Origin of the sequence: Leeuwenhoekiella sp. H156 (assembly GCF_052218455.1) — a bacterium.
In the GTDB taxonomy this organism is placed as follows: Bacteria; Bacteroidota; Bacteroidia; order Flavobacteriales; family Flavobacteriaceae; genus Leeuwenhoekiella; species Leeuwenhoekiella parthenopeia.
Genome location: NZ_CP197499.1, coordinates 4,363,946 through 4,420,519, shown reverse-complemented (window position 1 = coordinate 4,420,519; position 56,574 = coordinate 4,363,946). Strand labels below are relative to the sequence as shown.

Sequence of the window (56,574 nt, the reverse complement as noted above, 5' to 3'; positions counted from 1 at the left end):
TCTTTGTTATTGCACCTGCTACGGCTAATACCCTGTCTAAGATGGCGTCAGGGGCTTCAGACAACCTTTTGCTTGCCACGTATTTATCTGCGAAATGTCCTGTATATTTTGCTCCTGCGATGGATTTGGATATGTACAGGCATCCCAGTACTTCACAGTCTTTTGAAAAGCTTATTTCGTACGGAAACGTTATGATCCCCGCTACAAGCGGAGAGCTCGCCAGCGGTCTTGAGGGCAAAGGAAGAATGGCAGAGCCCGAAGACATTGTCGCATTTATTGAGGAAGATATTGCAGGAAAGCTTCAATTGCGTGGGAAAAAGGTCCTGATTACCGCGGGGCCTACATACGAAGCCATAGATCCGGTGCGTTTTATAGGCAATCACAGCAGCGGGAAAATGGGTTTTGCAATAGCTGAAGCAGCGGCATCTCTGGGTGCTTCGGTGGTATTGGTTTGCGGTCCCACGCATTTAAAATTGACACATAAAAGCGTTGAACGTATTGATGTTACTTCTGCGGAGGAGATGTTTCAGGTCGTTAAGTCTCAATATCCGGATACAGATATTGCCATTGCAGCAGCTGCTGTAGCAGATTATCGCCCTTCAGCCGTTGCTGATCAAAAAATCAAGAAACAGTCTGCGTCGCTTCAAATCAATCTCGAGCCTACTCCCGATATTTTAAAATATATGGGAGAGCACAAGCAAAATCAGTTTCTGGTGGGTTTTGCCCTTGAGACTGAAAATGAGGTGGAAAATGCAAAAGGAAAGCTGTCGCGCAAGAATCTGGATCTCATAGTACTCAATTCGCTAAACGACACCGGAGCAGGTTTTAAAACCGAAACAAATAAAGTAACTTTCATCACCCGGGAAGGTGAGATCCTTCCGCAGGAACTGAAGGCTAAGGAAGCGGTTGCTCAGGACCTGTTTCAATTAATACAACAAAAACGGTATGCGTAAACTGCTCTTTATTCTTTCGATCCTTACCTGGAGCCTGCAAGCTCAGGAACTCAATTGCACGGTAAGTATCAACGCAGAGCAAACGGGTCAAAGCAATCTGCAGGTATTTAGAACCCTGCAATCAGAGATTACAGAGTTTATGAATAAAACCAGCTGGACAGATCTCAATATGAAACAGCAGGAAAAAATAGATTGCAGCCTGGCTATCATCGTATCTAACATCAATTCAGACTTTTTTACAGCAACAATTCAGGTACAGTCGTCCCGCCCGGTTTATAACAGTACCTACAACACACCGATTTTAAACTTTAACGACCGGCAGTTCAATTTTCAGTATACCGAGTTTCAACCACTCAATTACAATGCAAATACGTTTGATTCTAATCTTATTTCGGTTTTGGCTTTTTATGCCTACACCATTATAGGTCTTGATGCGGCATCATACGAATTGGGCGCCGGAGAACCTTATTTTGAAGAGGCCAAGCAGATTATTAATACGGCACAACAACAGGTAAGTGACGGCTGGTCTGCACAAAGTGGAACCCAGTCGCGCTATCGTCTTAATCAGGATTTACTCTCTCCCAATTTCAGGGAGTTTTTTGATGCCATGTATGCCTATCACCGTAACGGCCTTGACTATATGGCCCAAAGCGAACGGGAGGCCAAACAATCTATTGCGGTAAGCCTTACGCTTTTTAACCAGCTCTATAACAGCCGTCCCAATAATTTTCTGACACGGGTATTTTTTGACTCAAAGGCAGAAGAAATTGCTGCTATTTTTTCGGGAGGGCCGCAGGTAAATATAAGTAATCTGGTTTCTGTACTTAATAAAGTGGCGCCTACAAAATCTACCTACTGGCAGCAGATTAAATTATAAAACAATAAAACTATCCGCTTATTTTTGGAATGTTCAAGAGTATCTTTAGCTTGCGTAGATCTTGTTTAATTTAGTATTGATTATCATGAATAAAGTCCGTCTTCTGGGAATAGTATCGTTGGTTTCAGGCATATTAATTTTAAATTTTTCTTCAGGTGACCTGATGGGTTTTTTGGGAGGAGTACTAGCGGGATCGGGTCTGGCATTTGCCATAACTGGAGTTTTTTCATATAAAAAAGCCAAATAAATACATTGTTAAGTCAACTACACATAAAAAATTACGCCTTAATTGAAGAAGTACAGCTTCAGTTTACAGAGGGCTTTACGGTAATTACCGGTGAAACGGGAGCCGGTAAGTCTATATTGCTGGGCGCTTTAGGTTTAATTTTAGGAAAGCGTGCCGATTTAAGCAGTATTGGTAATCCGGAAGATAAGTGCGTAATCGAGGCGCATTTCAATATTCAATCGTATGATCTCAAAAAGCTTTTTGAACAGGAAGATCTGGATTACGAGTCTACTACTATTGTTCGCCGTGAGATTTTACCCAGTGGGAAGAGCCGGGCGTTTGTAAATGATACTCCGGTAACCCTGCAGCAATTAAGTGCTCTGGGCGAAAGACTGGTAGATATTCACAGCCAGCACCAGACGCTTGAGGTGACGGGTCTGGACTTTCAGTTTCAGGTGATTGATGCCTTTGCTGAAAATGCAGAAATCCTTTCGGCTTACAAACTTTTATATAAGTCTTATCGAAAAAAAGAGCAGGACCTCAAAAAACTGCGTAAACTCAAAGAGGAAGCCCAAAAAGAAGAAGAATATAAGTCCTATTTGCTTGAAGAATTGCTTGCAGCAAATTTAAAGGCGGGCGAGCAGGAAAGTCTTGAATCTTCTTTTGAAACTTTAAATAATGTCGAAGTCATAACCGAATCTCTGGCAGAAGCTTACCAAACCCTCGGTCAGGAAGAGCTGGGAGTTAATGATCTGTTGCTGGCGGTTAAGGTAAAACTATCAAAACTTGCCGGTTTCGGGAATCAGTTTAGTGAGCTCAGCAGCAGGCTGGAGGCTGCACATATAGAGCTGGAAGATATTGCAGAGACTATAAATGATCTGGCCTCAGATACCGAAAGTGATCCTGAAGAACTTGCTAAAGTGGAAAACCGCTTAAAGCTGATTTTTGATTTACAAAAGAAACATCAGGTCGATACGGTCGAGGAGTTAATCAACATTCGGGAGCAACTTGATGAAGAGGTACAATCTTTAAATAATCTTGATGCCGATATTTTAAGGCTTGAACGCGAAATTGCTCAGGCCAGGCTAGATCTTGAAGAACTGGCTAAAAAACTTACGTCACAGCGTAAGGCAATTTTGCCGGCCCTTACCGAGCGCCTGCGTTTAATTCTGATTGATTTAGGTATGCCTAATGCGCGTTTTGAGGTAAGTCTCACCGATAGCACGGCATTCCTGGAGAATGGTAAAGATGAGTTGCATTTTCTGTTTACGGCAAATAAGGGTATGCGGGCTCAGGAATTGAAGAAGGCGGCTTCAGGCGGAGAACTTTCGCGAATTATGCTGGCGATCAAATCTGTTTTAAGCGATTATGCCAATCTGCCAACCTTAATTTTTGATGAAATTGATACCGGAGTCAGTGGTGAGGTTGCTTTAAAAATGGGTCGTATTATGAAGGCTATGGGTTCGCGTATGCAATTGCTAAGTATCACGCATTTGCCTCAGATAGCAGGGCAGGGTGCTTCGCATTTTAAGGTTTATAAAGAAGATAAAGATCAAAAAACAACAACGGCCATACGGGCTTTGACCAAAGAAGAGCGTATTGCAGAGTTGGCAGAAATGCTGGGGGGCAAGGCTACTTCTGAGTCGGCTTTTGAGCACGCAAGACAACTTCTTGATTAATAAAATGTATATTTGACGACTTAAATTAAACAACTATTATGTCTTATAATTTACTTAAGGGAAAACGAGGTATTATTTTTGGGGCATTAGATGAAAATTCTATTGCCTGGAAAACCGCAGAACGTGTTCACGAAGAAGGGGGTACCTTTGTTCTTACCAATGCTCCCATCGCTATGCGAATGGGATCAATAAATAAACTGGCCGAAAAAACAGGTTCCAAAATTATTCCTGCAGACGCAACATCTGTAGAGGATTTGGAGAAACTGGTAGCCGGAGCAGTAGAAGAATTGGGCGGAAAGCTTGATTTTGTACTTCACAGTATCGGGATGTCTATCAACGTGCGCAAAGGCAAGCACTATACCGATCAGAATTACGACTGGACTCAAAAAGGAACAGATGTAAGCGCGATGTCTTTTCACAAGACTATGCAGGTTTTATACAAGCAAGATGCGATGAATGAGTGGGGTAGTATTGTTGCCCTTACCTATATGGCAGCGCAGCGTGTATTCCCGGATTATAACGATATGGCAGATAACAAAGCTTATTTGGAGAGCATTGCACGAAGCTTCGGGTATTTCTTTGGCCGTGATAAAAAAGTGCGTGTAAACACCATTTCACAATCACCAACTCCTACCACTGCCGGTCAGGGGGTTAAAGGTTTTGACGGTTTTATGGCCTATGCCGAAAAAATGAGTCCGTTAGGCAACGCAACCGCACAGGATTGTGCAGACTATACCATTTCGCTGTTTTCAGATCTTACTAAAAAAGTTACGCTTCAAAACCTTTTCCACGATGGTGGATTTAGCAATATGGGCGTAAGCGATGCGGTGATGGAAGCTTTCGTAGAGAAGCAGGATAAATAAAACACATTGAATACTAGTATAATGCCCGAAACCCTTGTGTTTTCGGGCATTTTTCATGAATTAATTTAGGCTAAGCGCTGTGTCGCGGGGCGCTTTAGCATATTTAAAGAGAACATATTACCGTACTTTAGCAGACTAGAAATACCTATGAGCTTATTTTTTTCGATAATCATACCGGTCTATAACCGTCCCGACGAGGTGCGCGAATTGTTGCAAAGTCTCGTTTTGCAGGACTACAGGCAGCCTTTTGAAGTGGTTTTGGTTGAGGACGGTTCGACTGATACCTCTGAACAAGTAGTTGAAGGCTTTCCTGATTTGGACATTTCCTATTTCTACAAAGCAAATTCCGGTCCCGGTGACTCGCGTAATTTTGGCATGCGCAACGCAAAAGGCAACTACTTTATCATTTTTGACAGTGATTGCGTTGTCCCACCTCAATACCTCAGTGAGGTAAATAAAAGACTTTCTGAAGACTATTGCGATTTTTACGGAGGGCCCGATGCTGCACGGGATGATTTTAAACCCTTACAACAGGCTATCAACTACAGCATGACTTCACTTCTCACCACAGGAGGAATAAGGGGAAAAAAATCTGCAGCCGGTAAATTTGAACCCCGAAGTTTTAATATGGGAATTTCCAAAGCTGCTTTTGAAGCTTCGGGAGGTTTTGGAGACATTCATCCCGGGGAAGATCCTGATTTATCTATACGACTCTGGAAATTGGGTTACCGGTCAGGGCTTCTGGTCAATGCTTTCGTGTACCATAAAAGGCGTATCTCGTGGTCCAAATTTTATAATCAGGTACGTAAGTTTGGTCTGGTGAGACCCATACTTACAAGCTGGCATCCGGAAACAGCGCGCATCACGTTTTGGTTTCCTTCCGTGTTTTTATTTGGAGTTATCGCAAGTCTTGTAGTTGCCGTTATGGGATTTTTGGCACCCATATATCTTATGCTGAGCTATCTTATGCTCATCATTATTCACGCTACGCTGGTGACACGAAGTGTATATCTGGGATTACTTGCTGTAGTGGCAGTTTTAGTGCAATTTACCGGTTATGGTTTAGGTTTTTTAGAGTCTTTTCTTAAGGTCAGGTTTCTCAAAAAGGAACCCCGGCAAAGCTTTCCCCACTTATTTTTTGACTAAGTTTACAACGCTATACTACTCTTATGTCAAACCGAAATGCCAAAAACAGAAAAGCGAACCTTCGGGTTTTTATTACCATTTTGCTGGTAACTGCGACTATTTCGGTAATGATTAAACTCAACAGAAACTTTACGTTTTCGGTTACCATTCCGCTTCGGTTCGAAAATCTATCAGAAGATCTTATTTTAAAGTCTACTTCTGCAAAGAATGTAAAAGTGACCGGCAAGGCCAGCGGTTATGATTATTTTAAATACCGTTTTTTTTCGCAGGATTTCCCCATTGATCTTTCGGCATTATCCCGTAAAAAGGACCGTTACTTTTATGTTTTCAATAATGAAAACGATGCGTTAAAAGGCAGTTTGAGCGGTAGCACGATCACTGCGTTTAAGCCGGATACGGTTTTCTTTGATTTAGACCGAAATTTTGAAAAACGCGTACCCATAGAAATTAGGGAAGAGATCACTTTTGCAGCAGGTTACGGGAGTATGGAAGGATTAGTTTTAGACCCTGATAGTGTTTTGGTGCGCGGTCCTAAGACCGAACTGGATACCATCGCCCGGGTGGTTACACAGATTAAACTGGATGAGATCAGGGCAAATCAGGAAGGGAATTTACCGGTGAGTCTTTTTAAAAAAATTCCATTGGTCGAGTTGATTCCCAATCAGGTAGCCTACAGGTTAGAAGTCGATAAATTTACAGAAGGTTCGGTAACTGTACCGCTTCAACTTATAAATGTGCCTGCCGGGATCTCGGCAAAAGTATTTCCTAAGCGCATCAACGTTATTTTTAATGTAAACCTTTCCAATTACGAACAGGTAAAATCTTCAGATTTTAGAATTGTGGTCGATTTTAAGGAAACAGACAGCGTGTCTACCTCATTAACTCCTCAGATTGCTCAGGCGCCGGATTTTGTGCGTGATATCCGTCTGAGTGAAAGTACAGTTCAATACCTGCTTATCAAATGAAAATAGTAGGTGTAACGGGAGGTATAGGCAGTGGTAAAACGACGATCGCGCGTTATTTTCAAGAGCGGTTTGGGATCCCGGTATATTATGCTGATGCAGAAGCAAAAGCATTGATGCATACTCCACAACTAAAGAAAAAAATAATCCAACTCCTGGGAGAGCAGGCCTATAAAGGCGATACACTCGACAGGGGATTTGTCGCCTCACGTGTTTTTAAAGACACCGATTTGCTTAATGCTTTAAACGCGATAGTACACCCGGCTGTAGGCAGGCACTTTAGATCTTGGGTTCAGGAGCAAGAGGCTCCTTATGTTTTAAAAGAAGCTGCCATTCTTTTTGAAAATGGAAATGCTGCAGATTGTGATGCTGTTATTTTGGTCACAGCTCCCGAAGATTTACGTATTGCCCGGGTGGTAGAACGGGATGGTACTTCTGCCGAAGCGGTAAAAGAAAGAATGAGTAAGCAGTGGAGTGATGATCGAAAGATTCCGCTTGCAGATTTTGTGATTGAGAACATAGCGCTTCAGGATAGCAGGAAGCAGGCCGAAATTATTCATTACAAACTACTGGGAGGCCGCATAAATACATAGGTTGTTCTTGTTAACATTTGGTTAAACCACCAAAGCCTTAAATGTTAAAATTATACATTTGGGCCTATGAATAAAAATCTATTTGTCTTGTTGGTTGTGCTTATGAGCCTGTCGCTCATAGGTATCATTTTCGTTCAGGGCTACTGGATTTCAAACAGCATCGAAGCCAAGCGCGGTCAGTTTGCTTTTAACGCCAAACAGGTTTTGAAAGAAGTTTCCCGCGAAATTCAAATCAAAGAAGTAAATACCTGGTATAATCCTATTTTACGCATACGTGATAGCCTGGGTGTTCCCGATGATATTAGTTTGTATGATTTGGTTTATAAAACAGAAGACAGTCTTACAAACGAATCTCAGATTTTTAGAAACAGCATTGTAGAGCAAAATTACAAGCTCAGTGCACCGGTGCTGGATTATGAAGTAGACAGCATACGCTTTAAGCGCTATTTGCAGCGACAATACACGCAGATTATTGATAAAAACGACATCGATAAAACCGATGTTAATCGTACGACTATTCTAAACAGAATGTCAGATTTAAGTGATATTGAGCGTTTTAATATCGAGCAGGCAGTGATGTACATCACACGGAAGATACCCATACACAAAAGGGTTTCTGAAGAAGAGATTACGCGTTTGTTGACGATGGAACTCGCAGAACGGGATATGGATACGCGTTTTGCATTTGCCATCTACAGCAATAATCTGGTTACCAATGTACGCTCAGATGATTTTGATATCGAATCTCCCGAGCAGAATTTTAGTGTACCCCTCTTTTCAGACAGTGAAGGCAACAGTGATTACCAGTTGGTAGCTAATTTTCCCGGGGAGAAAAAGTATGTGGTGTCATCGGTAGTAGGAATGGGAGGATTGAGTATACTTTTTACCTTAATTATTGTTATTGCCTACAGCAGTGCCTTACAGCAGTTGGTAAAGCAGCGCCAGATCTCACAGATCAAGACTGATTTTATCAACAATATGACGCACGAGTTTAAGACACCTATCGCCACGATAAATCTTGCGCTCGATGCGATACGCAATCCTAAAATATCGGGCAACCCAGAAATGCTTAACCGGTATATGGGTATGATTCGTGAGGAGAATAAGCGTATGCACGCACAGGTTGAGAATGTATTGCGTATTTCGAAACTGGAGAAAAATGAACTTGATATCAAAAAAGAGCGTGTTAAACTACACGATCTTATTGAAGATGCGGTAACACACATCGAATTATTGGTTGAAGACCGCGAGGGCTATGTAAAACAGCATTTAGGAGCTGTTAAATCATCGGTACTTGCAAATGAGTCACACTTCACCAATGTATTGGTTAACATTCTGGATAATGCAGTAAAATACTCGTCAGAGCCTCCTAAGATCGATATCTATACCGAAAATCTGAAGAATTTTATTCTGATTAAGATAAAAGATCAGGGAGACGGGATGAGCAAGCAGGTTCAGAAGAAAATATTTGACAAATTTTATCGCGAACACACCGGCGATATTCACAACGTAAAAGGTCATGGTCTTGGTCTTTCGTATGCAAAACGTATTGTAGAGGACCACGCAGGTCAAATCTGGGTACAGAGCGAGAAAGGAAAGGGCAGCACCTTTATAATTAAATTACCACTAATATCTTAAACACATGGAAACAGAAAACAAAAAAATCTTACTCGTAGAAGATGATCCAAATTTTGGAACAGTCCTTAAAGACTATCTTTCTATGAACGATTACGACGTCACGCACGCAAAAAACGGAATGGAAGGCTTTGAGAAATTTAAGAAAGACGATTTTGATCTTTGCATTCTTGACGTAATGATGCCTTATAAAGATGGCTTTACTTTAGCTAAAGAAATACGGGAGAAGAACGAAGATGTGCCTATTATTTTCTTAACCGCAAAAGCGATGAAAGAAGATGTACTTAAAGGCTATAAGGTAGGTGCAGATGATTATTTGAACAAGCCTTTTGATAGTGAGGTTTTGTTGATGAAAATCAAAGCAATTATGATGCGCAAAGCGACAGATTCTGTTGCAGACAGCAAACAGTTTGAGTTTCAGATAGGTAATTTCTTCCTGAATTCAAAATTGCGTTTCCTTACCTATAAAGATGAGGAACCTAATAAACTTTCTCCAAAGGAAAACGAACTGCTGCGCCTTTTGGCCCTGCACGAAAATGATTTGATGCCCAGAGAGCTTGCTCTTACTAAGATCTGGCGTGATGACAACTACTTTACTTCCAGAAGTATGGATGTGTATATCGCCAAATTACGTAAGTATCTGAAGCGTGATGATTCTGTAGAAATACTTAACATTCACGGTGAAGGTTTCCGCCTTGTGGTTAAAAATGAAGAAGAAAAGAAATAGTGGTAAAAGAAAAAGTGTCTCTGCTACAGAGACACTTTTTTTTCTATTGCCCTGGTAATTTCTTCAACAGGAGTTGTGTACTCAAACCAAAGTATAGAGTCATCCCTGCGATACCAGGTTAGTTGCCGTTTGGCAAACCGGCGTGTATTTTTTTTGATTTCCGCAATTGAGGTTTCTAAATCACAATCACCGTCAAAGTAGGTAAATAACTCCCGGTAACCTACAGTCTGTAAGGCATTGAGATGCTTTTTAGGATATAGGGCTCTGGCTTCTTCAACCAGGCCATTTGCAATCATAAGATCTACACGTTTATTAATGCGGTCGTAGATGATTTTTCGCTCTGCCGTGAGTCCGATTTTAAGCGTTTGAAAGGGGCGTTTAACCCGCTTTTTTGCGGTAAATGAGGAATAGGGTTTTCCTGTACCTATACTTATTTCAAGAGCTCTTATAAGTCTTTGTGGATTGTTGACATCCATATTGTCAAACTGATATGGGTCCAGCATTTTTAACTCATTCTGCAAGCTTTCTATTCCTTCTGTTCGAAGCCTTGATTTTAAAAGTGTTCTGACCTTTTCGTCAACATCAGGAAATGAATCCAGGCCATTTACAACAGCATCAACATACAATCCGGAGCCACCAACCATAACCGCATAAGTGTTGTTCCTGAAAAGTTCATCCAGTTTAGCAAGGGCTTCCTTTTCAAATAATCCTACATTGTATTCTTCAGAAATTGATATGTGCTGAATAAAATGATGCGTGGCGGCATTCAATTCTTCAGGAGATGGTACTGCCGTACCTATATTCATTTCTTTAAAAAATTGTCTGGAATCTGCCGAAAGTATTTCGGTATTAAATTTTCTGGCAAGCTTTATTCCTAAAGCGGTTTTACCAATTCCCGTGGGGCCTACTACGGCGAGTAAGATTTTAGTCATAATGCAGAATGTTTCCGCAGTTGTGACAATATTTGGCCTGATCCTGATGCTTACGGGCGCCGCAGTTGTGGCAAACCTGTGTGTTTAAGTGCAGTTTTTTTGAATCGGGTTCAGGATTTTCTCCTTTAGCCATTTCTGCACTCACAATACCTGTAGGTACCGCAATGATTCCATAACCCATAATCATGATTACGGTTGCTATAAATTGGCCCAAAGCCGTCACTGGGGCGATATCCCCAAACCCTACCGTCGTTAGCGTTACAATACACCAATATACACTTACCGGTATACTTTTAAAACCATGTTCCGGACCTTCTACGATGTACATCAGTGTACCCGCGATTACTGAAAGAATCATTACGGCAAAGAGGAATACCAAAATTTTTGGTCTGCTGTCTTTAAGGGCTTTGGCCAGTTTGTTTCCTTCACCAATATAACGGGTGACTTTTAAAATTCTAAAAACCCGTAGCAAGCGCAATGCCCGAATGGTCAGCAAGGCATTAGTACCCACAATAAAGAAAGATAAATAAAGCGGAATGGTAGAAATAAAATCGATGAGGCCGTAAAAGCTAAAAATGTATGCCGAAGGTTTTCTTATCGAAATAACCCGCAAAATATATTCGATGCTGAAGAAAATGGTAATGATCCATTCTCCAATGTAAAAGTATTTTCCATATTCAATCTGGAGATTGGAAACACTTTCAAGCATTACCAAAACAACACTCAGGAAAATGAGAATGAGCAATACGACATCAAAAGCTTTTCCTGCAGGTGTGTCGGCTTCATAAATAATTTCATGAAGTTTGGAGCGCCAGGTATGTTTTGCAGATTCAATCAACTTAAAATGGGATTAGTCCGGGTTATTCAATTCCTGAAGCTCAATAATCTTAATGACCTTACGGTTGCGCAGATAGCTTTGAATGATATGTCTGGCGTCCTGAGAATCTTTCATAGCGGTTATGATGCGTTCCAGAATATCAAGATTGGTAATCTGATGATTGAGGTTGTAATAGCCCAGTCCTCTAAAGCTACCGTTTTCGATTAAAATAGCACTCCGTTCATCCCGTGAGGGCCCGCGGTCAATTATGATCTGGTTTTTACCTACTAACGTGTGTGCATTTATAAAGTGCTGAACTTTTGCATTATAAACTTCCGGAGAATCTGTACAGCTAGAATTCTCATCTACATCTTTTAAACCTATTTTGTCTGGAGACAGCTCATATTGCTCAGCCATACGCCCCAGATACGCCAGACCCGAAGGTATAGTCGAGAAGGTCGTGATACAGGCTTTGGTGCGGTCAGCTTTTTCAACCCGTAAATTGAGATAACCCTGTTCATCGTAAAAGCTGGCCAGCTGGGCTTTAAACTTAGCACGCCTTGCACCTCTGTTGTGGTGAGGCTTTATCTTTTTAACCTCTTCATGTTCTTTGAGTAAAGCAACGAGTTCGCTTCCCGTCTCATCGTAACTCAGGGCTTCCACCTCGTTCTGAATGCGTTTTGATTTCTGATTATCGCTCGTAAAATGTTGATTGACCTGCTTTTTCATATTTCGGCTTTTACCGATATAAATTACGCGGCCATTGGCATTATGCATATAATAGACTCCGGTCTGGCTGGGTATTTCTTCAATTAAGTCCCGCAATTTGGTGTCAAGCTGTTTTTTGGGATTGAGTTTTACAGACTCCTGAATGATTTTTTTCTGGGTGTCTTTGGCCAGCAGGATTTTAAAAAGTTTTACAGTCGCCAGAGCGTCTCCATTTGCACGATGCCGGTCTGTGACCGGAATTCCAAGGTTACGGGCCAGTTTTCCGAGGCTGTAGCTTTGTTGGTCGGGCAAGAGCTCCTGAGCAAGTTCTACCGTGCAAAGACTTTTACGCTGATAATCATAACCCAAACGATCAAACTCGAGCTGAAGGATGCGATAATCAAACTGTGCGTTATGCGCCACGATGATACAGTCTGTAGTGATCTCAATAACCCTTTTGGCAACTTCATAAAACTTGGGGGCATTGCGCAGCATCTGGTTATTGATCCCGGTAAGGCCCACTACAAAAGCCTGAATGGGGCGTTCGGGATTTACCAGGCTAATAAACTGATCTACGATCTCGTGCCCGTCAAATTTATAGATAGCAATCTCGGTAATGCCTTCTTCATTGTATTTGCCTCCTGTGGTTTCGAGATCGAGTATTGCGTACATAAACAGCTTTAAATCCTACTTTTTACAGCTTAATCGTAATTGCGGGCTCCAAAAATGGAGCTACCTATTCGTATCATAGTGCTTCCGTGCTCTAATGCCAGGCGATAATCACCGCTCATTCCCATAGAAAGCACACTGAAGCCCCGGGATTCTTTAAAGGTATTGTAAATTTTTTCAAGTTGTGAAAACTCACGCTTTATTTGAGCCTCATCATCTACAAAAGAAGCCATACCCATTAGACCTACAACGCGTACATTAGGGTATTTATTCAGTTGATCTCCGGATAAAAGTTTTTTTGCCTCTTCAGGATCCATCCCAAATTTACTGTCTTCTTCGGCAATTTTTACCTGAAGCAGGACGTCGATAACGCGGTCGTTTTTTTCGGCCTCCTTATTTACCTCCTTAAAAAGTTTAAGCCGGTCTGCACTATGAATAAGACTTACATAAGGTGCCATATACTTGACTTTATTCGTTTGTACATGACCTATTATGTGCCAGTGAATGTCCTTGGGGAGCACTTCCCATTTATCGGTCATTTCCTGGATCTTATTTTCGCCAAAAATACGCTGCCCGGTATCATAAGCTTCCTGCAAATCTGCTACAGGTTTAGTTTTTGAAACGGCAACCAGATCAACATAATCGGGAATTGCTTTTTTAAATGCACTGAGATTTTCAGTAATTGAGGCCATAGGTATGAATAACTATTTTAGAGAAAGCTGTACAAAGTTAAGCAATATGCCAAGTCTAAACAGGACGTTATCGGCTAAATTGGGATGAAACCTGTTCCGCTTTGCGGCTTTCGCTGTAATCGTAGAAACCTTCTCCCGATTTTACGCCTAACTTTCCGGCACGTACCATATTAACCAAAAGCGGGCAGGGGGCATATTTTGGGTTTTTAAAGCCTTCATACATGACCTCTAGTATGGCATGACATACATCAAGCCCAATAAAATCGGCCAGTTGCAGCGGTCCCATAGGATGAGCCATACCCAGTTTCATAACAGTATCAATCTCCTTAACTCCGGCAACACCATTATAAAGCGTTTCAATAGCCTCATTGAGCATAGGCATTAAAATACGGTTAGCCACAAAGCCCGGGTAATCATTAACCGGAACGGGTGTTTTGCCCAATTGCTCCGATAATTTGATTATATGATTGAGGGTGGTTTTTGAGGTAGAATAGCCGCTTATGATCTCGACCAGTTTCATTACAGGAACCGGATTCATAAAATGCATCCCAATAACCTGATCGGCGCGTTTGGTAACGGCAGCAATCTGAGTTATGGAGATCGATGAAGTATTGGTTGCCAAGATGGTTGATGGTTTACAGAACGCGTCGAGCTTTTTGAAAATATCCAGTTTAATAGTAAGATTTTCACTGGCCGCTTCAACAACCAAATCAGCTTCCGAAACACCCTCCTTTAAATCAGTTACCGGTTTGATATTGAGAAGGGTTTCATTTTTTTGTGCATCGGTAAGGATTTCTTTAGCAACCTGTCTATCCAGATTTTTGGTGATGGTTTCAATTCCTTTTTTTAGCGCGGCATCCGCAATGTCTATAAGATTTACTTTAAATCCATTTTGGGCGAAAGTATGAGCAATTCCATTACCCATGGTTCCGGCACCTATTACAGCAATATTTTTCATAAAAATGGTTATAGAGAATATCTCAGATTATTGAAATATTCTGGTTTTAGGTATATGTAGTTTAGTAAAAATCGACTTAAATCGAATTCAATTTGGGTAAATTTACGAATTTTTCAAGGCTCCAGGCTTCCGGTTTTTCTGCAAACAAGACTTTTGTATGAGACCAGGTCTTTTTAAAAAAATCAGAATTGCGATAATTCTCCAGAGCCTCTGCATTTTGCCAATGGCTGTGTGTAAAAAACATATTGGGATTAGAAGTGTCTCTTAACAATGCAAGATGTTCACAGCCTTCAGTAGATTGAATGATTTGTTGAGCAGCTGCGAAAAGTTTAATAAAGGCTTCAACATTTTCAGATTTGAAAGTCAACTTTACAATGCGAATAATCATACTATTCAAAATTTACACTTACCGTGTCTCGGTAGTCCAGACCAAATAGGGTAGAGGCACTGCCCACTGTGCTGGGATTGCTTTTGTAAATCGCAAGTTCAAGGTATCCGGAAGAATTGAACAAGGCGATTTTTTTTCCATCCTCTTCGCGCTTGGTTTTCTCAAGATCAAAGTTAATCGCATCGCTGTAATGCTGATGGATCTGTTTAAAATGAGCGCGTTTAGCCTGAATGATAAAGGAGCGTCCTTTACCCACATCTTCAAACAGGCGGCGCGTGATGTTTGTAATTACATTTCCGTAGTTATCAACATAGATCACGTTACCGATGATTTGTTTTTGTTCGCTGCTAATAACAGGCATAATACCGGTTATAGCCTTAATTTCCTGAATGGGTTTGCCAATAACCCCAAGTTTCCCGCCCCGTGCTATATGACAGGCAACCTGTACAAAAACATCAAGCTCTGTAAAATTGGTTTTTATACGGTCGTGGATATTGATTTCAACCAGCTCTTCGGGCATTATGGTGCGCGTAATCATAGACATAATCCCGTTGTTTGCACACACAAAATAATGCCCGTCTAGCTTGACCGCAATGTGCTTGTTTTCAGGATTTCGCTCAGAGTCAATACCTATTATATGAATGGTTCCTTTTGGGAAATTGCGATAGGCATTTTGAATGATGTAAGCTGCTTCGGTAATATGAAAAGGAGACACATTATGCGAGATATCAACAAGTGTCACCTCAGGCATTTCGCTATAAATTGCGCCCTTAACTGCACCTGCAAAATGATCTTTCAGGCCAAAATCAGTAGTCAGGGTTATGATGGGCATAGGTGGTTTTGTTGATATTTTTAAGGGGGATAGTAACTAAATTTGGTTACATTTGTTATGCACAAAACTAAAGATAATTAACTAGTTTTTTATAAAAATCCTTCCGCTTTTGAACGAACTTATCATCGAACTTTCAGAGATCACGCCCCGTGAATTTTTTGGTCAAAACAATGCCAATATTGAACTTCTTAAGAAGTATTTTCCCAAGTTAAAACTGGTTGCCCGTGGTAATACCATTAAGGCCTATGGTGATGAAGACCTCCTTGAGGAATTTGATAAACGCATCACGATGCTTTTAGAGCAGTTTGCCAAATACAATAAGTTAGATGAAAACAGTATCGAGCGTGTACTTACCAGTGAAAGTCGTGAAGATTACGAGACTTCGGCGGCCAGCGGTGAGATTTTAGTGCACGGGGTAGGTGGAAAAATCATAAAGGCGCAAACTGCTAATCAGCGTAAACTTGTTGATATCGCACGCAAGAATGATATGGTCTTTGCCGTGGGTCCTGCAGGAACGGGTAAAACATATACCGGTGTTGCTTTGGCAGTAAAGGCTTTAAAAGAAAAGCAGGTTAAACGTATAATTTTGACCAGACCGGCTGTTGAAGCAGGGGAAAATCTGGGTTTTTTACCTGGAGATCTTAAAGAAAAACTGGATCCGTATATGCAGCCTTTGTATGATGCATTGCGCGATATGATACCTCATGAAAAGCTGGAAAGCTTCATAGAAAAAGGGGTAATCCAGATCGCTCCGATGGCGTTTATGCGCGGCCGCACCCTTGATAATGCCTTTGTAATTCTTGATGAAGCGCAAAATACAACCCATGCTCAAATGAAAATGTTTTTAACCCGTATGGGTAAAAACGCCAAATTTATGATCACCGGAGATCCCGGACAGATAGACCTTCCGAGACGCGTGATTAGTGGACTCAAAGAGGCCCTTTTAGTATTGAAAGATGTTAAGGGAGTGGGTATGATTTATCTGGATGATAAAGATGTGATCCGTCACAGGCTCGTAAAAGAAGTTATCGCGGCCTACAAAGCGATCGAAAACAGAGATTAAAACGCAATTTTTTTAGCAATGTCAAATAAAACCATAACCCGGACACAGTTCAATTTTCCGGGTCAGACTAATTTTTATAAAGGTAAGGTTCGTGAAGTCTACAGCCTGAAGAATGATTTGTTGATAATGATCGCAACAGACCGCTTAAGCGCGTTTGATGTGGTGATGCCCAAAGGAATTCCTTATAAGGGACAAATATTGAATCAAATTGCGACTAAAATGATGCGGGATACCGAAGATTTGGTACCCAACTGGCTTTTGGCTACTCCTGATCCTAATGTCGCAGTAGGTAAAAAATGCGAACCCTTTAAAGTCGAAATGGTTATAAGAGGTTATATGAGTGGTCATGCTGCCCGCGAATACAAAGCCGGAAAGCGTATGCTTTGCGGAGTGCCTTTACCTGAAGGTTTAAAAGAAAACGATAAGTTTCCCCAGCCTATAATTACTCCTGCAACCAAAGCAGAAATGGGCGATCACGATGAGGATATTTCAAAAGAAAATATCATCAAGAGAGGTATCGTTTCAGGTGAAGATTATGCTGTGCTTGAGGATTATACCCATAAACTTTTTAAAAGAGGGTCTGAAATAGCAGCCAGTCGCGGCCTTATACTTGTTGATACCAAATATGAGTTTGGTAAAACAGCAGATGGGACTATAGTTTTAATAGACGAAATTCATACTCCCGATTCTTCTCGCTATTTTTATGCGGAAGGCTATGAGGAGCGTCAAAGTAGAAATGAACCCCAAAAGCAATTGTCAAAAGAATTTGTAAGGCAATGGCTCATAAGTAATGGTTTTCAGGGGCTTGAAGGGCAGAAACTACCTGAAATGACTGATGAATACATTGAGACGGTATCAGAGCGGTATATTGAGCTCTATGAAAATATCACCGGTGAAAAATTTGTCAAGGCAGATTTGACCAATATCGAAAAACGGATAGAAGATCATGTCTTAGATTATCTGAATTCTTAATAGTAAAATCATAAACCGAAAATAATCTTTTCGGTTTTTTTGTGCGATGGAAAAACTCAATACCTTTTTTGAAAAGGCTTCCGGCTTTGTATGGGGCTTGCCTTTGCTGATTTTACTCATCGGTGGGGGAATCTTTTTATTGATCTATTCGAGATTTGTTCCTTTTAAATATTTTGGACACGCGATTCAGGTTTTGCGGGGCAAATATGACAATGCCGATGATGAGGGTGAAATCACCCATTTTCAGGCTTTGATGACTGCTTTATCTTCAACAGTAGGTATGGGTAACATCGCCGGAGTCGCCGTGGCAATTGCTGCAGGAGGTCCGGGCGCTGTATTCTGGATGTGGGTGAGCGGGATCGTGGGTATGAGTACCAAGTTTTTTACCTGCAGTCTCGCCATTTTATACCGGGGAAAGGATGACAGCGGTAAAATACAGGGCGGACCAATGTATTTTATTGTCGAGGGCCTGGGTAAAAGCTGGAAGTTTTTAGCCGTTTTTTTCAGTCTTGCGGGTTTAATTGGGGCTCTGCCTGTATTTAATGTAAACCAACTTACTCAGGCCGTTAATGATATTTTATTAATTCCAAATGGCATTCAAAAAGGTTTTTTTAATGATCTGGTCATTGGCGTAATCTTAGCAATGGTAACGGGTATAGTGATTCTTGGAGGGCTTGATCGTATCAGTAAAACCGCTTCGAGACTGGTTCCGGCGATGGTGGGCTTGTATTTTATTGCGGTCCTTTTTATCCTCTTTGTACATCTCGATGTAGTGCCGTATTACTTTAAATTGATCTTCACCGATGCTTTTGCGGCAGATAATTACAGGGGCGATCCTTTATTTGGAGGTGTTTTAGGAGCACTTATAGTTTTAGGAATACGCAGAGGGGCTTTTTCTAATGAAGCGGGAATTGGTACAGCGCCTATGGCTCACGGGGCAACCCGAACAAATGAACCTATACGGGAGGGGCTTGTGGCAATGATGGGACCTTTTATAGATACTATAATTGTTTGTACACTTACGGCAATGTGTATTCTGGTTACTGGAGTATGGCAAACTTCAGAGGCAAATGGCGTAAGCCTTACTGCAAAAGCCTTTAGCGACAGCATGCCCGATTTTGGAACCTATATTCTTCTTGTTTGTATCGCGATCTTCAGTATTAGTTCTTTATTTAGTTACTCCTATTATGGTACAAAATGCCTTTCTTTTTTAATAGGAACCAAGTACAGTCATCTCTACAATTATTTCTATATCGCAAGTATTTTGCTGGGAGCTACTACTTCTTTAAGTCTTATGATCAATGTGATAGATACCTTTTTTGCCTTAATGGCTATACCTACAATGTTTACTACCTTGATTTTAGCGCCTAAGGTTATGAGGAAGGCGAGGATTTATTTTCAGAATTTGAAAATAAATAAAGCTTAAGTCAAGCACTATAGTTTGAAATAAAAAGGATCTGTTATTGGTGTACAGATCCTTTTTATTTTTTACAATGACAACAAATTTAGCTTTGTTGAGAAGCTTGCATTTCTTCAGCCTGTCGCATGGCGTCTTCCCAGATTGTTTCCCAACCTATAGTCGAAATTTTATAAATAGTATAGATTAAGTATAAAATATTGATGATCAAAATAATAAACGCAATTGTTTTTGCTGTATTCATTGCTTTTACATTTTGGAGGTCATAATTTTCCGGATAAATCTTGGCCTCTTTGAGTTTGGTATGTGCAATATAAAAGGCGATACCGGCAAGAATGAACCCTGAACCACCAAAACAGCAGCATAATAGTGCGAGAATCGCTAATACATAAACTAATGTGGTATTGAGTCTTTGTTGTTCCATTTTTAGTGGGTTAGTTTGATTATATAGCTCGTAATAATTGTAATTACAGACAAGATAGCTAAAAACGAGATAATTTTACCGGAATGTTTAATATCGAAAAAAAAATTAGCCCCAATTGCAAGAGCTAATGTGATAAGAGGAAATACTGCAGGATATAGAAAAAAAGCCTCAGCAAAATGGCCCTGTATAAGGGCCATTAAAGATCGTTGCATTCCACATCCCATACACTCAAACCCGAAGAATTTCTTGTTTAGGCAGGGTAGCATGTACTCTTCCAAAATCGAATTATTTTTTGTTAAAAACAGATACTTTTTTGCTGTACTCAACATTGTCTCGTGTTACTACACGTACAACATAAATTCCATCACTCCAGGTATTTGATGGAATAGTTACTTTATTACTGGTACCTTCATTTATTTTTGATACTAGTAATTTACCGGTAATATCATAAACACTTATATCCTTTAATTCAGTTTCAAGAGGGTTAAGAATAGTAAGTTCTGCACGACCGTTATTTTGATAAACAGCGAATGATTCTTTTACCTCTTCAGCTAAATCCAGGTTTTCTTTATTGCCGTCTTTGAAAGTTATTTCAAATCGGTCGGTATAAGTGCCTTTGGGTAATTCAAATTCATATTTTGAATTTAATATATCGTGATATTCGTTGGATTGTTTGTCGTGCAGATATATACTTTCGTCAGGAGTGAAATTGAGATGAGTAATATTAAATTCGTAGAAATTGGTTTCTTTATCTCCTACAATTTTCAAAGGCAATACAGCATCTATGTCGTATGGAAAATAATTGATAATAATTGGTCTTTCTGTACTTTCAAGATCCCACGATATGTCCGCTTTAAGACCTGAAATATTATAACCATCCATAGCCAGATCAACATCCATTGTTGAACCATCATACATCACTGCAGTAATAGACCTATTATAAGTTTTATTTACAAAGGAGTTAAGGTGGAATTTTGGAAGAGTAACATAGCCTTTATCATCAAAAGATTGTCCGCCAGCTCTTAAAGTTTCAGTAAGATTTGGATTTTTGAGATTTGATTTGCCCTTGCTTTGATAATCCTTAAATTGTGATAGGTTAGCAATTCCTTCGGGAACAAAAACTCTAAACTCATTTTTAGCTGTTACCACAGAATTTGCGGGTATTCCCGTTTTTCCCTCAACAAAAAAACCTTGACCAATGGGAGCAATATGTCGCATTAAAGTTTCACCATCTGTATTGCCATCTGGATCTCCATTTGCATCTTTATCTCTTGGCCCAATAACATTACCATCATTATCATATAAAAGAAAAACCGCTGGAGAATATGAGCCAGCACTATTGCAAGGTCCTGGAGTAAAAGTTCCATAGCCACCCTGATAATCTATCAAATAATGGGATTTCACATTAGGGTCTGATTCCCAAAAAAAGGCATTTCCGGTTATAGAATTGTTTATAGGTTTTCTGCCAGAATTAGGAGATGTGCCTACACAATTTGCTAACTCTAGCTCATTGCCGGAATTCGAGAGTAAATAAAAACTCAAATTCATTGCAGATGGATAGGGGTTTCCGACCAAGGTTAAACCTCCGGCAACCACAGGAACATTTATTGTACCATTGTTAGGCCTTCCTCTAAAATCTAAAAGCTGTCCGGTTGGATTACTGCCATTACCTACGCCTTTCATTGTATAACCTTCACCTGGATTTAAAGATGATCCATTTAATTGTGTCCAGCCTGAGTAGGATGCATTTTTAGCTACAAATTTCCATAACCAATATGAAGATAATTTTATTGCTCCTCCCTCAATCCTGCTGTCAAAAGAACGGATGAAATCTATTGCGTTTGATTGTATTTCATCGGTATTAGCACTAACGGGTTGATATATACCCCCACCGTTATCATTACTTTGATAAAATCTCTTATTTCCCCTATTTGTTTCAGAGTTAATAAGATTTTCTGTGTTTATTGGGTCTCCAACTGGAGATGCCCAGTAATGATAATCCCATTGATTCATTGAATTTTGTTGAAAAACAGATATCACACCAGTCCCACTATTTATGGCTGTTTCAGGATCAGCAGGAGCGCTATTATCTAGCCCTTGTATTAATTGTCCATCTCCTCTAAGATAGAGATTTCCTTCTTCTGTAGTGGCAGCACCTTCCAATTGTATATTCTGTTTGACGTAAATAACTTCATTATTGTCGTATACGTACGAAGTTGCAGTTGCGTTACCAATATATAATTGCCCCATTGCAAAAGCTGGTAACATCAAAAGAATGATTTTGGAGTAAAATTTTCCCATAATGAAATATTTTTGTAAAGATAATCAAAATGAAATATAAAATAATCTTTTAAAAGATGATTACGTGTTTTTCATCGAATATTTAAAAAAATATGGCTCCAAATTTAAAGATAGGACAACGGGTTAGCTTAATTGATGAAGCAATTTCCGGAACAATACTCCAAATAGATGGCGAACAGTTTTATATTCAGACTGATGACGATTTTGAAATTTGTGTAAAAAGGAGTGAAGTTGTTCCTGATAAGGCTCTGGAAGTAGATCTTGATGCTGATTTTGCTGATCATTTGCAACAGAAAAGTGTAGACTTAAAAAGACAGAAAAAGCCTACAAATAAAATAAAAGGAATACTTCCACCTATGGAAGTAGATTTACACATACATCAGCTCACCGCAAATGAACGCGGTATGTCGGCTCACGATAAGTTAAACTTACAACTCAACACAGCGCAATCAAGACTGGAGTTTGCAATTGCTAAGCGTATACAGCGGGTGGTGTTTATACACGGAGTAGGTGAGGGCGTGCTAAAGGCTGAACTCGAATATCTTTTTTCAAGATATGAGCAGGTCAAATATTACGATGCAGATTACCAAAAGTATGGGTTAGGAGCTACCGAGATTTACATTTACCAAAATTCAGTCGGCTAGCGTTCGGGGGTTTCAGTGATTGTTTGGTCTGGAGCCTCTAAGTCTCCAAAGAATAAGGACTCCTGTCTGATAGTCTCTGATCCCGAGTTATTCACAAAAACCAGATTTTCCAGACTTATGGTGAGGGTAATATTTTCCAATACATAGGTATGCTGGCGGTATTCTTCTATATTATAATCTATTGCCACGTTTGGATTGAGATAGTCGGGGCCAATAGATTCATCCGTTTGAGTATTTAAAGGATTCAGTGGTCCATTTTCCGGGTTTGCTTCATTAATAGTTAAAACCCCATCGTTGTCATCATCAGGATCCATAAAATCAGGCAACTCATCACCATCTGTATTAAGAGATTCTTCCATATTAATAGAGCCGTCATCATTCAAAACAACTCCTTCCCGGCTCGTAGGCACATTGTCCCCATCATCATCAAAATCGTAAGTATTGGGTATACCGTCCCCGTCAAGATCGATACTGTCGTTTAAAGTCTCTTCAAACTCAGCCGCGATACCGTCATTGTCGTTAAAATCTCCCCGAGTTACAATGCTTAAATCACCTTCAGCGCTTGTGTATTCCTCTGAAACTGTGGGTCTGGCCGGCGGAATGTCCGCACAAAAATAGTCTGAATCTACAACATCGTTGAACAATCGATAGGAAACAAATGAGGAGCTGCTTTGCCCTAAATCAATATTAACCTCGCTTTGTTCTTCCAGTATCGGAATATCTGTAGTAAATCTGAATGCTAAAGCCTCAAAGGTTTCCGGATTTATTTTGTAGAAAATATAATTAGTTGAAGCGGTCTCATTGTTGTCAACAGTTGAGCAATAGTTTACCGGTAAATCGGTAAAGTCAAATGAAGTAACAATTAAGTCACCATCATCACAGGAAACCATACCAATTAGCAACAAGAATACCAGTCCAATTTTTTTCATATCTCAATAGATCTTTAGCGCAAAAATACTCGAATTGGTTTTTACAGGGCGTTCCGTTATCTAATAATTTTATTCTGGCTATTTTTGCACCCTCTAAATAAGTCTTATGAATCAGGTGTATTTTGATAATGCAGCAACTACTGCATTACGCCCCGAAGTTATAGATCGCATGGTTGAAGTAATGCGGGAGGTACCCGGCAATCCCTCGTCAACCCACGCTGTAGGCCGAAAAGCCAAAAGCATCATTGAGCAGGCGCGTAAAACAATTGCCAATTATCTACACGTCTCTCCGGCAGAAATCATATTCACTTCGGGAGGCACCGAAGCAGACAATCTCATCATTAACAGCGCGATACGTGATCTGGACGTCAAGCACATCATCACCAGTCCCATCGAGCATCATGCTGTACTACACACGGTAGAACATCTGGAAGAACGCTTTCAGGTTATGGTTTCTATGGTACGTATTAAGGAATGTGGCAGCGTCGATTTGGATCATCTCGAAGAATTGCTTCAGTCCTCAGATACCAAAACATTGATAAGCCTGATGCACATCAATAACGAAATAGGAAATTTGCTTGATCTGGAGCAGGTGAGCAATCTGGCCAGGACTTACAACGCCTTATTTCACAGTGACATGGTTCAGTCTGTGGGGCATTTCGATTTAAATCTGAGCGAAATTAAGGTTGATTTTATTGCCGCAGCAGCTCATAAGTTTCACGGGCCAAAAGGAGTTGGTTTTGCCTTTCTGCGAAAAAACTCCAAAATAAAATCGCTGATTTTTGGCGGTGGACAGGAGCGTGGAAGCCGCGCAGGCACCGAGGCGGTGCATAACATTGCCGGAATGGAAACCGCTTTGATAAAAGCTCAGGAAAATCTGACGGAAGAGCGCAAAAAAATTGAAGAAATCAAATGGTATTTTAAAGAACAACTCGAAAAAAATATTCCCGGAGTAAGTTTTAATGGGAACTGTCACGATGGGAGTCTGAGTACCTATACGTTACTTAATGTTTGCCTGCCGGTACCGCCCGAAAAATCATTGATGCTGCTTTTTCAATTGGATCTTAAAGGAATTGCCTGTTCTAAGGGAAGTGCGTGTCAGAGCGGTAGCGATCAGGGAAGCCATGTACTTAATGCTTTTCTTCCTCAGGATAAGTTAGATAGGCCTTCTATTCGCTTTTCTTTTTCTCACGAGAATACAAAAGAGGAAGTTGATTATGTCGTGCAAAGCCTTCAGGATTTCTTGAAGTAAGAGTTTCAGTTTTTTAAAATTTTGCGCTAACGCGAAAGTTAAACACCCGGGGTGTAAGATAATTGGGTACTGCATATTGCTGCTGTGTCGCTGCATCACGTACAAAGGTGTTGGTTATGCTGTTTTGCCGGTCAAACACATTAAAAATCTCAAGGCCTGCACTCAGTTCTTTAAAAAGACTGTTTTTTTGGTTTTTACCGGAAGAATTAATAATCACATACGAAAATCCGATATCAGATCTGAAATAGAATGGTAATCGGGTTTGATACAAATAAGGATCGGTATAACTGGGCGATCCTCCCGGAAGTCCGGTTTGAAAAACGGTATTCAAATACAACTTCATATCAGGAATTGTAGGTACATAATCCTGAAACAAAATTCCCAGTTTTAAGCGTTGGTCTGTTGGACGTGGGATGTAACCACGGTCATTAATAGATTCTTCGGTTTTAAGAATGCCTAAACTCACCCAGCTTTCGGTTCCGGGAACAAATTCTCCTGAGAGTCTTAAATCAAGACCATAAGCATAAGCTTTTGCACCGTTATCGGCCCTATAACGTATCCTTACATTTTCAAGCGTATACGCATTCACATCGGTAAGATTTTTATAATACAGTTCAGAATTTAGGGTAAATGGTCTTCCCCAAAGATCAAAACTCCAATCATTTCCCGCGACCAGGTGCAGACTTTTTTGCGCCTTAACGTCAGGAACGACACGTCCCTGAAAATCCCGTAATTCCCGATAAAAAGGAGGCTGCTGGTAGAGACCTGCCGAAAATCGAAAAAGCATATCGGTATCCCAATTTGGCTTGAGACTTACTTGCCCACGCGGACTCACAATAACCTGTGTGCTTTGCGGCTGATTGAGACTGTTTACAGTCCATAATTGCCCGCGTAAGCCCAGATTATACCAAAGTTTAGCGTCTTTTAAACTCAGTCTTTTACTGTACTGTGCATATGCTGAAATGCGGTTGATGTCAACCTCATTTTGAGCGCGAACGGCTGTAAAAGGTTCTAATGGAGCATCAAAAGGTTCGTAAGGTTGCTGATTGCTGAAACCTTCTAGCGGTGGTCTTACCGAAAATCCTGCCGAGTCAATAATTTCATATTCCTGCAATCGATCCCGAATAGATTCGTGGCTCCATTTTAATCCCCATTCAAGAAGGTTATTATCTTTTTGGTATTGTCCGCGATGTTGCAGGTTTACGATGAGTGCATCCAGTTTATTGCGGGCGTGTGTAAGTTGCGAGCCTATGTCTTCTGTAAAATCGACACTGCCGGCTGAATCACTTCCTATATCTGTATTCGGGACACCCAAAGCATACCGTGCCAGAATATCATAATATTCCTGTTCCTGAGTATGGTATGCCGAAGCTATAAGTTTGAGATTGAGATTTTCATTGGGCTTATAACTTCCGGAGAGTGCACCCAGAGCGGTGGAATAACGATCCTCTTCCTGACCTTCGTAATTTACGACAAGAGCAATAGGATTTGCTAAGGTCCCAAAATTAGTCTGACGCGTAAGCGGCTCGTAATTGTAGCGGTTACTACTCAGGTTTCCTAAAAAATCCAACTGAAATTTAGAGTTGAAGGTATAGGTTAAATAGGTTTGGAAATCGGTAAAGCGAGGTTTGTAATTGGTTTCGGTTTGTTTGGCATTTACCAAAAGCGAATTATCCCGATACCGGGCACCTGCCAGAGCTGTAAACTTTTTATTTTTTGAAAGTCCTTCCGCAGAAACCGAAACGCCTAAAAGACTTAAATCTGCTGTCGCCGCAAAATCAACAGGTCTGCGATAGGTAATGTCTAAAACGGAAGAAAGTTTATCCCCGTATTTGGCCTGAAACCCACCTGCACTAAAATCAATATCACGTACCAAATCTGCATTCACAATGCTAAAACCTTCCTGTTGTCCCGAGCGTATGAGAAAAGGGCGGTAGACTTCAATGTCGTTTATGTAGATTAAGTTTTCATCATAATTGCCACCGCGCACAGCATATTGCGTGCTGAGCTCATTGTTAGAACTCACACCGGGGAGCGTTTGCAGCAGGTTTTCAACTCCGGGGTTGGCTCCGGGGATTTTCCTTACCGTTTCGGGGTCGAGACTTGTGATGCCTTCAATCTGATCTCTGTTGTCTCCCGAAATAATCACTGTTGATATTTGTTCAACAGCTACTTTGAGCACCGGATTGAATTCAAAAATTTCACCTTCCTTAAGCCGGAATTGCTGCCTTACCGGCATAAAGCCGATGTGCGTAAACAGTACTTCAACAACTGTATTTGCGGGAATCTTTAGGGTGTAAAAGCCGGTTTCTGTACTTGTAGTTCCTCTTCCAACAGTGCTGATGTTGGTTTGTTCTAAGGGCTTTTCATTTTCCCCAAATACAATTCCGGTTAGCGTGGCTTCCTGTGCACGTATAGTCTGTGTTGCCAGAATCAGAATACCGGTAAGAAGATATACGAGACGCTTCAATACGATTATTTTCGGTAAAAAGTTGCGCTAAAAGTAGTGCTATTTCCTACATTATCGGTCACAATCAGTTTAAAATCATTTGCTCCGCTTACACTGATTCCATCTTCAAAAAAATAACGAAGCCTGTTGTTTTTGTATTCATATTCGAGCAAAGCAAATTTTCCATTGATGGTTGCCCGATAGCTTTTTATGCCGGTATCCCTGTCGCTAATTTTGAAATCGATATGCTTCAGCTCAGAAATCCATTTTCCATCCTTAAAGTCGAGCGATTCAATCGTAGGCCCAGTCGTGTCAAGACCTATTTTAAAATCTCCCAGGCTGTTTACGGTTGCAGAAAGTTCATCTCCATTTAGGGTCGCGCCTTCGTAACTTAACAAACCGCGGCTGTTTACCCTGCCAATATACAAGCGTTCGCGATCCTGTGGTTTAAATGCCGAAACATCATAACCCAGGCGTATGTATTCGTGAACGGGAATCGTATCCTGATCGAGGTGCAGGGCATCTGTATTTGCTTTGATGTCCAGATAGTAATCATCATAAAAGGCACCTTTCGGAATAAAAAGCGACCAGGAGCCAACTTCAAAATTTTGTGCCGTTTCAGGCTGCACCAGATAAGGTGTTTCTTTAGGCATTAACGGATTTAAAGTATTTACTTTTTGAATAGTTATGGGAACGGTGAGTGTCGTGGTATTTCCGGGCAGATCTGAAATTTTGATGGTATACAAAGCAGAACCTCCTTCTTTTGACAGATTGAGAATTCCTTTGTTCTGCTCCATTTTAAAAATGCTTAGCGGATTGTTGCGCTCTATAAACAACTTTTGAACACGATCCCTTTCTGATTCAAAAAGCGCATAATCAATCATACGGTTCAGGTAGCGGGTTTCGGCAAAAGAAAACTTGTCCATTTCGACCTCCAGCGTTTTAGACCCGTTTAAGCGAGTTTCAATTTTATAAATCCCGTTGCTGTTGGGTGCGCCATCCTGCCGGTCGATGGTCCCGATAGCAAAACCTATTGGCCCGTAAGCGGTTACTTTTTCGCTTAAAAAGTTTCCATCGGGCTGTTTGGTATACTTTAATCGCACCTTGTTTCTCGAGTTATTTACGGTACTGGTATCTGAAAATGCATAAACCAAAAGATCGTTGATAACCGGTGAGCTGTGATCGGGAACTTCAACGCCAAACAACTGAGCATTCATAGGGCGCTCATTCTTATCTCGAATTTCAAAATGCACGTGCGGGCCACCGCTGCTTCCGGTATTTCCGCTGTAGGCGACCAGCTGACCCTGATCTACCGGCAATTCGTCCGGATTCGGAAATAACTCAATCTCATAGCTTTCCGCCTCGTACTGTTTTGTTTTTACATAGTCTTTCACAACCCCCGCAAAAGCATCCAGATGACCGTAAACGGTGACGTACCCGTTGGGATGGGTTATGTATAGCGCTTTTCCGTAACCGTAATGCGAAATTTTGATTCGGCTTATGTAACCTGATGCACTGGCCACCACATCAAGACCGGTGCGCCCCTGAGTTTTAATATCCAGGCCGCTGTGAAAATGATTGCTTCTCAATTCGCCAAATGATCCTGCAAGAACCGTGGGGATTTTTAAGGGTTTGATGAAGTAATTTTGAGGTATTTCTTCCTGAGCGAAAGAAATTAAGGTACTAAGAAGAATAAAGAGGCTAAATAATTTTTGCACAGATTTTAAAATATTGAATTCCGCAAAGCGGAAGGTTAATCGCTCTAAATTATACATCTTTCGTGTTAAAAAGAATGCCGTTTGCCTTAGAAATTCTAAGATTATAATTTAAAAACGGCAGCTTTAAAGGTATCCGGGATAAGCGGGTATAAAACTAAACAGCAGCGCCCTAAAAATCGTATAGAAAACCTCTGATTTTTTTACTAATCTTAAATCAGACACTAAGGGAGCCGCTGTATTTTAAGATTTGAACTGACTTGCCGGGTGTCATATTCAATCGTTTACGTAATAGATGTTGTGGCTTTAAAAATAAAATAGATTGTATTGTGTTATTAGATGTCGAATGTTAACTTTGTGAGACCAAGCATTGTTAAAAAAAGGTTATGAGTGAACTGTTAGAGCGTGTAGGATCATTGCAAAAGGCAACAACTACTCTTATTAACAGACATCAGCAACTTCAACAGCAATTACAGGCTCTTGCGGCCGAAAATGCACAGCTCAAAGAAGAGAATGCAGCGCTCAAGAAACGTGTAGAAAACTGGGAAGCGAAGTACAGCACACTCAAGACAGCAAATGCTATGCTGGGCAGTAACGATTATAAACGGGAAACCAAGCTCAAAATAAATGCAATGATGCGGGAGATAGATGCCTGTATTGCGCAGTTAGCCGATTAAACAAAGGATATGTCTGAACATCTCAAAATAAAACTTTCTATTGCAGACCGGGTATATCCACTCACTATTTTGCCCCAGCAGGAAGAAGCCCTGCGCAAGGCAGCAAAAGATATTGAGGCGATGATTAAAAAGTTTGAGCAGAGTTATGCCGTTAGAGATAAGCAGGATGTTTTGGCGATGTGCGCACTACAATTTGCTTCTAAAACAATACAAAGGGATCTGGCAGGAGAGGGAGAGCAGGCTGAAGCAGCTCTTAAACTCAAGAATCTTGAAGATTTGATTCAGAGCCAGTTATCCTAACGTTCTTTAAATTAGAATTTACTTACTGCCTACATTGGTTACATTTTTTGGTGAACTCAACACTAATTCTTTATAGAAGGATGAGTCTGGGTTGTAAAAGCGCGCCGTTCCCGATTTTTCGGGATGAACGGATTCTTGATCAGCCCGTTAGTCCTATGATTTATATAAGGAGTTTACTCAAAACACTTCCAATGTAGGCTTTTTATATATATACACTTAATCTATGGACACAGTTTTAACAATCGTAGGGGTCATCTTGATAGCCGGCACTCTGGGATTTTTACTGGCAAAATTGCTGGAAAAAAATAATGCCTCTCAAATCGTTAGTAACGCCCGAAAAGAGGCCGAAAACATTATTAAAGAGGCCAAAAATGAAGGAGATTCTATCAAGAAAGATAAAATCCTTCAGGCTAAAGAAAAGTTTATTGAGCTTAAATCGGAGCACGAAAAAGTAATTTTGGCCCGTGATAAAAAAATCAATGAGATCGAGAAGCGCACGCGTGACAAAGAGTCTCAGGTAAGCAGTGAACTTGCAAAGAATAAGAAACTTAACAAGGATATTGAGACCAAAGTTCAGGACTACAATGAGCGCCTTGAATACCTCGAAAAGCGGCAGAGTGATATCGACAAGATGCACGCCAGTAAAATTCAGCAGCTTGAAGTAATAAGTGGTCTGTCTGCCGAGGATGCCAAGGATCAGCTTATCGAGTCTCTGAAAGATCAGGCTAAGAGTGATGCTATGGCCTATATTCAAAATGCGATGGAGGAAGCTAAGCTTACTGCAGAGCAGGATGCTAAAAAGATTATCATCAATACCATTCAGCGTATCGGTACCGAAGAAGCGGTTGAAAACTGCGTCTCCGTATTCAATCTGGAAAGCGATGATGTAAAAGGACGCATTATTGGTCGTGAAGGTCGAAACATCAGAGCGATTGAAGCCGCAACAGGGGTCGAAATTATAGTAGACGATACACCTGAAGCGATCATTTTATCCTGTTTTGATAGCGTACGCCGTGAGGTTGCCCGTTTGTCGTTGCATAAATTGGTTACAGACGGCCGTATACACCCGGCTCGTATAGAAGAAGTGGTCAAAAAGACAACCAAGCAAATAGAACAGGAGATTGTTGAGGTGGGTAAACGTACCGTTATCGATCTTGGTATTCACGGGCTTCATCCAGAACTCATTAAAGCTGTGGGTAGAATGAAATACCGTTCTTCTTACGGTCAAAACCTGTTACAGCACAGTAGGGAAGTGGCTAAACTTTGCGCGACTATGGCTGCCGAGTTGGGTGTAAATCCTAAACTGGCCAAACGTGCAGGTCTCTTACACGATATAGGTAAAGTGCCCGAGACGGAAAGCGAAACTCCACACGCCTTACTGGGTATGGAATGGGCAGAGAAATACGGTGAGAAACCCGATGTTTGTAACGCTATTGGTGCTCACCACGACGAGATTGAGATGAAAACACTACTTGCGCCTATCGTACAGGTGTGTGATGCGATAAGTGGCGCCCGTCCCGGAGCGCGTCGTCAGGTGTTGGATTCCTACATTCAGCGCTTGAAAGATCTTGAAGATATTGCCTTTGGTTTTGCCGGGGTTAAAAAGGCCTATGCCATTCAGGCGGGGCGTGAGCTTCGGGTGATTGTAGAAAGTGAGAAAGTAAACGATGAGCGCGCTTCGGCCCTTTCGTTTGAGATTTCGCAGAAAATACAAACCGATATGACCTATCCCGGTCAGGTGAAAATCACCGTAATACGGGAGACCAGGGCGGTAAACATCGCCAAATAAATTAAAAAAGCCGCTCTGAAAAGAGCGGCTTTTTAGTTTTACCCAACATGAATATTAATCTAAGTGGTTTTAAGTATAGAAAAGGGATTTTATAATCTTGTCCCTTTAGTTTGATTTACCATACAACTCATTCCAAAGCCGTAGATAGTGATCTGCCAATTGCTGCTCGAGCTCTTTGGGAAATGGATAACCATCAGGACCTACGAATACAAATTTCTCCTCGCTCTGGCTCGTCACCCGCATACGCTGATATTTTTCAACCCATGCATCATAATGATTGAGCAGTTTTTTGGTGTTTTCCAACAGCTCAGGAGCAATGAGATACCCCTGAGTAAGTATCAGATTATTTACCGCTGAATTTGATTTTAAAAGAACCTCCTGCTCAATGTAATGACGTTCTTCAGGTGTTTTAGCTTTTACATAACGTTCAAATGCCAGGCTCGATCGTTGCATTTGAAAATAAATACTTCCCATGGCTTCGCAGGCCTTCTCTTTCCAGGAAAGCTGAGATTTTACGGTATTGGTAATCTTTTCGCTTTGCTTTAATAACAGAAAACCCATCAATCCGGTAAGCAAACTGCTTCCTAAAACTATAGAGATAAGTTTAGCAAGATCCATTTTTAAACATTTTTGAGTTCATTTAATGATTTTTTCAGATAGTCGGCAGGGAAGGAGCTGTTTACTTCAGAAAGATTTTTTTCGCGCCCCAGAGTATACCAGACGCAATCATCATCGGGTTTGTTATAGCATACCACGAGATCACTTAATACATTGTAGGCACCCCGGGTTTTGCCACGGGCAAGATCGTCGTAGGAAATGCCGGCATAATCTTTACAGCTAATAACGCGACCTGACGGATCAATATAACTGCGCCCGGCAATAACCTGGCAACCTGCCGAGAAGTTTGTGCGCCCATCTCCGGACCAATGTATGTTTATAGTGGTATTGGGCTCATCAAGACCTGCTGCAATATCGGCATCGGTTAGCGCGTTGTCTGCAACTTTATCCCTGTAAACCAAAACTCCTTTTGAATACGGTCTTAGGGCTTTGTATATCTTTTGAGCACTCGCAATCTTATGCCAGCTAAGCCGGTATTTATGCTGTCCTTCCACCAAAAAAGCCTCATCACTGCGATCTGCCATCGAGGCGCTGGGATCTGTACTACCCCAAAATGTAAAAGCGAGACCCTTTATAAGTAAAATAAACAGGTCATCATTTTCTCTTTTTTGAGCACTCAGGTCAGGATTGCGGCGTATGCCGATAAGATGTGTTTTTGCAGGATCAAAATCCCAGTGTTGTGGTGCATACGTGTCTGAGGTTTTGGGATAGCCTGCCACGTCTGCCATTATCTTATTGTCAGAAGAGCTGTAATGGGATTTGGCTTTATTCAGGATTTCAAACCATAGTCTGAATTCTTCGGTAGGATTGTTTAAATCGTGCCGTGCCCAGTCATTTATTATCCCGTTTGATTCCCAGCGGTCTATGTGGCTCCAGGTTTTAGGCCCAACCACACCATCGGGCAGACCTATAGATTTGTTACCTTCTATTGAATAGACGTATTCCTGAAACAGGCGTGTGGCAGACTGAGTGCCGTAGCCAAAAATCCCACTGAGCTCTGCATTGGGGAAGAAGCCTTTGTTTTTGAGAAAGCGCTGCAGTCTAAAAACCAGATTTCCGCTTTGCTCCTTAAAATCCTGCCATTGAAAATTGGCCTCGTCCCTAAACTGCTCACGGTCTCTTAATCGTGTAGCCATCCACCGGTGATACGGTCGTAAAAAATCGCCTTTGTCTGCCGGAAGCTTTCCGGCGTCAACAGATCCCAATCTCAACGTACTCATAACATCTTTAATTATAATGACTTATAAATGTATGAATTAATGCGTGGCTTAAACAAAAGGCAAAAAAATAGGGGCAAATGCCCCTATTTAACTACCTGTTTTTCCTGATGTTGATTTAGTCTTCCGAAGAACTTTCATCCATAGAATGGTAAACATTCTGTACGTCTTCATCTTCTTCTATCTTTTCAAGAAGTTTTTCTACCTCTTCAGCCTGTTCCGGAGTTAGTTTTTTGGTAACCTGCGGAATCCGTTCAAAACCACTTGACAAAATCTCGTGATTGTGTTCTTCTAAATAAGACTGAATAGTTCCAAAGCTTTCAAAGGGGCCGTAAATAAGTATTCCGTCTTCATCTTCAAAAACCTCTTCGGCGCCATAATCTATAAGTTCAAGCTCCAATTCTTCCGGGTCGATACCGTTTGCCGCAATCCTGAAGTTACAGGTATGGTCAAACATAAATTCAACAGAGCCCGAGGTACCTAGGTTTCCGTTACACTTATTAAAATAGGAGCGTATGTTAGCTACGGTACGGTTGTTATTATCGGTTGCGGTCTCAATAAGAATCGCGATACCGTGAGGGGCATAGCCTTCAAAAAGCACTTCTTTATATTCGCCCAGACTTTTATCACTGGCCCGTTTAATGGCCCGCTCAATGTTGTCCTTAGGCATGTTAACGCTCTTGGCGTTTTGTATAACGGCTCTAAGCCGTGAGTTTGTGTCAGGGTCGGGGCCGCCTTCTTTAACAGCCATCACGATGTCTTTGCCTATACGTGTAAAAGCCTTAGCCATCGCACTCCAACGCTTCATTTTACGTGCTTTTCTAAACTCAAATGCTCTTCCCATAATTTCATTTTTAAAGGCGGTAAATTTAGTAAAATTCGCCAGTTTGAAAAGTTCTTTTTTGCCCTATAAATCGGGTTTAAGCGTCGATGAGTTTTTCAATAGCAAGTGCCAGTTTGAAGTCTTTTTCGGTCACGCCACCGGCATCGTGAGTTGATAGCGAGATATTGAGGGTGTTGTACACGTTTGTCCATTCCGGGTGGTGTTGTTGATTTTCGGCTTCAAAAGCGATGCGGGTCATCATCGAGAAGGCTTCCTTAAAATTCTCAAACTCCAGCGAGGTGTGAATGGCGTTGTCTTTATATTCCCAGCCTTCCAACTTCTCCAGGCGTTCTTCAATACTACGGGTGTCTAATTTACTCATGGTGTGTTTTTTAATTGTGTTTTATCAAATTTCGCCATTTAAGTTAAGACTTCGCACTATTGGTGCAGATCATTAGGGCACTTTAAGCATATTTTAAGTTTCTTCGGCAGAGCCAAAAGAGAACCTTACCTTTGCAAAAATTGACTTTATGACACATGCTGAAATACGCCGGCTCGAGCCTCAGCCGGTTTGGAAAAACTTTGCTGATCTCAATGCCGTACCCCGGGCTTCAAAGCACGAAGAGCAGGTAATTGCTTTTATGAAAGCCTTCGGCGAAAATTTAAAACTGGAAACTTTTGTAGATGAAGTAGGTAATGTGATTATACGCAAACCGGCAACACCGGGACTTGAAGACCGAAAAATGGTGGTGTTGCAGTCTCACCTCGATATGGTGCACCAGAAAAATAACAACACCCAGTTTGATTTTGCCAAAGAAGGTATAAAAATGAAAATTGAAGGAGATTGGGTAAAGGCCGAAGGCACAACTCTTGGGGCCGATAACGGTATGGGTGTAGCCACGATTATGGCTTTGCTTGAAAGTACAACTATTCCACATCCTGCGATTGAAGCACTTTTTACCATAGACGAGGAAACCGGAATGACCGGCGCGATGGGTTTAAAACCGGGAGTGTTGAAAGGAGCTATCCTGCTTAATCTGGATACTGAGGAAGATGACGAGATAGGAGTAGGCTGCGCCGGCGGAATAGATATCACGGCCACACGCAATTACAGGCAGGAAGAGACAGAACCCGGTAAAACTGGATACCGGCTTACCGTAAACGGCCTTCAGGGCGGACACTCGGGAATGGATATTATTAAAGGTTTGGGTAATGCTAATAAATTGCTGAATCGCTTCCTAACTGATTCTTTTGAAAACTACGGTTTACGCATCAGCGAGATTGATGGCGGCGGTTTGCGCAATGCCATCCCGAGAGAGGCAACTGCGATTTTTTGTATCGATTCGGTTCATGCCGAAGCTTTTCAGGCCGATGTAGCCGAACTCGCCGAAGCTATAAAGGCAGAATATCAAAATCTGGAGCCTAATCTGAATATTTCTTTGGAAGCCACAAATTTACCGGAGCTTGTGATGGAGCTGGGAGTTCAGGAAGGTTTTGTCAAGGCGATGCAGGCCGTTTGGAACGGAGTATACCGTATGAGCCCCGATATTGAAAATCTGGTCGAAACATCTAATAATGTTGCGCGCGTGCGTGTGGGTGGGGGAGCAATTGAAGTCTTATGCCTCACGCGTTCATCGGTAGAATCTTCACGAACGGATCTCGCGAATACCGTACGCAGTGCTTTTGAATTAACAGGCTGTGAAGTCCATTTTTCGGGAGCCTATCCCGGTTGGAAACCCAATATGAACAGTCCCATATTAAAGGTTTTGGTCGATAAATACAAAAAAATAAATAACCACGAACCTCACGTGGCCGCCTGTCATGCCGGGCTCGAATGTGGAATTTTAGGACAAAACTATCCTGAGATGGATATGGTTTCCTTTGGGCCTACCATTCGGGGAGCACACTCTCCTGATGAGCGGGTGAGTATTTCTTCGGTTCAGAAATTCTGGACGTTTGTGCTGGAAATCTTAAAAGATATCCCTAAGGCCTAAATAAAAAAAGGCTGTCTAAAAAGTCTTAATAAACTGAGTTGTCAGGTTGAGCCTGTCGAAACCGATTTTGATAATCAGTAAGTTGAAAATATTTCGACAAGCTCAATATGACACGGTTTGCTTTTTTGACAGCCTTTTTTAGTTTCTATCCTTCAGAATTTGTTTGCTTTTGATTCATAACGTCCTGAAAGCGCTTTTGTAAGTCTTTGCTTTGCTGCAATGCCATTGCAACTTCGCGATACCGGTTAAAGGAAAGGTTATGGTTTTCAATAACTTCCTTCATTTGTTCTACCAGAAGCGGCTGCATTTCCTGCAATTGCGCAACAATCTGCGCATGCTTTTTCAATTCATCTTCCGTTGCCTGTACAGGTACTTCCGGGTTCATTTTTGCTTTCTGAATGGCGTTAAAACGCTCTACCTCGAGACCGTTTTCGGTAATTAATGCCATCATTTTCTGCTTGACGTTTTGATTTACGCTTTGTACCTCTACAAAGGCATCTGCAAAATTATTGAGTTCGTCAGGGGTGATTTCGGTCTGTGCCTGATCTGCGATAGGAGTTTCTGCCTGTTGTGCTTTCGCCGTAAGGCTAAATCCCCCAAGTAAAGCGCCGGTAAGCGCCAGGCTTATGATGTTTCTCTTAAATGTAATCATGTATTGCTTTTATTAATTAAGTCTACAGGATAACAAATAAGATGGGGAATGCCAGAGGTATAAGGCTTAATCGGTTTTTATTTAGAAAAAATTAACAGACAACAGCGTTTTCCATTAACATTTTTCCGGGACTAAAGGTGTTTTTAAGGCTTTATTCAGTCTCCTCTTCAAGTAGTTCTACCTCAAAAACCAGATTGGTACGCGGCGGAATGATACGGTATCCACGCTCTCCATAGCCTAAGTAGTATGGGATAAAGAGCGTGGCCCTGTCACCATAATTAAGTTCTTGAATGCCCTCTTTAAAACCGGCGATCATCTCTGCCTCAGGTCCGTATGGGATTTCCAGAGGTTTGTACATATCGGGTTTTGGGCGGGTTTGCATATTCCAGCTTTCTGCAAGTTCTTTGATATTGGTGTCAAAGAGTTCGCCATCACTAAAGTAACCGGCATAGAGAACCTTAACGCTTTGCGATCTTTTGGGCTTAGTCTTGCTGCCTTCCCGGGTAATGACGTAAGCCAGACCGCTTGGCAGGCTGTCGGTCTGCTTGCGTAAGTCTTCAAACTCCTCTTTTTTGGAGTACTTGCGCTGCTGTAATTCTTCGGCCGCCTGTTTGCGTTCTTTTTCTTTACGCTCTATTTCTTTAGTAAATACCTGAGGCGCATCAAAAAATCGTGCTTTTTTACCTTTTCGTATAATAGTTACTTCCTCGATTTTAACAGGCTTACGGGGCTTGCCGGTTTTGGGATTAAGCATTTCAACCTCAGAAATGGCGTTAAGCACGTCAAAACCTTCACGTAGCTGACCAAAAACCGTATGGCAGCCAATTTGAGGATTAGAACAGTTTTTCAATTCACCTTCCGCGGTGTATGCATCCAGATGCGGACTGGGAACCTGAGTGACAAAAAACTGGCTTCCGTTTGTGTCGTAACCCGAGTTGGCCATAGAAAGTACTCCTATCGTATCATGCTTTAACTCCGGGTGAAACTCATCGTGAAATTTATATCCCGGGCCTCCGCTTCCGCTTCCCTTAGGGTCACCTCCCTGAATCATAAAGCCTTTGATGATGCGGTGAAAGGTGAGGTCATTGTAGTAAGGTTTACCGCTGTAAATGGTATCTGCCAATGGATTTTCACCTTCAGCTAAAGAAACAAAATTAGATACTGCTGCAGGCGTCTTATCGTAAAACAGTTCAAAAAGCATACTGCCTTTTTCCGTTTTAATACGCGCATACAGGCCATCTTTAAGGTCCGGATAGGGATCATCAGAACAACCTGTAAAGGTTAACAAAATTAGAAATGCAAAGTAGGTCACGTTTCTCATCTATTTTAAACTTACGGTTTTTTTAAAACTTCAGGTATTTAGATAATATGCTTTACGGGGTGTTTGCCTCGCCAGACTTGATTTGGTTAAGTGTAACCCGCGTTTGAATAGGCCAGTTCGAACCAATTTTATCAAGGTAGCCGTAGTACCCAAAAGCTTTATGCGAAGGCAATAAAAAGGTAACAGTCTCGCCTTCTTTCATCAATTTGAGTCCGTCCTTAAGCCCAGAAATCAAATCCTGATTGCTTTGCTCAATTTGATAGGTTTGAGTGCCCAGTTCTTCTTCACTTACAATAACGTCTCCCTTAAGCGTCTGAATTTCATAATTAAAAGTAACGAGGTCACCGGTTTCTGCTGTGGCAAGCGCGGTGGTATCTTTTACATTATAATAATACCAGAAACCTTTGTCTGAAGTAAAATACTCATACTGCGGATTGGCTTCCATCAATTTTTTTATGGCAGATTCTTCGGCTTTATTGAGCTCCTTATTTCGCGCTATGGAAGCATCAATATAAGAACCGCCGGCGTGACTTACGGGGCGGCGCGCCTCGGGAGTCTTGCAACCGGCAAGAGCCAGTAGGGCAACTAAGAGGAAATTAAATTTGTTCATTCAGGGCTTCTTTGTATTGGGGTAATATACTAATAAAATAGTCAACTGTTTCCTGTAACGAGCGATCGCTTTTACCGCCGGCTGCATTGGTATGGCCTCCTCCTTCAAAGTGTTCACGTGCCATCAAATTAACCGAAAAATCCCCTTTAGAGCGCAACGAGATTTTGACGATGCCTTCCTGTTCATTTTCAATAAAAATAAGGGCTAAAACCACTCCGTCTAGTGACAGGCCGTAGTTTACAAAACCTTCGGTGTCGCCTTTTTGATAATTGTGTTTGTCTAGTTCTGCCTGGGATAAGGTGATGTAGGCAGTTTTATAATCTTCAAGTTTTACAAGATTGGTAAGTGCCGTGCCCAGCAATTGCATACGCTCGTAGCTGTTGGCGTCAAAAATTTGCTGGTGGATGTAAGCATTATCGGCACCTTTTTCAATAAGGTTTGCAATCACACGATGCGTTGTTGCTGTGGTAGATCTAAAGCGGAAGGATCCCGTGTCGGTCATAATTCCTGTGTAGAGGCAGGTCGCCATATCTGCGTCTACCAGGTGGGTGGCATCAAGCATCTCAAAAGTGTGATATACCATCTGGCAGGTGGCACAGACCGTGACATCACTGTAGGTTACCACGGCATAATCATCCGGTTGCTGGTGATGGTCTATCATGATGAATTGCGCGGTAGCTTTATCCAGATCATGCTGCATATCGCCCACACGCGAAAGCGAGTTAAAATCCAGAGTAAAGATAAGCTCGGCTTCTTTGATAAGGCGTTTGGCTTTTTTGTTTTGAAATTCAAAATTAACCACCTGATTATCGCCGGGCAGCCATTTTAAAAATTTCGGATAATCATTTGGGGTAATTACCGTAGCGCTATGGCCGGTCTTGGTAAGGTATTGTCCCAGGGCCAGGGTAGAACCCATCGCGTCACCATCGGGATTCTTATGCGGGATGATTACAATCTTTTTAGGTGATGCTAATAAGGATTTGAGAAGGACTATTTCTGCGTTTTTCATAGTTGACGAAGATACGATTTCTTGATATAGACTTAATACGAGAAGTTCTAATTTTGAACCTAAGCAAAATGTGAGCGATGAAAAATACAGGTATCAGGCGGTTTTCTATTTTACTTTTTTGTGTACTCGTGTTTCAGACACTGTGTGCTCAAAAGGAAGATTCGGGGACTTTTAAGATTCTTTTTGGCTCGTGCAACCGTACCGAATTGCCAAATCCTTTTTGGGATCAAATGGCCGCTGCGCAGGCTGATGTTTTTATTTGGGGAGGAGATGCGATCTATGCCGATACGCGAAATATGCGTAAGATGAAAAAAATGTATCGTGCGCAGAAAAGCATTCCGGAGTATAAGGCTTTCGCCGAAAGTATTCCGGTGATGGGAACCTGGGATGATCACGATTATGGTCTAAATGATGCCGGGGCTGAGTATGCCGAAAAGCAAAAGAGCCAGCAATTATTTTTAGATTTTATAGGAATGCCTTCGGATGCCGAAACACGCCAGACTGAAGGGGTTTATGCATCTAAAGACTTTAGCGTTTCCGGAAAAACCATAAAAATTATTGTTTTAGATACGCGTTACTTTCGGAGTAAACTGAAACGCGCAACAGATCCCGAAAAGCGCTACGCACCCTTAAAAGATACCACAGCCACGATGTTAGGTAAAGAACAATGGGCCTGGCTTGAGAAAGAACTTTCTGAAGCTGCTGATTTCACAGTGATCATGAGCAGCATTCAATTTTTAAGTAAGGAACATGGTTTTGAGACATGGGGTAATTTTCCGCACGAGGTTGCCCGTTTTGAGCAACTCATCAAAGAATCCAATTCAAAGGCAGTGATCCTTTTAAGCGGTGACCGTCATATTGCCGAATTTTCAAAAAAAGAACTTCCGGGACTGGAATATCCACTCATTGATTTTACCAGTAGTGGTCTTACACATACCTACACAGCTTTTGATGGCGAACCCAATAGCTATAGAGTTGGAGAAGTCGTCACCCTTAAAAACTACGGTTTAGTAGCTATTGATCTCAGTACTAATGAGGTTCATTTCAAAATGATGGGCGAAAATAATGAGGTTTTACAGACATTAACACAGGATTATTAATATTCGTTAAGCCTTTTAGCTATTGTCATTAAAAGAATTACTTTTGCAGCGATTTTTAAAAACCAGAGTAGCGCCTTATAAACCATACCGGCGCGCTTAAAACAAGAAGAAATGGCAACAAACAGAACGTTTACCATGATTAAGCCCGATGCTGTAGAAAACGGACACATCGGTGCAATACTAGAAAAAATTACTGCTTCAGGTTTTCGCATTGTAGCGCTTAAACTTACCCAAATGACTGTTGCTGATGCGCAGGAATTTTACGCGGTGCACAGTGAGCGTCCATTCTTTGGCGAACTTGTAGAATTTATGAGCAGAGGTCCAATCGTTGCAGCTATTCTTGAGAAAGAAAATGCTGTTGAAGACTTTAGAACGCTTATTGGTGCTACCAATCCTGCTGACGCGGCTGAAGGAACCATCCGTAAATTATATGCAACTTCTGTAGGTGAAAACGCAGTTCACGGTAGTGACAGCGATGAGAATGCAGCTATAGAAGGTGCTTTCCATTTCTCAGGAAGAGAGATGTTTTAAACCCCTCAACTCTAAAGACGATAGGGAAAAATGAGGCTTATCTCAATATTCCCCGGAGTTCGGAAAATTAAAAGCAGCCCCTGGGCTGCTTTTTTTATGCGCTGTTTAAAGGCTTGCACTTAACGTAAGATCACTTTTTTTATGATTTCCCGTCCCAATTGCTCGTTGAGATTGGTGCGTATTTTTTCTTTGCCATAACTCAGTTCTTCCCGCAATACCGAAGAGCTAAGCTGCACCATAAGGCGGTCACCGTCCAGTTTGATCTGGGTCGTGTATTTGGCAATAGCCGGTCCCATTACATCGCGCCAGGCTTCGGCCACGTCAACCTTGTCTATGCCTTTTTGCAATTTGTTTTTTTCAACAAATGCGCCCAAAACATCTTTTAAAGATCTGGGGTCTGCGTCGCGTTGTGCCATTAATCGGTAATATTTATAGGTTCAAATTTTTTGTACGTGTAGGTTATACCCCGTGCATTGCGCACCTGCAATTCTTCTGCGTCAGCTTTTAAGACCACTTCCTGCCAGGTATCGTAATTGGTACTGTATTCCAGATAGAGTGAGTCGTTTTTAATGCGTGCTGTCACTGCCTCACGCGAATCTGTACCTACAAAGCTTCCGTCTATACGTGGGAGTACTTTGGTTCTGAAACCGGTAGAATCTTTAATTTCAATATAATCTACCCGTTCGCTAAAACTGTATTCACGTTCCTTACCGCCAACCGTTTCAACCTGTTTGATTTCCCAATAGCCGTTAAGGTACTGCAATTGCTCCTGCGGATTGTTTTGGGCGCAGCCCAAAACCAGAAAACTTAGAGTTAAAATCAGATAATAAGCGTTTTTCACAATTTAAAGAGTTTATACGATTGGTGAATTTCTTTTACAATGGCTTCGGTACGGTCAGGATGCGTGTCACTTATAAACAACTGCCCAAAATTTTTATCATTGACCAGATCGATGATTTGGGTAACCCGGTTTTCGTCCAATTTATCAAAAATATCATCGAGCAGGAGCAGGGGTGTGGTACTGCTTTGCGCTTTAATAAAATCAAACTGCGCCAGTTTTAAAGCGATAAGATAGGATTTTTGCTGACCCTGACTGCCAAATTTCTTTATCGGATGTCCTTCAATCTTAAAACCCAGATCATCGCGGTGTACTCCCACACTGGTGTACTGCAATGCTCTGTCTTTCTTCAGGTTTTCAATAAAAAGCTGACTTAAAGGCGCGTCGTGCAACTGGCTTTTGTATTTCAGTTTGACGTTTTCTTTCCCGCCGCTTATAGCTTCATAGCGTTTTTTAAAAATTGGGGTAAAAGCTTCCAGAAAAGCTGCCCGTTTTTTAAACAGCAGGCTTCCCAGGTCGTGCATCTGGGCATTGTAAATCTCAAGTGTGTCTGGATTGAAGGTGTGATTTGCGTTAAAATACTTAAGCAGGGCGTTGCGCTGCGACAGGGTTTTGTTGTATTTAAGCAGGGTGTCGAGATAGGACTTGTCGCTCTGCGAAATCACCCCGTCAATAAACTTTCTGCGGGTTTCGCTGCCTTCAATAATAAGATCCCGGTCTGCGGGCGATATAATGACCAATGGTAAAAAACCAATGTGGTCTGAAAAGCGCTCGTAAACTTTACCGTTGCGTTTTATCACCTTTTTTTGACCGCGTTTGGCACTTACAATTACTTTTTCCTCACGCTCGTTTTTCTCATAAACCCCGTCAATCACAAAAAATTCTGCATCGTGATTGATGTTTTGAGTGGTAATGGGGTTGAAGTAACTTTTACCGAATGAAAGGTGGTATATAGCATCAAGCACATTGGTTTTTCCTACCCCGTTATTGCCCACAAAACAGTTGATCTTTGCATCCAGTTCAAAGGATGCCGATTCAAAATTTTTGTAATTGATAAGCGAAAGGGCTTTGAGAATCATAGGTTTTTTTTCGGCTTAAAAAATGCTAATTGCTTGAAAAATAAGGAGCTGAATTGTGCGGGTGTCGTCTGCAAATTATTGAAAAATAACAAAACAATCCGCTATCAATATTGAATAAAAATTTTATTTTTGCGCCCAACAAAAGTTAAAATATGGCTACATATCAAAAAAGAGGATATAAACCGAAGAAAGAGGAAGAACTAGAAGAGCAATTGCACGATGAAAGTACAACGGCAGAAGTTTTTGATTCTCTTGACGAAGGAGCAAACCGCACCGAAGCCTGGGTAGAGCAAAACCAGAAACCTATATTAATAGGTATCGCGGTTGTGGTAGTTGCTGTTTTAGGATATTTAGGTTACGAGAAATTTGTTCAGCAGCCTAAAGAATTAGAAGCCTCTAACGAAATGTATCAGGCGCAAAACTATTTCAACGAGGCGATTGAAGGCAGCGTTGCTAAAGATTCACTATTTAATCTGGCACTTAACGGTGGTGAAGGGAAATTTGGTTTCCTTGAAATCATTGATAATTACGGAAGCACCAAAGCTGCTAACCTGGCTCATTATTATGCAGGTATGGCGTATTTAAACCTCAATAAATATCAGGAAGCTATTGATGAGCTTGAAGATTTTGAGAGCGATGATATGATGCTTGCTCCGTTGGCTAAAGGTGCTATTGGCGATGCATTTATGCAGTTAGATCAACCTGAAGAAGCGTTGTCATATTACGAGGATGCTGCAAAAATGCGCACCAATGACTTTACAACTCCGCGTTTTCTGATGAAAGCTGCTCAAACAGCTATTAGTCTGGGACAAAACGATAAAGCGGTAGGTTATCTTGAGCAGATTGAAGAATCGTATTCAGATTCTCCAATTGCGAGTGAAGTACCTCTTTATTTAGGTATGGCCAGAGCAGAGTAAGAAGCCTTGCTTAATTAAAAAAATAAAATATGGCAACAACAGACTTGTCTGTTTACGATAAAGCTACAATCCCAAACGCGAAAGACTTTCGGTTTGGGATTGTTGTTTCAGAATGGAATGACAACATAACCGAAGGCCTTTTTCAAGGTGCTTTTGATACGTTTATAGACTGCGGCGTGCGCAAAGATAACATCGTACGCTGGAATGTTCCCGGGAGCTTTGAGCTCATCTACGGCTGTAAAAAAATGCAGCAGAGCTACGATATGCTAGACGCAGTAATTGCCGTAGGAAGCGTTATTCAGGGAGAGACCAAACACTTTGACTTTGTGTGTGAAGGTGTGGCTCAGGGTATTAAAGATCTTAACGTACAAAACGATATCCCGGTAATCTTCTGTGTGCTCACCGATAATACGATGCAACAGGCTATAGATCGTAGCGGAGGCAAACACGGCAATAAGGGCGTGGAAGCTGCAATCGCCGCGATTAAAATGGCCCAACTGCGCAAGGAAGCCCGGTTTTAGGAGTTACTAGTTACTAGTTATTGGGTTATTTTAGTTATTTAAAAACCGAAGACTTGAAACTGGGACGGTCTATTAATTCAGAATTAAGAATGTAGAATTATGAGTTAATTTTATTGAGCTATCCGAATTTTGTATTTCTGATTTCTAATTTATTATTTTCTTCATACAACCTGTAACCTGTAACCTGTAACTGCCCACTGCAACTGCTTACTGTTTTTTTTTGGAATGCTTTTTGAAACATCCCTTTTAAAGCTTTACAGCTTTTTTACGTAACTTTAAATTTTTAGCGATTATGGGAGTTTTAAAAACACGCAAGAACAAGAAATACAGCTACAGTCCCCGGTATTATGAGGGAGACACTAGTCCGTATAAATTAGAATCCAAATTTGATAAGTACCGAAAGGCTACGCTTGAAACCAAAGGTTTAAAGGCAAAATTTACTACAGCCTGGGAAGATTACAAATACAATAAGGATGAGCGTGCGCGTAAAACGACTTTGCTTATTGTAGCCATTTTAGTCTTTCTCTTCCTATACATTATTGATTTTGATCTGAGCATTTTCTTTACCTCTTAATCAAACGTATTTTTTGCGTTTAGGCTAAAAAAAGTACCCTCAGATTTTTAACTTGCACTACTTTTTAATTTTTAGCTAAACCGAATTCATGTCTGATATTATCAAGCTTTTACCCGATCATGTGGCCAATCAAATCGCTGCAGGAGAAGTGGTACAACGCCCGGCTTCTGTGGTTAAAGAACTTCTGGAAAACGCCATTGATGCCGAAGCGACTCAAATCAAGCTGTTGATAAAAGACGCAGGCCGTACCCTGATTCAGGTAATTGATGACGGTAAGGGAATGACCACTACAGATGCCCGGCTTTCTTTTGAGCGGCACGCCACTTCAAAAATCTCAAGTGCCGAAGATTTATTTGCCTTACATACCAAAGGTTTTAGAGGCGAGGCTTTGGCTTCAATCGCTGCAGTTGCTCACGTAGATTTAAAAACAAGGCCCGAAGGAGAAGATGTAGGAACCCAAATTGAGATTGAGGGCAGCACAATCAAATCGCAGGAAGTTTGCGCCTGTCTCAAAGGAACTTCCATCGCCGTAAAAAATTTGTTTTTTAATATTCCCGCAAGGCGGAATTTTCTCAAATCTGATTCAGTCGAACTCCGGCATATTATTGATGAATTTCAGCGCGTTGCATTGGCACACGAAGGAATTTCTTTTGTGATGTATCATAACGATGGCGAACTCTTCAATCTTCCAAAAACCAATAAAAGACAGCGTATCGTTGGGGTTTTTGGTCCTAAGACCAATGAAAAACTGGTCCCGGTGACTGAAGATACCGAAATCGTTACTATCGAAGGCTTTATCGTAAAGCCCGAATTTGCAAAGAAAACCAAAGGGGAGCAGTTCTTTTTTGTAAACGACCGCTTTATCAAGCATCCCTATCTCAATCACTCGGTAAGTGCAGCTTTTGACGGTTTATTACCCGACAGGGCGAGAGCCAGTTATTTTCTGTTTCTTCGGGTAGATCCCAAGACTATAGACATCAATATTCATCCTACCAAGACGGAGGTGAAGTTTGAAGACGAGCACGCCATCTATACCTTGTTGCGTGCGGCAGTAAAACACAGTCTGGGGCAATTTAACATCGCTCCGGTTCTTGATTTTAACCGGGAGTCTAGTATGGATACGCCGTATTCTTATAAAAACAAGGCGGTTGAAGCTCCGCGTATTGATGTGGATCGCAACTTCAATCCCTTTGAGACGGTAAGTCCTAAAAGTGGTTTTGGCGGCACGCCCAATTATGAAAAAAAGAGCGCTGCAGGTTGGGAAAATCTCTACGAGGGTCTTGAGAAGCAATCCCGTTCAAATTCCTTCAGCAGTCTTGAGATGGAGGAAGAATCTGAAACCGAGTCGCTTTTTGTGGAGCAGGAAAGCAGGGGTTTTGGTGATAAACCCATGACAGAAACTGAGACGGCAAATACCTATCAACTACATAATAAATATATTGTAAGCGCCATTAAAAGCGGTATGCTGGTCATCGATCAACAGCGTGCGCATCAGCGGGTGCTTTATGAAGAATTTTTACGCAATATTACCGTTAAAGAATCGGTGAGTCAGCAATTGCTTTTTCCGCTGAGGCTGGATTTTTCGCCTACTGAATGGATGATTATAGGCGAACTGAAAGAATCTCTCGAGAATACCGGTTTTATGCTCAATATGTCTGAAGAAGGTGTGCTTGAAATAAGTGGGATTCCTGCCGGAATTCCCGAAAGTGAAGTTTCAATTGTATTAGAACAACTTTTAAGTGATGTAGAGCACGAGGTTCCCGATTCGGGCTTTAGCCAAACCGATGTTCTGGCTAAAAGCATGGCCAAGAGTATGGCGGTAAAAACCGGAGAAAAGCTTGATGAGTTATCCCGGGAGCATTTGGTCAACAAATTATTTGCCTGTACAGAGCCGTCCTTGTCTCCATTTCATAAAAAAACCTTTATAACGCTTAGTGTAGACGAGCTGGATCGTAAATTTAACGCCTAAATGGTTTGTCGCTTAAGCGACTTTAATTTGTAAACTTAAACAATGGGTAGAATTACCGAGACTGTAAAGGTCCTCCTGATTATCAATGTTATTTTCTTTTTGGGAACAAAGTTTTTATTCCCTCAGGCTCAGGAGCTCTTTGCGTTGTGGTTTCCGTTGAATCCGTATTTCGAATACTGGCAGCCGCTTACGCATATGTTTATGCACGATCAGAGCAGTATTTTTCACATACTGTTTAATATGTATGCGCTTTGGGCTTTTGGGAGTGCGGTGGAAGCCCGAATAGGCCAAAATAAATTTATCTTTTTCTATTTTTCTGCAGGTTTGGGAGCAGCACTCATTCATCTGGCTGTGGGTTACTTTTTTTATTATCAGGGTTTTCAGGCTTTTTCCGATTCCGGTTTTTCTCCTGATCAGATAACTTCTTATGTCAATGATGCCTACAAGAGTATTGTTGCCAACCGCGGTCAGTACAGCATTCCAAACTCGGTAACCGATGTGCAGGCTGTACAGGGTATGGTCGAGGCTTTTTCAACCCGAGCTGTTGGAGCTTCAGGAGCTGTTTATGGAGTTTTGGTAGCATTTGGGATGTTATTCCCCAATGCAGAACTTATGCTTATCTTTTTACCTGTTCCGATCAAGGCTAAATTTTTCATTCCCGCGTTATTACTGCTTGATTTGTTCTCCGGTGTGACCGGTTTTAGCTTATTTGGTCAAAATATTGCGAATTTTGCCCACATCGGCGGTGCCCTGTTTGGTTTTATTATGATGTGGTACTGGAAAAAGAATAGTTTTAACGATAAACGCTGGTATTAGTATGGCGACAAATGATCTAAGCTATAAATTTAAAACGGCTAACATAGTCATTAAGCTCATTGTGATTAATGTAGTGGTATGGCTGACGCTGATGCTGCTTGAATGGGCATTAAATATGGGCCCTGTACTTACACGCTGGCTGAGTCTGCCTACAGATTTAGGCCGTTTGGTGATTCAGCCCTGGTCTTTGCTTACCTATGCCTTTTTACACGGTGGTTTCTTCCACATCTTCTGGAATATGATCATTCTATATTGGTTTGGTCAGATTGTACTTAATTTGTTTACGGAAAAGCGTTTTCTTACGGTGTATTTGTTGGGTGCATTGGCAGGAGGCGCGTTGTATGTTTTGGCATATAATCTGTTTCCCGTTTTAATTACTTCCACAGCTTATTTAGTAGGTGCCAGTGCAGCGGTGCGTGCCATTATGATTTTTATAGCCACCTATACGCCCAATACCGAAGTACGCCTTATTTTCTTTAATGTTAAGCTTTGGTACATAGGCGTTTTTGTAGTGTTGATGGATTTGATTCAGCTGCCTACATCGGGTAATGCCGGTGGTTTGCTGGCGCATTTGGGCGGCGCTTTGTTTGGTTACTTATATGCCACGCAACTGGCAAAAGGTAATGATATTGGTGCCTGGTGGGAGCGTTTGTCTGATACGGTTGTCGGATGGTTTAAAGCAAAACCAAAACAGCCCAAAAAGGCTAAAATGAAAACCGTTTACAAAAATGAATCCCGCACCAATGCAGGCTACGCATCGTCCAGAATGTCAAAAAGCGAACAGCAAAAACGCATAGATACAATTCTTGATAAGATTAGCAAAAGTGGCTATGAGAGCCTTTCTAAAGAGGATAAAGACTTTTTGTTTAAAGCCGGAAAAGAGAACTGATGCGCAATCTGGGTTTGCTTAATAAACTTGTTTTTTTTCTCAACAGTCTCTTTGCCTTCTTTTTACTGGTAGGCTATGTCCTGCCTTATTTTCCTCCCCGTATTTTTCCTCCGGCTTCGGTGCTTACGCTTATTATACCGGTTTTATTAGCTATAAATCTGGGCTTTGTGATCTACTGGCTTATTCAGTTTAAACGGCAGTTCTTACTTTCGGCGATACTTATAGGTATCAGCTTTTTTAATGGTAAAACCCTGTATCGTTTTGGCGATGGAATTCTTCCGCAGGATGTATCAAAATCTGAAAATCAGATTCGAGTGCTCAGTTACAATGTTCATGTTTTTCGCAATGAGGATTACCAAAATGACGAGGTTACATCAGGAATTGCGAAGCTTATTGAAAGTGCTCAGCCCGATATCATTTGTTTTCAGGAGTATTCTAAATACGGAGCGCCCCGCCTGGCAGATTATCCCCACGTATATCTGGGCAGCACAGCAAAGGCGGTAAATTATGGCCCGGCTGTTTTTTCAAAATACAAGATCATAAACAGCGGTTCGTTAGACTTTGAAAGCACATTCAACAACGGGATTTTTGTTGATATCGTAAAAAATAAAGATACCCTCCGAATTTATAACCTGCATATGCAATCGCTCGCACTGACTCCAAGGTTTGATGCTTTGGAAGAGGAGAATACCAAATACCTCCTGGGAAGGCTGGGCACTGCGTTTAAAAAACAGCAGGAGCAAACCGGTTTATTTTTAAAGCATCAGGCAGCTTGCGGGTATAAAAAAATTGTTACCGGAGATTTTAATAATACCGTTTATTCTTACACCTATAACAAGATCAGAGGAACTAAAAAAGATGCTTTTGAGGAGCAGGGAAGGGGTTTTGGGCGCACCTTTATTTTTGACATCATCCCAATGCGTATTGACTTTATCTTACCGGATCGGGAATTTAAAGTTGAAGCATTTAAAAATTTTGATGTTGATTATTCCGATCATTATCCCATCGAGGCGGTATTAAGCCTTTGAGCGCATTAGAGGTTGAAGGTCCAGGTCTGTTAAGTAACTTAAGCTTTCGGGACCCAGATTGAAAATGAGATCAAGTACCGAAAGATGCGGAATAAAACCTGTTTTTTCTTCAAAAACCTGACGATAGCGGGGGAGCGTGATTTCCGGTTTGCGTTTAGCATCTGCCAGCATCCGCAAGTCCTCTATTTCTGAATCGTCGTAATTCATTTTATAGGTTGTTGTATAATGGGTATTTGGGGTGCTATCAAGCAGTTCAAAAATACAATCCAGAGTTGCTTTGTTAAATTCAAGCAGGCTCTCGTAGTCTGTATGAAATAATGGGTGGAGTTCATCTTCATAGAACTCAAAAAAAGGTGAGGTTCTGTATGCTATAACCAGTGAGCGCCAATGTTGACGTTGCCACAAAAAACTCGATTCAATTTGAGCATCGGCAGTTTTTTTATGACCTCCCGTGCCGGTATGTTTTACAGGTATGTTAAGCAATAGCCGGCCATTTGCGGTGCCTATATACATACGGTTGCGGTAGCTTTGTTTTTGATAATTATCACAAACCTCAAACAGGATTTGCTCGCTTTGTACCATAGCGGCTGTTGTGAGAATGTCAGGAAAATAAGTGGGGTGTAAAACAGATTTCATGGCTATTGTTTCAGGCGGCAAAGATAAATCTTTTAAAACAGAGAGCAGATGCAGATAATACCATAAAAACACGTGCTCAACCTGTGCGCTTTTGAATTGTAGATTGAACTGTTTTGGGCTAAATGATTCAGTTGTTATTTGAGCTGTATTTAGTGTTAAAATAAAACTAATCAATTTATTACGTGCATATCGTCGGTAAAATGTATCTTTATGGCAGCTTTTAATGCCCCAACTTGAGAAAGAACTGTCGCCCCTTACTTCTGCTGCTCTTTTCGGCTTTCCTATTAAGCCACATGGCAGCTTATTCATTTAGTAAAAATGTTCAGCAACAGCCAAAACCCACTTTAAAAGCTCAGCTTGACAGTATTTTTAAGGTAACCGACGCGAACAATTACGTAGCGGCTATAGATCTCATTGGTCAGTTGATCAAAGATTCTGAGCAGCAGCAAAACTTCACCTATCTTTTTCACGGATACAATTTGCTGAGTGTGAGTCACGCAAATTTGCGCGATACAGTTCAGTCCCTTAACTATTCGAAGAAAGCCTTGCACTATGCGCAGATGTCTAAAAACGACACGCTGATTTCCTGGGCCTATAACAATCTCGCGGCAGATTTATCGGCTCATAAAGAAAGCCAGGCTCAGGCTCTGGAATACTATAAGAAATCGTTGCACATTCAGCGCAGGTTAAATGACGGCGAGTTTAACGATGCTGCGCTCAATCTTGCCGAGTTGTATCACAAAATGGGTGATTATAAGCTTATGCGTGAGTACCTTGAAGAGGCGCAGAAAAGTTATGATCCGGCTTATATCTACTTTGATAATCCCCTGATTCATCTGGAGATTTTATGGGGTGATTATTATGTTTCCCAAAACGTGAAATATCGTGCCTTAGAAAGCTATAATAAGGCTTATGAGCTTATAGAAGAAAAGAAAATAGATTATCTGGCGCTTGACTTTTATGAGCGTTATGCCCAGTTTTTAAGAGAGCAAAATTATCCTGACCGTGCTTATGAAGTGCAAAAACGGTTTATGGAATATTATAAGAATCAGGAGAATTTAAAAGCTCAGGAGACTTATCAACTGGCTCAGGCTAAATTTGAGGCAGCCGAAGCCAAACGCGAACGCAATCAGGCAAAACTGCAACAGGAAATACTGGATAACGATCTGCAACGCAAGAAGACTCAGTCTATTTTACTGGCTTCCATTATTGTATTGATGGTTTTGTTTCTTGTTTATTTGTTTTATAGTGAACGTTTACGTCTGGGGCTGATCAAAAATTTAAAGTTTCAAAATGCCAATCTGGAAAAGGCTAAAATACGTGCCGAAAAAAGTGAACGGGCCAAAACCCGCTTTTTTTCTACTTTAAGTCACGAAATGCGTACCCCGCTTTACGGGGTTACCGGGATGATTACAATTTTTGAAAACAACCCGGAATTGAAGAAATACAAAGACGAGATCAGTTCCTTGCGTTTCAGTGCAGACCATCTTCTAGAAATCATTAACGATCTGCTTGATATTTCAAAACTGGAGGACGATTCGTTTAAACTGGTTAAAAAATCGTTCAATATTAAATTATTGGTGGAAGATGTGATTAACAGTTTTGACCGTAATCGATTACGAAACGCACAGTGTACGCTAACCTGCGACATCGATCGCAATGTGCCTAATTATGTGGTGGGCGATGCGCGAAGGATTAAACAGGTTTTACTCAATATTATAGGTAACGCCATTAAGTTTACCCCAAAGGGCGAAGTATGCCTGCGGCTTACCGTTAAGCATCTGGAATCGGGAAAACATCAGGTACGTTTTGAAGTACAGGACAACGGTATTGGGATTCCTAAAGAAAAGCAGGAAGCCATTTTTGATGAATTTAGCCAGCTCGAAGAGTTACAACTCAGGGAAGCTAAAGGTACAGGTCTTGGTTTGCCTATTGTGCGGAAACTGCTGGAGAAAATGGGCGCCGATATTGAGGTGGAGAGTGAACCCGGGAAGGGTAGTACCTTCAGTTTTGAGTTGCTTTTGGAAGAGGCAACCTTGCTTCAGGTTACTAACACTAATTCTAAGAAAGCACCTATTCCTCCTAAAGAACTACCGGCTGATTTTAAAGGGCTGCGATTTTTGGTCGTAGATGATAATAAAATAAACCGGATGGTGACCAATCGTATTTTGAGTAATTTCAAAGCCGAAGTACAGGAAGCATCTAACGGAAAAGAGGCCATAGAGCTGGTGAAAAACCAGGACTATGACCTCATTTTAATGGATATCAATATGCCGGGTCTAAATGGATATCAAACCACACAAATCATTCGGGATTTTGAGCTGGATGTACCCATAATTGCGCTTACTGCTTCCGTAGAAAACTACGTAACCCGGAGAGCTCTCGAGAGTGGGATGAATGATGTTATAAGCAAACCCTTTAACACAGAGAAATTTTTTAAAACCATTCACGAGCAAATGGCCCGTCGCAGCCGCGCGATGCATTAAAGCCTGGCTGGCGCAGATTCTCCCAGATTAAGCGGGTAGGCTTGCAATACCTGTTCTAACTCGCGCTCGTTTAGCTGATCTAATGCCTTAGAAAATCGCTCAAAGCTGTAGTCACTGCGCATCTGTTGATAAGCCTGTTTTACACCATCTAAAACCTGAATATAGGTCCCGTAGTCCAGCTCCCGCGAAAGCTCCAGATTTACCACGGCATTTTCAGGCTTCGACGGTTTTAGAGCTGATTTTTCGGTATTCATTACAAAATTGACAACCTGCGTGGAAAGCTCTTCAAGTTTAATCACGCGCTCATTGATAAGATATTCCCCGTTCCCGTTTATTGAAATTCGCAACAGATTGCGCTCAGCAATTTCGGCTGTGCAATCTTTGGTTAAACAGGGATCGGGCAGGGTTTGACTCAAACCTTTATCGGTCTCAATTGTTGTGGTGGTCAAAAAGAAGATGAGCATTAAAAATGCAATGTCTGCCATAGACCCGGCATTTACAGAAGTAGTTGTTCTCATAATACGTGTTTTTAATTAGACTTATAAAAACACGTATCAACTAATATGCCTTAAATGTCTGTATTTGAGAATGCTCCTTTATATCCTTTTGATCTTATTCGGAGCGCTCTATTTGTCTTTGAATTTTTTCAATGGCTTCTTCGATAGATTTTTCGGGCTCTATTAAGTTGTACGAACCCCAGAATTGAGGATCTGCAAAACCCGAAACTTCATCGGCTAGAATCGTATTGCTTTTAAAATTTGATTTTTTCGAAAGGTCTGCGACATTGATGGCTTTCTCCCAGTCTGTCACCAGCATCTCGCTGCTTATTCGGTATTTATTGTTAAAGAGTTTACGTTTCCAGTTGACTACAAATTCGAGCTTTACATTGCTGTACCCATAATACCATTTACCGTCGCGGTTGCGGTAGTCTACGCGATAGGTAATTTCGGTAGGCCATACTTTTACCTGATTTGGTTTTTTTCGCACAAATAATTCTGACGCCAGTTTTCGGTTTTCGACATTCATATTGTACACCGCATTGGTAAGGGCGTAGGATTTTGCGTCAATAAAAAGTTTACCGTAATAAAGCGGATCCAGAATAGATTGCTTTTGCCTGAAATTAACGGTGTAAACCAGACGCCCATCGTCTGTAACCGGCTCCCCAAAACTGAAATCATAATCGGAAATAGTTTGTGGCGTCATAAAAAACTCGGGGTATTTCATCAGGTCTGCATAGAGCGCATTAAGCGGCCCACCCTGAAGCTTGAGGGCTACCGTGTCAAGGCGGTCGTAATTGGTGCTTTTACGGGCTTTGTAAATGGCTACCAGGTCTTTTCCGTTTGAGGTATATGGTTTTTTTTCTATGGCCACCACCGCTTCGGCCAGGGAGGCGCTTCGGTTTCTGCGATTTATAGATTCTCTGTAAAACGCGGTCATGTAGGTCTCGTCCTCCAAATAGTTTTGAGTTCTGTTTTCAAAAACAAGGCGTACCAAAGCTTCTGCGTTTTTGGGTATACTCACATTTACCGCATCGAGTTGTGTGGTCTGAGGATTTAAACTTATGGTATTGGCATTTCGGCTTAAATCGCTTAAAATGATGAGCAATTTTTCATAGCCGGGATAGCCAAAGGATACCTTTGCCTGAGGCATAGCTTCGGGTATTTTAAGCACAAAATCTCCTTCTGAATTGGTTACCGTTGCAATGTTAGAACCTTCTATGAGAATGTTGACAAAAGGAAGAGGATCCTGAGTTTCGCTGTCGATAACAGTTCCCTGATATTCGATAAAGGCTTCAGACTCCTGAGCTGTGGCTTTAAACGAAAGCAGGACAAAAAGTATTAGGGAAAAGTATCTCATAGGTGATTTGAAGAGATAATTTCGGGACGTGCAATAATTAATCGTTTTCATTAAAGTTTTTTATTTTGAAGATACGATTTTTTCATAATACCTTAATGAATAGATTTTTAGAGTTAATCTATTTGGCACGATTTATGAAAATTATAATTGCGTAAATTTGTGCAACATTGCGGCCCTAAATGGGTATTTAAAGAAAAATACAGTGATTATAAAGCCACTTAAATTGAATCGGTATGCATTTCCCAAAAAGGGCTTGCTGCTCGTTGCCATGATTTTGGTAGGTTTTAGCGCTTTTAGCCAGATCGATAACCGGTCGGGTTCTTTTAAAATTCCCGCAGCAAAAGACACCACAAATACTCCTGCAATTCAACCCGAAAAATCGACACCAGATCTCGAAGTTCCGAGATCTCAGGGGGCTTTAAAACTCGATGCAAGTGGTAAGCTGGTCGAAAGGCCGGTACTACGGGCACCCGAGTCTTCCGATTTTTATATGTTAGACCGTGAGGACTTTGCAGATTCGGGTAAACGCTATACCGACGCTATGAATGAATACCAGGCACGTCTGGACCGGGAGCGCAGGGGCAATGTACCCCGCGAGAATATTGATTTTGGGGTTTTTAAAGGAAATTCCAAGCAACTCATTATAAAATGCCGCGATTTTGGAGCCATTGATAACGACCGTGTGGCTATTTTGAACAATAATCGCACAGTGGTACCCGGTATATTTTTAGCAGGCACCTTTACTCAGATCACTATGCAACTCGAGGAAGGATTCAATAAAATAGCCATTAAAGCACTCAATCAGGGTTCGCTGGGGGCAAATACCGCAGAATTTTATATCTATGACGAACTGGGTAATCTGGTTTATTCCAATCAATGGTTACTAGCCACCGGTTTTGAAGCACAATTTGTCTACGTTAAAGAGAGCAGCAATTAAGCTGAAAAAACAGTATACTAAAAAAGGATCTGCAACTGCAGACCCTTTTTTAGTATTTAAAGCGGCCGTAGTTTATAACTCGCCTTTTTGTTCTTCCAGATTGTTATTACGGCTACCTCCCTGGCTGTACAATTTATTTTCTTCATCCTTGAGACCGGTGGTTTGAGCTGTGGTTTTTTCTCCGGTAGGGATATCCAGTTCATTCCCGGTGAAATCAACATCTTTGGTGCGGTTGCGCAATTGCTCATCTGCACCGCCATCGTTGTGAATGTTCTTTTGGTTGAGAATATCCTTATCGTGTTTTGTAAGGTCTGAATTATACGTGTTTTCTTCTTTATTCTTGGTTTTCATAATTTGATTTTTATTAAAGGTAACGGTCTGGTATCGTTATATAAACCATTTTAACTGCCTTTAAAGAAAACTATAACAAGGTTTTAATAGTAAGGCTTATTAGTGCAACAGGCAGAAAGACTACTTTTAACACTCCAAAAATGCAGCAGATTTAACTGCGGCCAGACCGGGATTGTATGACCTCAAAAGCCAAAAAGATTTTAAAGAAAACC

Annotated in this window: 58 protein-coding genes (2 of these 58 only partly in view); 30 read left to right on the top strand and 28 right to left on the bottom strand. The window is 41.3% G+C overall.

The window, feature by feature from the left end; translation table 11 throughout:
- From coaBC to ACSSS3_RS18600, 9 genes are all read left to right on the top strand, one after another.
- Window positions 1-953 carry the 3' portion of a bifunctional phosphopantothenoylcysteine decarboxylase/phosphopantothenate--cysteine ligase CoaBC gene (coaBC, locus tag ACSSS3_RS18640; protein WP_442845910.1) on the top strand. Its footprint begins 259 nt before the window's first position, so 953 of the gene's 1,212 nt are visible here — the last part of the coding sequence; the start codon falls outside the window, past its left edge; it ends in the stop codon at window positions 951-953.
- The gene (locus tag ACSSS3_RS18635; protein WP_442845909.1) at window positions 946-1,830 is read left to right on the top strand and encodes a DUF4835 family protein; all 885 of its coding nucleotides are present in this window, start codon (window positions 946-948) and stop codon (window positions 1,828-1,830) included. Before coaBC ends, ACSSS3_RS18635 begins: the two co-directional genes overlap by 8 nt.
- 252 nt (window positions 1,831-2,082) lie before the next feature.
- Window positions 2,083-3,735 carry a DNA repair protein RecN gene (recN, locus tag ACSSS3_RS18630; RefSeq protein WP_442845908.1) on the top strand — a complete coding sequence of 551 codons (1,653 nt, stop codon included), beginning with the start codon at window positions 2,083-2,085 and terminating at the stop codon, window positions 3,733-3,735.
- Window positions 3,736-3,773: 38 nt separating this feature from the next.
- Complete coding sequence (locus tag ACSSS3_RS18625; protein WP_442845907.1) at window positions 3,774-4,598, top strand: enoyl-ACP reductase FabI; 825 nt, start codon at window positions 3,774-3,776, stop codon at window positions 4,596-4,598.
- A 147-nt stretch (window positions 4,599-4,745) separates the two neighbouring features.
- Entirely contained in the window at window positions 4,746-5,744 is a 999-nt protein-coding gene (locus ACSSS3_RS18620; protein WP_442845906.1) for a glycosyltransferase, read from the top strand.
- A 23-nt stretch (window positions 5,745-5,767) separates the two neighbouring features.
- Window positions 5,768-6,709 carry a CdaR family protein gene (locus ACSSS3_RS18615; protein ID WP_442845905.1) on the top strand — a complete coding sequence of 314 codons (942 nt, stop codon included), beginning with the start codon at window positions 5,768-5,770 and terminating at the stop codon, window positions 6,707-6,709.
- On the top strand, window positions 6,706-7,299 hold the full coding sequence (gene coaE / locus ACSSS3_RS18610; RefSeq protein ID WP_442845904.1) for a dephospho-CoA kinase: 594 nt from the start codon (window positions 6,706-6,708) through the stop codon (window positions 7,297-7,299). Before ACSSS3_RS18615 ends, coaE begins: the two co-directional genes overlap by 4 nt.
- A gap of 66 nt (window positions 7,300-7,365) precedes the next feature.
- The gene (locus ACSSS3_RS18605) at window positions 7,366-8,937 is read left to right on the top strand and encodes a sensor histidine kinase (RefSeq protein WP_442845903.1); all 1,572 of its coding nucleotides are present in this window, start codon (window positions 7,366-7,368) and stop codon (window positions 8,935-8,937) included.
- A gap of 4 nt (window positions 8,938-8,941) precedes the next feature.
- Window positions 8,942-9,661: a response regulator transcription factor gene (locus ACSSS3_RS18600; RefSeq protein ID WP_099646622.1), complete on the top strand. Its 720-nt coding sequence runs from the start codon at window positions 8,942-8,944 to the stop codon at window positions 9,659-9,661.
- Between the two features lie 23 nt (window positions 9,662-9,684).
- Here the strand turns inward: ACSSS3_RS18600 and miaA are convergent, their stop codons facing one another.
- The 7 genes from miaA to ACSSS3_RS18565 form a co-directional block, all read right to left on the bottom strand.
- The gene (gene miaA / locus ACSSS3_RS18595; protein ID WP_442845902.1) at window positions 9,685-10,593 is read right to left on the bottom strand and encodes a tRNA (adenosine(37)-N6)-dimethylallyltransferase MiaA; all 909 of its coding nucleotides are present in this window, start codon (window positions 10,591-10,593) and stop codon (window positions 9,685-9,687) included.
- Window positions 10,586-11,431, bottom strand: a complete 846-nt coding sequence (locus ACSSS3_RS18590) for an ion transporter (RefSeq protein WP_442845901.1) — start codon at window positions 11,429-11,431, stop codon at window positions 10,586-10,588. Before ACSSS3_RS18590 ends, miaA begins: the two co-directional genes overlap by 8 nt.
- A 12-nt stretch (window positions 11,432-11,443) precedes the next feature.
- Window positions 11,444-12,790, bottom strand: coding sequence for an exonuclease domain-containing protein (locus ACSSS3_RS18585; RefSeq protein ID WP_442845900.1), 1,347 nt, complete (start codon window positions 12,788-12,790; stop codon window positions 11,444-11,446).
- Window positions 12,791-12,819: 29 nt separating this feature from the next.
- On the bottom strand, window positions 12,820-13,479 hold the full coding sequence (locus ACSSS3_RS18580; RefSeq protein ID WP_442845899.1) for a YggS family pyridoxal phosphate-dependent enzyme: 660 nt from the start codon (window positions 13,477-13,479) through the stop codon (window positions 12,820-12,822).
- 67 nt (window positions 13,480-13,546) lie between these two features.
- A complete protein-coding gene (locus ACSSS3_RS18575) occupies window positions 13,547-14,437 on the bottom strand; it encodes a 3-hydroxyacyl-CoA dehydrogenase family protein (RefSeq protein ID WP_442845898.1) in 891 nt (296 codons plus the stop codon).
- Window positions 14,438-14,513: 76 nt separating this feature from the next.
- Window positions 14,514-14,825, bottom strand: coding sequence for a putative quinol monooxygenase (locus tag ACSSS3_RS18570; protein ID WP_228229441.1), 312 nt, complete (start codon window positions 14,823-14,825; stop codon window positions 14,514-14,516).
- Window position 14,826: 1 nt separating this feature from the next.
- Window positions 14,827-15,657 carry an SAM hydrolase/SAM-dependent halogenase family protein gene (locus tag ACSSS3_RS18565; protein WP_442845897.1) on the bottom strand — a complete coding sequence of 277 codons (831 nt, stop codon included), beginning with the start codon at window positions 15,655-15,657 and terminating at the stop codon, window positions 14,827-14,829.
- A gap of 109 nt (window positions 15,658-15,766) precedes the next feature.
- Here ACSSS3_RS18565 and ACSSS3_RS18560 point away from each other — a divergent pair, with 109 nt between their 5' ends.
- From ACSSS3_RS18560 to ACSSS3_RS18550, 3 genes are read left to right on the top strand one after another with little or no spacing between them, the layout of a single operon-like run.
- Window positions 15,767-16,720 carry a PhoH family protein gene (locus tag ACSSS3_RS18560; protein WP_228229439.1) on the top strand — a complete coding sequence of 318 codons (954 nt, stop codon included), beginning with the start codon at window positions 15,767-15,769 and terminating at the stop codon, window positions 16,718-16,720.
- Between the two features lie 18 nt (window positions 16,721-16,738).
- Window positions 16,739-17,692 (top strand): phosphoribosylaminoimidazolesuccinocarboxamide synthase, encoded by a 954-nt coding sequence (locus ACSSS3_RS18555; RefSeq protein ID WP_442845896.1) that lies wholly within the window; start codon window positions 16,739-16,741, stop codon window positions 17,690-17,692.
- Between the two features lie 46 nt (window positions 17,693-17,738).
- Window positions 17,739-19,118, top strand: coding sequence for an alanine/glycine:cation symporter family protein (locus ACSSS3_RS18550; protein ID WP_442845895.1), 1,380 nt, complete (start codon window positions 17,739-17,741; stop codon window positions 19,116-19,118).
- Between the two features lie 79 nt (window positions 19,119-19,197).
- Here ACSSS3_RS18550 and ACSSS3_RS18545 read toward each other — a convergent pair whose 3' ends face one another.
- The 3 genes from ACSSS3_RS18545 to ACSSS3_RS18535 are packed head-to-tail and all read right to left on the bottom strand — an operon-like array spanning window position 19,198 to window position 21,834.
- Window positions 19,198-19,533, bottom strand: coding sequence for a CCC motif membrane protein (locus ACSSS3_RS18545; RefSeq protein WP_442845894.1), 336 nt, complete (start codon window positions 19,531-19,533; stop codon window positions 19,198-19,200).
- A gap of 2 nt (window positions 19,534-19,535) precedes the next feature.
- Window positions 19,536-19,799: a DUF2752 domain-containing protein gene (locus tag ACSSS3_RS18540; RefSeq protein WP_350355199.1), complete on the bottom strand. Its 264-nt coding sequence runs from the start codon at window positions 19,797-19,799 to the stop codon at window positions 19,536-19,538.
- A 19-nt stretch (window positions 19,800-19,818) separates the two neighbouring features.
- Window positions 19,819-21,834, bottom strand: a complete 2,016-nt coding sequence (locus tag ACSSS3_RS18535) for a T9SS type A sorting domain-containing protein (RefSeq protein WP_442845893.1) — start codon at window positions 21,832-21,834, stop codon at window positions 19,819-19,821.
- 92 nt (window positions 21,835-21,926) lie between these two features.
- On the opposite strand from ACSSS3_RS18535, the gene ACSSS3_RS18530 reads away from it, so the two are divergent.
- Window positions 21,927-22,478, top strand: a complete 552-nt coding sequence (locus ACSSS3_RS18530) for a Smr/MutS family protein (protein ID WP_442845892.1) — start codon at window positions 21,927-21,929, stop codon at window positions 22,476-22,478.
- Here the strand turns inward: ACSSS3_RS18530 and ACSSS3_RS18525 are convergent.
- A complete protein-coding gene (locus ACSSS3_RS18525; protein WP_442845891.1) occupies window positions 22,475-23,407 on the bottom strand; it encodes a hypothetical protein in 933 nt (310 codons plus the stop codon). The genes ACSSS3_RS18530 and ACSSS3_RS18525 overlap by 4 nt on opposite strands.
- Window positions 23,408-23,513: 106 nt before the next feature.
- Here ACSSS3_RS18525 and ACSSS3_RS18520 point away from each other — a divergent pair, with 106 nt between their 5' ends.
- Window positions 23,514-24,659 (top strand): cysteine desulfurase family protein, encoded by a 1,146-nt coding sequence (locus ACSSS3_RS18520; RefSeq protein WP_442845890.1) that lies wholly within the window; start codon window positions 23,514-23,516, stop codon window positions 24,657-24,659.
- Between the two features lie 13 nt (window positions 24,660-24,672).
- Here the strand turns inward: ACSSS3_RS18520 and ACSSS3_RS18515 are convergent, their stop codons facing one another.
- Together ACSSS3_RS18515 and ACSSS3_RS18510 are read right to left on the bottom strand one after the other, a co-directional pair.
- Window positions 24,673-27,129, bottom strand: coding sequence for a TonB-dependent receptor (locus ACSSS3_RS18515; RefSeq protein ID WP_442845889.1), 2,457 nt, complete (start codon window positions 27,127-27,129; stop codon window positions 24,673-24,675).
- Between the two features lie 5 nt (window positions 27,130-27,134).
- Entirely contained in the window at window positions 27,135-28,826 is a 1,692-nt protein-coding gene (locus ACSSS3_RS18510) for a M23 family metallopeptidase (RefSeq protein WP_442845888.1), read from the bottom strand.
- A gap of 383 nt (window positions 28,827-29,209) precedes the next feature.
- Between ACSSS3_RS18510 and ACSSS3_RS18505 the strand changes: the two genes are divergently transcribed.
- The 3 genes from ACSSS3_RS18505 (at window position 29,210) to rny (ending at window position 31,589) form a co-directional block, all read left to right on the top strand.
- A complete protein-coding gene (locus tag ACSSS3_RS18505) occupies window positions 29,210-29,500 on the top strand; it encodes a hypothetical protein (RefSeq protein WP_442845887.1) in 291 nt (96 codons plus the stop codon).
- A gap of 9 nt (window positions 29,501-29,509) precedes the next feature.
- Window positions 29,510-29,800 (top strand): cell division protein ZapA, encoded by a 291-nt coding sequence (locus tag ACSSS3_RS18500; RefSeq protein WP_442845886.1) that lies wholly within the window; start codon window positions 29,510-29,512, stop codon window positions 29,798-29,800.
- A gap of 223 nt (window positions 29,801-30,023) precedes the next feature.
- Window positions 30,024-31,589 (top strand): ribonuclease Y, encoded by a 1,566-nt coding sequence (gene rny, locus ACSSS3_RS18495; protein ID WP_228229426.1) that lies wholly within the window; start codon window positions 30,024-30,026, stop codon window positions 31,587-31,589.
- Between the two features lie 105 nt (window positions 31,590-31,694).
- Here the strand turns inward: rny and ACSSS3_RS18490 are convergent, their stop codons facing one another.
- From ACSSS3_RS18490 to ACSSS3_RS18475, 4 genes are all read right to left on the bottom strand, one after another.
- Window positions 31,695-32,207, bottom strand: a complete 513-nt coding sequence (locus ACSSS3_RS18490) for a hypothetical protein (RefSeq protein WP_442845885.1) — start codon at window positions 32,205-32,207, stop codon at window positions 31,695-31,697.
- 2 nt (window positions 32,208-32,209) lie between these two features.
- The gene (locus ACSSS3_RS18485; RefSeq protein WP_442845884.1) at window positions 32,210-33,427 is read right to left on the bottom strand and encodes a peptidoglycan-binding domain-containing protein; all 1,218 of its coding nucleotides are present in this window, start codon (window positions 33,425-33,427) and stop codon (window positions 32,210-32,212) included.
- 115 nt (window positions 33,428-33,542) lie between these two features.
- The gene (locus tag ACSSS3_RS18480; RefSeq protein WP_442845883.1) at window positions 33,543-34,268 is read right to left on the bottom strand and encodes a YebC/PmpR family DNA-binding transcriptional regulator; all 726 of its coding nucleotides are present in this window, start codon (window positions 34,266-34,268) and stop codon (window positions 33,543-33,545) included.
- A 76-nt stretch (window positions 34,269-34,344) separates the two neighbouring features.
- Window positions 34,345-34,629, bottom strand: coding sequence for a 4a-hydroxytetrahydrobiopterin dehydratase (locus tag ACSSS3_RS18475; RefSeq protein WP_442845882.1), 285 nt, complete (start codon window positions 34,627-34,629; stop codon window positions 34,345-34,347).
- A 148-nt stretch (window positions 34,630-34,777) separates the two neighbouring features.
- On the opposite strand from ACSSS3_RS18475, the gene ACSSS3_RS18470 reads away from it, so the two are divergent.
- A complete protein-coding gene (locus tag ACSSS3_RS18470; protein ID WP_442845881.1) occupies window positions 34,778-36,241 on the top strand; it encodes an aminoacyl-histidine dipeptidase in 1,464 nt (487 codons plus the stop codon).
- Window positions 36,242-36,386: 145 nt separating this feature from the next.
- Here the strand turns inward: ACSSS3_RS18470 and ACSSS3_RS18465 are convergent, their stop codons facing one another.
- The 4 genes from ACSSS3_RS18465 to ACSSS3_RS18450 form a co-directional block, all read right to left on the bottom strand.
- Window positions 36,387-36,893, bottom strand: coding sequence for a DUF4168 domain-containing protein (locus ACSSS3_RS18465; protein ID WP_442845880.1), 507 nt, complete (start codon window positions 36,891-36,893; stop codon window positions 36,387-36,389).
- A 151-nt stretch (window positions 36,894-37,044) separates the two neighbouring features.
- Window positions 37,045-38,214, bottom strand: a complete 1,170-nt coding sequence (locus ACSSS3_RS18460; protein WP_442845879.1) for a peptidylprolyl isomerase — start codon at window positions 38,212-38,214, stop codon at window positions 37,045-37,047.
- A gap of 52 nt (window positions 38,215-38,266) precedes the next feature.
- On the bottom strand, window positions 38,267-38,824 hold the full coding sequence (gene gldI, locus ACSSS3_RS18455) for a gliding motility-associated peptidyl-prolyl isomerase GldI (protein WP_442845878.1): 558 nt from the start codon (window positions 38,822-38,824) through the stop codon (window positions 38,267-38,269).
- The gene (locus ACSSS3_RS18450; RefSeq protein ID WP_442845877.1) at window positions 38,811-39,833 is read right to left on the bottom strand and encodes a DHH family phosphoesterase; all 1,023 of its coding nucleotides are present in this window, start codon (window positions 39,831-39,833) and stop codon (window positions 38,811-38,813) included. The genes gldI and ACSSS3_RS18450 overlap by 14 nt, the downstream gene beginning before the upstream one ends.
- Before the next feature lie 77 nt (window positions 39,834-39,910).
- Here ACSSS3_RS18450 and ACSSS3_RS18445 point away from each other — a divergent pair, with 77 nt between their 5' ends.
- Both ACSSS3_RS18445 and ACSSS3_RS18440 read left to right on the top strand, forming a co-directional pair.
- On the top strand, window positions 39,911-40,933 hold the full coding sequence (locus tag ACSSS3_RS18445) for an alkaline phosphatase D family protein (protein ID WP_442845876.1): 1,023 nt from the start codon (window positions 39,911-39,913) through the stop codon (window positions 40,931-40,933).
- Between the two features lie 111 nt (window positions 40,934-41,044).
- On the top strand, window positions 41,045-41,464 hold the full coding sequence (locus tag ACSSS3_RS18440; protein WP_228229414.1) for a nucleoside-diphosphate kinase: 420 nt from the start codon (window positions 41,045-41,047) through the stop codon (window positions 41,462-41,464).
- A 119-nt stretch (window positions 41,465-41,583) separates the two neighbouring features.
- On the opposite strand, the gene ACSSS3_RS18435 is transcribed toward ACSSS3_RS18440, so the two are convergent.
- From ACSSS3_RS18435 to recF, 3 genes are read right to left on the bottom strand one after another with little or no spacing between them, the layout of a single operon-like run.
- The gene (locus ACSSS3_RS18435) at window positions 41,584-41,880 is read right to left on the bottom strand and encodes a DUF721 domain-containing protein (RefSeq protein ID WP_228229413.1); all 297 of its coding nucleotides are present in this window, start codon (window positions 41,878-41,880) and stop codon (window positions 41,584-41,586) included.
- A complete protein-coding gene (locus tag ACSSS3_RS18430) occupies window positions 41,880-42,305 on the bottom strand; it encodes a lipocalin family protein (protein WP_442845875.1) in 426 nt (141 codons plus the stop codon). Before ACSSS3_RS18430 ends, ACSSS3_RS18435 begins: the two co-directional genes overlap by 1 nt.
- Window positions 42,302-43,381 (bottom strand): DNA replication/repair protein RecF, encoded by a 1,080-nt coding sequence (gene recF, locus ACSSS3_RS18425; protein WP_442845874.1) that lies wholly within the window; start codon window positions 43,379-43,381, stop codon window positions 42,302-42,304. Before recF ends, ACSSS3_RS18430 begins: the two co-directional genes overlap by 4 nt.
- Before the next feature lie 152 nt (window positions 43,382-43,533).
- Between recF and ACSSS3_RS18420 the strand changes: the two genes are divergently transcribed.
- From ACSSS3_RS18420 to ACSSS3_RS18390, 7 genes are all read left to right on the top strand, one after another.
- On the top strand, window positions 43,534-44,298 hold the full coding sequence (locus ACSSS3_RS18420) for a tetratricopeptide repeat protein (RefSeq protein ID WP_228229410.1): 765 nt from the start codon (window positions 43,534-43,536) through the stop codon (window positions 44,296-44,298).
- Window positions 44,299-44,327: 29 nt separating this feature from the next.
- Window positions 44,328-44,819 (top strand): 6,7-dimethyl-8-ribityllumazine synthase, encoded by a 492-nt coding sequence (gene ribH, locus ACSSS3_RS18415; protein WP_228229409.1) that lies wholly within the window; start codon window positions 44,328-44,330, stop codon window positions 44,817-44,819.
- A 292-nt stretch (window positions 44,820-45,111) separates the two neighbouring features.
- Window positions 45,112-45,393, top strand: coding sequence for a riboflavin synthase subunit beta (locus tag ACSSS3_RS18410; protein WP_228229408.1), 282 nt, complete (start codon window positions 45,112-45,114; stop codon window positions 45,391-45,393).
- An 88-nt stretch (window positions 45,394-45,481) separates the two neighbouring features.
- Window positions 45,482-47,362, top strand: a complete 1,881-nt coding sequence (mutL, locus tag ACSSS3_RS18405; protein ID WP_228229407.1) for a DNA mismatch repair endonuclease MutL — start codon at window positions 45,482-45,484, stop codon at window positions 47,360-47,362.
- A 42-nt stretch (window positions 47,363-47,404) separates the two neighbouring features.
- Complete coding sequence (locus tag ACSSS3_RS18400; protein WP_442845873.1) at window positions 47,405-48,178, top strand: rhomboid family intramembrane serine protease; 774 nt, start codon at window positions 47,405-47,407, stop codon at window positions 48,176-48,178.
- 1 nt (window position 48,179) lies between these two features.
- Entirely contained in the window at window positions 48,180-49,067 is an 888-nt protein-coding gene (locus ACSSS3_RS18395; RefSeq protein ID WP_442845872.1) for a rhomboid family intramembrane serine protease, read from the top strand.
- A complete protein-coding gene (locus ACSSS3_RS18390) occupies window positions 49,067-50,095 on the top strand; it encodes an endonuclease/exonuclease/phosphatase family protein (protein ID WP_442845871.1) in 1,029 nt (342 codons plus the stop codon). Before ACSSS3_RS18395 ends, ACSSS3_RS18390 begins: the two co-directional genes overlap by 1 nt.
- On the opposite strand, the gene ACSSS3_RS18385 is transcribed toward ACSSS3_RS18390, so the two are convergent.
- Window positions 50,084-50,731, bottom strand: coding sequence for a WbqC family protein (locus ACSSS3_RS18385; protein WP_442845870.1), 648 nt, complete (start codon window positions 50,729-50,731; stop codon window positions 50,084-50,086). The genes ACSSS3_RS18390 and ACSSS3_RS18385 overlap by 12 nt on opposite strands.
- Window positions 50,732-51,024: 293 nt before the next feature.
- Between ACSSS3_RS18385 and ACSSS3_RS18380 the strand changes: the two genes are divergently transcribed.
- Window positions 51,025-53,217 (top strand): response regulator, encoded by a 2,193-nt coding sequence (locus tag ACSSS3_RS18380; protein ID WP_442845869.1) that lies wholly within the window; start codon window positions 51,025-51,027, stop codon window positions 53,215-53,217.
- On the opposite strand, the gene ACSSS3_RS18375 is transcribed toward ACSSS3_RS18380, so the two are convergent.
- Together ACSSS3_RS18375 and ACSSS3_RS18370 are read right to left on the bottom strand one after the other, a co-directional pair.
- Window positions 53,214-53,735 carry an ExbD/TolR family protein gene (locus tag ACSSS3_RS18375; protein ID WP_442845868.1) on the bottom strand — a complete coding sequence of 174 codons (522 nt, stop codon included), beginning with the start codon at window positions 53,733-53,735 and terminating at the stop codon, window positions 53,214-53,216. The two genes, ACSSS3_RS18380 and ACSSS3_RS18375, sit on opposite strands and share 4 nt — an antisense overlap.
- A 94-nt stretch (window positions 53,736-53,829) precedes the next feature.
- Complete coding sequence (locus ACSSS3_RS18370) at window positions 53,830-55,074, bottom strand: carboxypeptidase-like regulatory domain-containing protein (protein WP_442845867.1); 1,245 nt, start codon at window positions 55,072-55,074, stop codon at window positions 53,830-53,832.
- A 223-nt stretch (window positions 55,075-55,297) separates the two neighbouring features.
- Between ACSSS3_RS18370 and ACSSS3_RS18365 the strand changes: the two genes are divergently transcribed.
- Window positions 55,298-56,011 (top strand): hypothetical protein, encoded by a 714-nt coding sequence (locus ACSSS3_RS18365; RefSeq protein WP_442845866.1) that lies wholly within the window; start codon window positions 55,298-55,300, stop codon window positions 56,009-56,011.
- Window positions 56,012-56,083: 72 nt separating this feature from the next.
- Here the strand turns inward: ACSSS3_RS18365 and ACSSS3_RS18360 are convergent, their stop codons facing one another.
- A complete protein-coding gene (locus ACSSS3_RS18360; RefSeq protein WP_442845865.1) occupies window positions 56,084-56,362 on the bottom strand; it encodes a hypothetical protein in 279 nt (92 codons plus the stop codon).
- A 176-nt stretch (window positions 56,363-56,538) separates the two neighbouring features.
- On the opposite strand from ACSSS3_RS18360, the gene ACSSS3_RS18355 reads away from it, so the two are divergent.
- Window positions 56,539-56,574: the 5' end (the start) of a translocation/assembly module TamB domain-containing protein gene (locus tag ACSSS3_RS18355; protein ID WP_442845864.1), read on the top strand. 4,941 nt of this gene lie beyond the right edge of the window; 36 of the gene's 4,977 nt are visible here — the first part of the coding sequence; it begins with the start codon at window positions 56,539-56,541; its stop codon lies off the right edge, out of view.

What these genes read in the sequence shown, in the direction of transcription:
- ACSSS3_RS18540 (WP_350355199.1), bottom strand. Translation starts at nt 19,799, where the DNA reads ATGCTACCCTGCCTAAACAAGAAATTCTTCGGGTTTGAGTGTATGGGA.
- ACSSS3_RS18620 (WP_442845906.1), top strand. Translation starts at nt 4,746, where the DNA reads ATGAGCTTATTTTTTTCGATAATCATACCGGTCTATAACCGTCCCGAC.
- ACSSS3_RS18420 (WP_228229410.1), top strand. Translation starts at nt 43,534, where the DNA reads ATGGCTACATATCAAAAAAGAGGATATAAACCGAAGAAAGAGGAAGAA.
- miaA (WP_442845902.1), bottom strand. Translation starts at nt 10,593, where the DNA reads ATGACTAAAATCTTACTCGCCGTAGTAGGCCCCACGGGAATTGGTAAA.
- ACSSS3_RS18500 (WP_442845886.1), top strand. Translation starts at nt 29,510, where the DNA reads ATGTCTGAACATCTCAAAATAAAACTTTCTATTGCAGACCGGGTATAT.
- ACSSS3_RS18485 (WP_442845884.1), bottom strand. Translation starts at nt 33,427, where the DNA reads ATGAGTACGTTGAGATTGGGATCTGTTGACGCCGGAAAGCTTCCGGCA.
- ACSSS3_RS18535 (WP_442845893.1), bottom strand. Translation starts at nt 21,834, where the DNA reads ATGGGAAAATTTTACTCCAAAATCATTCTTTTGATGTTACCAGCTTTT.
- ACSSS3_RS18615 (WP_442845905.1), top strand. Translation starts at nt 5,768, where the DNA reads ATGTCAAACCGAAATGCCAAAAACAGAAAAGCGAACCTTCGGGTTTTT.
- ACSSS3_RS18565 (WP_442845897.1), bottom strand. Translation starts at nt 15,657, where the DNA reads ATGCCCATCATAACCCTGACTACTGATTTTGGCCTGAAAGATCATTTT.
- ACSSS3_RS18625 (WP_442845907.1), top strand. Translation starts at nt 3,774, where the DNA reads ATGTCTTATAATTTACTTAAGGGAAAACGAGGTATTATTTTTGGGGCA.
- ACSSS3_RS18410 (WP_228229408.1), top strand. Translation starts at nt 45,112, where the DNA reads ATGGGAGTTTTAAAAACACGCAAGAACAAGAAATACAGCTACAGTCCC.
- mutL (WP_228229407.1), top strand. Translation starts at nt 45,482, where the DNA reads ATGTCTGATATTATCAAGCTTTTACCCGATCATGTGGCCAATCAAATC.
- ACSSS3_RS18460 (WP_442845879.1), bottom strand. Translation starts at nt 38,214, where the DNA reads ATGAGAAACGTGACCTACTTTGCATTTCTAATTTTGTTAACCTTTACA.
- ACSSS3_RS18360 (WP_442845865.1), bottom strand. Translation starts at nt 56,362, where the DNA reads ATGAAAACCAAGAATAAAGAAGAAAACACGTATAATTCAGACCTTACA.
- ACSSS3_RS18600 (WP_099646622.1), top strand. Translation starts at nt 8,942, where the DNA reads ATGGAAACAGAAAACAAAAAAATCTTACTCGTAGAAGATGATCCAAAT.
- ACSSS3_RS18380 (WP_442845869.1), top strand. Translation starts at nt 51,025, where the DNA reads ATGGCAGCTTATTCATTTAGTAAAAATGTTCAGCAACAGCCAAAACCC.
- ACSSS3_RS18575 (WP_442845898.1), bottom strand. Translation starts at nt 14,437, where the DNA reads ATGAAAAATATTGCTGTAATAGGTGCCGGAACCATGGGTAATGGAATT.
- ACSSS3_RS18390 (WP_442845871.1), top strand. Translation starts at nt 49,067, where the DNA reads ATGCGCAATCTGGGTTTGCTTAATAAACTTGTTTTTTTTCTCAACAGT.
- ACSSS3_RS18445 (WP_442845876.1), top strand. Translation starts at nt 39,911, where the DNA reads ATGAAAAATACAGGTATCAGGCGGTTTTCTATTTTACTTTTTTGTGTA.
- ACSSS3_RS18570 (WP_228229441.1), bottom strand. Translation starts at nt 14,825, where the DNA reads ATGATTATTCGCATTGTAAAGTTGACTTTCAAATCTGAAAATGTTGAA.
- coaE (WP_442845904.1), top strand. Translation starts at nt 6,706, where the DNA reads ATGAAAATAGTAGGTGTAACGGGAGGTATAGGCAGTGGTAAAACGACG.
- ACSSS3_RS18450 (WP_442845877.1), bottom strand. Translation starts at nt 39,833, where the DNA reads ATGAAAAACGCAGAAATAGTCCTTCTCAAATCCTTATTAGCATCACCT.
- ACSSS3_RS18605 (WP_442845903.1), top strand. Translation starts at nt 7,366, where the DNA reads ATGAATAAAAATCTATTTGTCTTGTTGGTTGTGCTTATGAGCCTGTCG.
- ACSSS3_RS18490 (WP_442845885.1), bottom strand. Translation starts at nt 32,207, where the DNA reads ATGGATCTTGCTAAACTTATCTCTATAGTTTTAGGAAGCAGTTTGCTT.
- ACSSS3_RS18385 (WP_442845870.1), bottom strand. Translation starts at nt 50,731, where the DNA reads ATGAAATCTGTTTTACACCCCACTTATTTTCCTGACATTCTCACAACA.
- ACSSS3_RS18475 (WP_442845882.1), bottom strand. Translation starts at nt 34,629, where the DNA reads ATGAGTAAATTAGACACCCGTAGTATTGAAGAACGCCTGGAGAAGTTG.
- ACSSS3_RS18585 (WP_442845900.1), bottom strand. Translation starts at nt 12,790, where the DNA reads ATGTACGCAATACTCGATCTCGAAACCACAGGAGGCAAATACAATGAA.
- ACSSS3_RS18470 (WP_442845881.1), top strand. Translation starts at nt 34,778, where the DNA reads ATGACACATGCTGAAATACGCCGGCTCGAGCCTCAGCCGGTTTGGAAA.
- recF (WP_442845874.1), bottom strand. Translation starts at nt 43,381, where the DNA reads ATGATTCTCAAAGCCCTTTCGCTTATCAATTACAAAAATTTTGAATCG.
- rny (WP_228229426.1), top strand. Translation starts at nt 30,024, where the DNA reads ATGGACACAGTTTTAACAATCGTAGGGGTCATCTTGATAGCCGGCACT.
- ACSSS3_RS18525 (WP_442845891.1), bottom strand. Translation starts at nt 23,407, where the DNA reads ATGAAAAAAATTGGACTGGTATTCTTGTTGCTAATTGGTATGGTTTCC.
- ACSSS3_RS18520 (WP_442845890.1), top strand. Translation starts at nt 23,514, where the DNA reads ATGAATCAGGTGTATTTTGATAATGCAGCAACTACTGCATTACGCCCC.
- ACSSS3_RS18435 (WP_228229413.1), bottom strand. Translation starts at nt 41,880, where the DNA reads ATGGCACAACGCGACGCAGACCCCAGATCTTTAAAAGATGTTTTGGGC.
- ACSSS3_RS18635 (WP_442845909.1), top strand. Translation starts at nt 946, where the DNA reads ATGCGTAAACTGCTCTTTATTCTTTCGATCCTTACCTGGAGCCTGCAA.
- ACSSS3_RS18505 (WP_442845887.1), top strand. Translation starts at nt 29,210, where the DNA reads ATGAGTGAACTGTTAGAGCGTGTAGGATCATTGCAAAAGGCAACAACT.
- ACSSS3_RS18400 (WP_442845873.1), top strand. Translation starts at nt 47,405, where the DNA reads ATGGGTAGAATTACCGAGACTGTAAAGGTCCTCCTGATTATCAATGTT.
- ACSSS3_RS18580 (WP_442845899.1), bottom strand. Translation starts at nt 13,479, where the DNA reads ATGGCCTCAATTACTGAAAATCTCAGTGCATTTAAAAAAGCAATTCCC.
- ACSSS3_RS18545 (WP_442845894.1), bottom strand. Translation starts at nt 19,533, where the DNA reads ATGGAACAACAAAGACTCAATACCACATTAGTTTATGTATTAGCGATT.
- ACSSS3_RS18480 (WP_442845883.1), bottom strand. Translation starts at nt 34,268, where the DNA reads ATGGGAAGAGCATTTGAGTTTAGAAAAGCACGTAAAATGAAGCGTTGG.
- ACSSS3_RS18550 (WP_442845895.1), top strand. Translation starts at nt 17,739, where the DNA reads ATGGAAAAACTCAATACCTTTTTTGAAAAGGCTTCCGGCTTTGTATGG.
- ACSSS3_RS18395 (WP_442845872.1), top strand. Translation starts at nt 48,180, where the DNA reads ATGGCGACAAATGATCTAAGCTATAAATTTAAAACGGCTAACATAGTC.
- ribH (WP_228229409.1), top strand. Translation starts at nt 44,328, where the DNA reads ATGGCAACAACAGACTTGTCTGTTTACGATAAAGCTACAATCCCAAAC.
- ACSSS3_RS18530 (WP_442845892.1), top strand. Translation starts at nt 21,927, where the DNA reads ATGGCTCCAAATTTAAAGATAGGACAACGGGTTAGCTTAATTGATGAA.
- ACSSS3_RS18555 (WP_442845896.1), top strand. Translation starts at nt 16,739, where the DNA reads ATGTCAAATAAAACCATAACCCGGACACAGTTCAATTTTCCGGGTCAG.
- ACSSS3_RS18440 (WP_228229414.1), top strand. Translation starts at nt 41,045, where the DNA reads ATGGCAACAAACAGAACGTTTACCATGATTAAGCCCGATGCTGTAGAA.
- gldI (WP_442845878.1), bottom strand. Translation starts at nt 38,824, where the DNA reads ATGAACAAATTTAATTTCCTCTTAGTTGCCCTACTGGCTCTTGCCGGT.
- ACSSS3_RS18375 (WP_442845868.1), bottom strand. Translation starts at nt 53,735, where the DNA reads ATGAGAACAACTACTTCTGTAAATGCCGGGTCTATGGCAGACATTGCA.
- ACSSS3_RS18465 (WP_442845880.1), bottom strand. Translation starts at nt 36,893, where the DNA reads ATGATTACATTTAAGAGAAACATCATAAGCCTGGCGCTTACCGGCGCT.
- ACSSS3_RS18370 (WP_442845867.1), bottom strand. Translation starts at nt 55,074, where the DNA reads ATGAGATACTTTTCCCTAATACTTTTTGTCCTGCTTTCGTTTAAAGCC.